The sequence below is a fragment of the Brevibacterium gallinarum genome (genome assembly GCF_014836885.1).
Classification (GTDB): Bacteria; Actinomycetota; Actinomycetes; order Actinomycetales; family Brevibacteriaceae; genus Brevibacterium; species Brevibacterium gallinarum.
The window spans coordinates 279,549-336,329 of sequence record NZ_JACSPY010000001.1; the positions used below are offsets into that span (position 1 = coordinate 279,549).

The following is a 56,781-nucleotide window of genomic DNA, read 5'->3' on the forward strand; positions in this document are numbered from 1 at the left end:
GTTCGGCGTCGGCGTGGCGATGCTGGCCCACCCCACCGGCGAACTGCTCGGCACCGGGCCGTGGCCGATCGTCATCGTCGCCGGTGCGCTTATGACGCTCTCGGCCTACATCGGCATCCGCGCCCTGGAGGTCGTCAGCTTCGTCTCCGTTCCCCTCATCGCGATCCTGGGCACCTGGTCGATGGTGAGCGCGGCCCGCGAGGGCGGCGGGCTGGAGACGATCTTCGGGCATTCGACCGGGATGCCGATCGTCGCAGCCGTCGGCATGGTCATCGGCTCGTTCATCTCCGGTGGCACGGCCACCCCGAACTTCACGCGGTTCTCCCGCTCGTCGACCGGTGCTGTCATCACGACGGTCATCGCATTCCTGCTCGGCAACACCCTGATGTTCAGCTTCGGTGCAGTCGGCGGGGCATTCACCGGTAAGGACGACATCTTCTACGTCATGATCGCCCAGGGCCTCATGATCCCGGCCATCATCGTGCTCGGCGCCAACATCTGGACGACGAACAACAACGCGCTGTACACCACCGGCCTGGGCTTTGCCAACATCACCCGGATTCGCAAAGGGCCGCTCGTCCTCGTCGCAGGCGCACTCGGCACGCTGACCGCGCTGTGGCTGTACGACAACTTCATCGGCTGGCTCAGCTTCCTCAACGCCACGCTGCCGCCGATCGGCGCGATCATCGTCGTCGACTACTTCTGGCGCTCGCGGCGACCCGACGTGCGCCGCCTGCCGCCGGTTCCGTTCGCATGGGGTGCGGTCATCGGCGTCATCGCCGGTGGACTGACCGGCTGGTTCCTGCCCTGGGGCATCAACTCCATCAACGCCATGATCGTCGGTGTCATCTGCTATCTCATCGGCGCCGCCCTCCAGAAGACCTCCGCTCGCTCAGACGGCCGATCTGGCCGAGGTGCTGATCCTGCTGAGTTCGATGGCCAGCGCTGAGCCGCGCGCACTGAAGAAGGAGACTGAATGACGCTCATCACCAACCTGCGCATCGAAAATGCCGATGAGACCAGCGATGTGCGCATCGCAGACGGGCTCTTCGCAGCAATCGACGAACACCTCGAACCTCAGCCCGGTGAGGAGGTCATCGACGCGGCCGGCCGCCTCGGGCTCCCGCCGTTCATCGAATCGCATGTGCACCTCGACTCTGCTCTCACCTCAGGCCAGCCGCGCTGGAACGCCTCGGGAACTCTGTTCGAAGGCATCGAAGTGTGGAGCGAGCGCAAGCAGTCGCTGACCTCCGATGATGTGAAGAAGCGCGTCAACGCCGCTGTGCGACAGCAAGCGGGATTCGGCATCCAGTACGTGCGCACGCACGTCGACGTAACCGACCCCGACCTCACCGCCCTGCACGCACTGCTGGAGCTGCGCGAAGAACTCAAGGGCAGCGTCACACTGCAGATCGTGGCGTTCCCGCAGGAGGGCATCCAGTCTTTCCCCGACGGCGAGGGCCTCATGCGCAGGGCAGCCGAACTCGGAGTCGACGCGATCGGGGCGATCCCGCACTTCGAGTTCACTCGGGAGTACTCCGTCGAGTCGCTCAACTTCGCCTGCCGGCTGGCTGATGAGTTCGGGCTGCTCGTCGATGTGCACTGCGACGAGATCGACGATGAGGCATCCCGCGGTCTCGAAACACTCGCGACACGAGCTCTGGAGATGGGCCTCAAGGACAGAGTCACCGCAAGCCACACGACAGCGATGCACTCGTACAACAACGCCTACTTCGTCCGGCTGCTGCGCCTGCTGAAGAATAGCGGCATCAACTTTGTCTCCAATCCGCTCGTCAACACCCATCTGCAGGCCCGCACCGATACCTATCCCAAACGGCGCGGCGTCACCCGGGTCAAAGAGCTCACCGAGGCTGGCATCAACGTCAGCTTCGGGCAAGATGACATCGTCGACCCGTGGAACCCTCTCGGAACAGGCAACCTTCGCGACGTCGTCTTCAACGGTCTCCACGTCACCCAGATGATGGGCAAGCAGCAGATCGATGACAGTTACCGCTTCATCACCCACAATGCGGCTCGCACCCTGCACCTGTCCGAGGATGAGTACGGATTCGCTGTCGGGCGGCCAGCGAACTTCATCATTCTCGACGCCGCCAACTGGTATGAGGCGCTGAGCTTCGCTGCACCCGTCCTCGCGTCATTCCGCGCCGGACGACAGATCGTCGCACGGGAGCCTGCGCGTACCGAGATCCTGTTCTGAGCCGCCGGTAGCGTTCAGAGAAGCCTCAGACCGGCGGCGTACACTGGCGGCAACCTCGCCCGCCTGCTCACCGGAGGAGTGCAGATGGCCACGATCTCGTGGAAGTCCCTGTGGGAGCGCAGCTGTGCCGGCACGCTGCCGACCTACCGGATCCTCGTACCCGATTCCGTCTCCGAGAACGTCCGCAATGTCTGGCGCGCACGCAGCTATCGCGTCGACGCCACCGAGCCGGGCACCCAGCTCGTCACCGCCGGGATGTCACGCAACCTCATCCGCTCGCGGGTGAAGTTCGCAGCCGCCACCACCGCTGGCGCGATCGCGACGGGAATCGCGGCTCTGCCGACCGTGCTCATCAGCGTCTTCGACTCCGTGCCTGAAGGCGGCGTCATCACCACCGGCATCATCGGAACGATCTCCGCTGCCGGGGCAGGCTACACCGGCTGGAAGTACCGCAAGGACCCGCGCCGGCTCGACCGCAAGGCCAAGGAATCCGCCAGTGCCGCTGAGTGGATCACGCCCGAGCGCCTCGGCTGGGTACCGGGACTGACGAAGGGCCAGGACACCGATGAGCAGCGGCTGTTCCACCTGACTGTCGTGACCGCGCAGAAGATCGCCCGGACGCGTGCATGGACGCATCCGATCATGCAGGACCACGTCTCCCGCGTCGATCTCGATCATGCGGTCGCCTCGATCGGACGACGCCTCGTCGAACTCGTCGAGATCCGCGCTGAGCTTGAACAGATGCGCCAGACCAACATCAACGCAGGCGGCGGCACGCCTGCCGACCCGTCGACCGACAAGCAGATCGTCGCCTACCTGCGACAGCTCACGCGCGCGTTCTCGTCCATGGTCGACCGGGTGCTGGCACTCAACGCCTACTATGAGCGGCTGCGCAAGCTCGATCAGCAGCTGCTCATGCTCGACCAGACCGAACGCTCACGCGAGATCGGTTCGCGCGTGCTCGACGTCATCTCCCGTACCGCCGATGACGAGAATGCCGACTGGCGTCTGCAGGAGCTCAACATCGAGGCCGAGGCACACGCCGAGTCGATCAACGAGCTGCTGCGCGAACTCACCGTCACCGCTGAGGGCTTCGACGATCTCGACGAACTGGACTCGAAGATCGCCCGCGCGCAGAAGCAGGTCGACGAACAGCTCGGCCTGAACCGGGCAGGGGAGCAGCTCGGTCAGAACCGCGAGCAGCGCCACCTGTCCTGACCGGCGACTGAGCAGTTCGTGTTGACTCGACGAGCGTCGATTCTGCACGAAATGCACACATTCCGGCCTGACAACGTGCTTCTCGTGAGGAATCGAGATGTCTCGATTCGACACGAAACGCACATCGGGCCAGCGCGGGTCAGCATCCGCGGTTCAGCTCAGTGCCCGAACGGATCCTCGTCGGTGCCCGGCAGCCAGGACAGACCCGGTTCGTTGTAGCCGAACTCGCGCTGGGCTCGCTTCCACTTCTTCGACCACTTCTTATCGAGCCGGTCGACGTACAGGGTGCCCTGCAGGTGGTCGTACTCGTGCTGCATGATCCGGGCGAACCAGCCCTCGACCGTCAGCGACACCGGCTCACCGGTGCCGTCGACCCCGTTGATCGTGACCTTGTGGGCACGCTTGAGCGGGAAGTCCAGCGCAGGCACCGACAGGCAGCCTTCTGATTCGTCCTCGATGCTCGGCCGGCCGTCGGGGATCTTCGAGGCGACGAGGATCGGGTTGACGAACACGCCGCGGCGGCGCACGCCGGCGACTTCATCATCGGCGTCGTAGACGAAGATCTGCTTGCCCACCCCGATCTGCGGGGCGGCCAGGCCGACCCCGTTCGAGGCGGCCAGGGTCTCGAACATGTCATCGATGAGCTCGGCGAGCTCAGCATCGAAGGACTCGATCTTCTCGGCTTTGCGGTGCAGCACCGGCTCACCGTAGACGACGATGGGATGAATGGTCATGACACCTGAGTCTAGCGCCCGGTCTGAACCGGATCCCGCCCGCACAGACGTGATCTGCGTCCGCGCCCCGGACAGGATTACCGGTTGTTCACCTGGCGGAATAAGCTGATGGCAGATGTGGTTGAGCGCAGTAGTACTGCCTCCCGCAGTCAATCAGCAGCTGAAGCCATTGGCTGGTGTGTGAGCGAAGAGCTCAGCGCTTGCAGCTGTCCTGCTCTTCGCTGTCGACGTAATCCTCTCTGCTGAGTCGAGCCGCGGCTCAGCCCAGACGTGCGAATCGAAAGGACACGCCCGTGAACATCTATTCCAATATTTCTGAGCTGGTCGGACGGACCCCGCTTGTACGACTCAATCAGGCCAGCGAGCGCAGCGGCGCGGAAATCGTTGGAAAGCTCGAGTTCTACAACCCGGCGAACTCGGTCAAGGACCGCATCGGCGTCGCGATGATCGACGCGGCTGAGAAGTCCGGCGAGCTGCGCCCCGGTGGCACGATCGTCGAAGGCACCAGCGGCAACACCGGAATCGCACTGGCCATGGTCGGCGCGGCCCGCGGATACAAGGTCATCCTCACGATGCCCGAATCGATGTCGAAGGAACGCCGCGCGCTGCTGCGCGCCTTCGGTGCCGAACTCGTCCTCACCCCGAAGGAAGAGGGCATGAAGGGCGCAGTCGCCAAGGCCGAGGAGCTCGGCAAGCAGGACAACACCGTGCTCGCCCGCCAGTTCGACAACCCGGCCAACCCGCAGATCCACCGCGAGACCACCGCCGAGGAGATCCTCGCCGACACCGACGGCCAGGTCGATGCCTTCATCGCCGGCATCGGCACCGGCGGCACCATCACCGGCGTGGGCGAGGTGCTGCGCAAGCACAACCCGGATGTCACGATCGCCGCCGTCGAACCGGCCGCCTCGCCGCTGCTGAGCGAGGGCACCGCCGGTCCGCACAAGATCCAGGGCATCGGCGCGAACTTCGTGCCCACCGTGCTCGACACCGAGATCTACGACGAGGTCTTCGCCATCGACGATGACGAGGCGATGGAGAAGGCCCGCCAGGTCGCCCGCGAAGAGGGCATCCTCGTCGGCATCTCCTCCGGTGCCGCCGTCGCGGCCGCCGAGAAGCTCGGCTCGCGTCCGGAGTTCGCTGGCAAGCGCATCGTCGTCATCATCCCCAGCTTCGGTGAGCGCTACCTGTCGACCCCGCTCTACGCGGACTACATGGACTGATCGGCACATGTCAGCACTGCGACGACTCGCTCTCGGTGCGGCGGCCGCCTCGGCCGCCGCGCTCGGAGCCGCCTATGCCAGCAATCCTGCATTCCGCCAGACCCTGCGCGAGGATCTCGACACCGCCAAGCGCCGTGACCCGGCTGCCCGCAACGACCTCGTCACGCTCATCAGCTACCCGGGCCTGCACGCCATCTGGGCCCACCGCGGCATCCACAAGCTGTGGCAGCACGAAGCCGGCAAAGTCCCGGCTCGCCTGCTGTCGCAGGCCGTCCGCACGCTCACCGGTGTGGAGATCCACCCCGGGGCGACGATCGGGCGGCGCTTCTTCATCGACCACGCCAACGGCGTCGTCATCGGCGAGACCGCCGAGATCGGCGACGACGTCATGCTCTATCACCAGGTCACCCTCGGCGGGGCGACGATGGAGCAGGTCAAGCGCCACCCGACGATCGGCGACAACGTCATGATCGGTGCCGGCGCGAAGATCATCGGCCCGGTCACCGTCGGTGCCGGCTCCTCGGTCGGGGCCAACGCCGTCGTCGTCAAGGACGTTCCTGCCGACTCGACGGCCGTCGGCATCCCCGCCAAGGTCCGCCAGCCCGGCAGCGGCCGGCAGGCCAACGAGTGGAAGCTCGAAGACCCCGCCCTGTGGATCTGACCGGCGGCCCTGACCAGCACCGTCCCCTCTGATCGCACGTCACCTGTGGGCCGGCTCACGCCCGGTGGCCTGAGCCGGCTCACAGGAACGGCGGACTACACTCGCGACCATGAGCGCACATGACCGGGTGACACCTGCCCATTCCGTGGTGATCGCACTCGCCGTCCTGTGCGCTCTGGCGTATTCGACCTGGGTGATCCTGCCGCAGATCGACCCGGAGCTCAGCATCGTCAGAGCCTTCGTCTCCGAGTACGCCGCCGACGGCCGGCCCGGTGCCGGCCTCATGCGCACCGGCGATGCGATCGCCGGGGCCTTCATGGTCGCCATCGCAGTCCTCGTCGCGGTACCGGGCCCGAGGTGGGTGCGGCTGATGCTGCCCGGTGGCCTCATGCTCGCCGGAGCCTCGACGATCGGCGATGCGATGCTGCCGATGGAATGCACCCCCAGCCTCGACGCCGCCTGCCTGGCCGCCGAGAAGAACAACACCGTCGGGCTGGCCCACCAGCTGCACTCGGTGACCAGCAGCCTCGTCGGCATCGGCATCGGGGCAGCCGTCATCGCCTCGATCATCATCTGGCGCCGGCGCGCCATCGCCGTGACCCTGGCCGCCGGCGTGCTGCTGAGCCTGGCGCTCAGCGCCTTCAACGGTGTCGCCGGCGAGCCGCTGGCCCTGGGCATCGTGCAGCGGATCTCACTGGCGATGGTGAGCCTGTGGCTCATCGTCTTCACCATCACCCCGCACCCCGGGCTGCACCGCCTCCGCACCCAGCGCTCGCCGCAGGCAGCCACCTCATGACCTGGCGCCAGCACGTCGACCGGGTGCCGATCCTAAAGCGGCCCACCCGCATCCTCGACATCGGCACCGGACCGCTCGTCATCTGCGTCTCCGGAGTCGCCTCGACCCTGACCGACTGGCTACTGCTGGCCACCGAACTCTCCAGCGATCACCGGGTCATCGTCTACGACCGGCCCGGCTACGCACCCGACGACCGGATCCGCGCCCGGCCGATCCACCTGAGAGATGAAGCCGCCCGGGTGCATGCGATCATCGACTGGGCGCGCTCGACTCAGCCGCCCGGCGCCTCCACCGACGTCACCCTCGTTGGCCATTCGATGGGCGCCTATGTGTGCGAGGCCGCCGCCCGCCTCGCTCCCGGCCGCATCGACGCCGTCGTCGCCTTAGACGGCTCGACCCTGTCCGAGGCCGGTGATGACGAGCGGCTCAGTCACGACCGCCGTTCCAGCCTGCTCGCCCCGGTCATCCGCTCGAAACCGGTCATCGCCGCCTGGCACATCCTCGGCTCCTTCGCCATGTGGGTCGGGGTGCGCGGACGGGCTGAGATCTGGCGCCGGTTTCCCGGCACGGCAGCCGAGTTCCGCGCCCACTCCGTGCTGACCGCCACCGTACGCGAGCTCCTCGACTTCGACCGGCTCGCCGATGAACTCGCCACTCTGCGTGCCAGCCACCGCCACGCCCCCGGCCTGCGCGCCGGGGTCTACCCGGCAGCCTCGTCCTGGCCGAGCCAGGACCCCGGCCTGGCCGAACGGCTGCGCACCTGGCGGCTGGGGCTGTGGGATGAGCAGGCCTGGATCGACGCCGTGCTCACCGAAGCCCGCACCACCTCAGAGGAGATCGACATCGACTTCTCCGTCATCAGCCCCTCCGGCCACTTCGTCATGATCGACCAGCCGGCAGCCGTTGCCCACCGGGTGCGGCAGATCACCGGAACCTGACCCGGCTACGGGAATAACCGCCTCGGGCACGGTGTTAGACTTCATGTGATTGAAACATCAACTACCTTGCGTGTGAGGAGCAGCAGTGGAAATCGGCATCTTCTCGATCGGTGACGTCACCCCGGACCCGCACACCGGCCAGGCGCCGAGCGAGCACCAGCGGATCATGAACATCATCGAGCTCGCCACCACCGCCGAACAGGCCGGCCTCGACACCTTCGCCATCGGCGAGCACCACAACCCGCCCTTCGTCGCACCCGGCACCCCGCCGGTGCTGCTGGCCAACCTCGCCGCCCGCACCCAGACGCTGCGGCTGTCGACGGCGACCTCGCTCATCACCACCAACGACCCGGTCCACATGGCCGAGGACTACGCGATGGCCCAGCACCTGTCGAACGGCCGGCTGAGCCTCATGATGGGCCGCGGCAACACCGGGCCGGTCTATCCGTGGTTCGGCAAGGACATCCGGCAGGGCATCCCGCTGGCCATCGAGAACTACCACCTGCTCCACCGCCTGTGGCGGGAGAAGAACATCTCCTGGCAGGGGAAGTTCCGCACCCCGCTGGAGGGCTACACCGTCACCCCGTTCCCGCTCAACGACGTGCCGCCGTTCGTGTGGCACGGCTCGATCCGCTCCCCGGAGATCGCCGAGCAGGCCGCCTACTACGGCGACGGGTTCTTCCACAACAACATCTTCTGGAATGCCGAGCACACCGCCCGGATGATCGCCCTGTACCGGCAGCGCTACGCCCACTACGGCCACGGGACCGCCGAGCAGGCCTTCGTCGGCCTCGGCGGGCAGGTGTTCATGGACCACAATTCCCAGGACGCCGTGAAGTTCTTCCGCCCGTACTTCGACAACGCCCCGGTCTACGGCCACGGCCCGTCCCTGGAGGATTTCACCGCCCAGACTCCGCTGACCGTCGGCTCCCCGCAGCAGGTCATCGAACGTTATCTCGGCATGCGCGAATGGGCAGGGGACTTCCAGCGGCTGCTCTTCCTCGTCGACCACGCCGGCCTGCCCCATGATGTCGTGCTGCGCCAGGTCGAGATCCTCGGCACCGAGGTCGCCCCGGTCATCCGCCGCGAGATGGACGCCGCCCGGCCTGCCGACGTGCCCGACTCTCCGACGCATGAGTGGCTCGTCGAACGCCGCAAGGCCGGCCAGGATCCCGTGCCCGGAGGAGTGAAGGAGGATGCTGATGCCTGAGATCGTCACTGTCGCCACCGGCCTGAGTGAGGATTCGGCGACTCTGCGTCTGGCCCGCCGGCTCGCTTCGGCCACCGCCGAGGCGGTCGAGACCGGATCTGCCGGGCCCGAGGTTGTGGTCACCGAGATCAACCTGCGCACCCTGGCCCGCGAACTGGCCGGCATGGCCGTCTCCGGGCTGGCCGCACCAGCCTTGGAGGAGGCGTTCGCCGCCGTCCAGCGGGCCGAAGCGCTCATCACCGTCGCCCCGGTCTACAACGGCCAGCCGATCGGGCTGCACACGCTGTTCTTCCAGCTCATCGACGATGCCGCACTCGCAGGCACCCCGGTGCTCATCGGCACCACCGGTGGCACCGCCCGCCACTCCCTTGCAGCTGAGACGAGCCTGCGGCCGCTGCTGTCCTACCTCAAGGGGATCCTCGTGCCCACGAGCGTCTTCGCCGCCACCGACGATTGGGGTGCCGACACCTCGGGCATGGGCACCGGCAGTCCACTGGCCGCGCGGATCACCGCCGCTGGAGCCGAGCTCGCAGCGTTCATGGGGACGCGCCTGGCAGCACGAACAGGGGAGCAGTCGCCAGGGGAGCAGCTGGCGGCTGAGCAGCAGGCAGGGCAGACGATCCCGGCACCGAACCGGGCCGTCGATGAGCTCGACCCGGAGGCCATCACCCCGTTCGCGCAGCTGCTTCACAGCTGAACCGGCAGACACCCTGCTGCGGGAAACACCCTGCCGCGGCGGTGGGGCAGATGACACAATGGGCGTATGAGCACGCAAGACGCCATGAGCGCCCAGAGCATCCGCACGATCGCCTTTCCCGACTCCGACCTGCGCAACCGGGTCATCGCCCGGATCCCCGCTCATCAGCGGGCCAATGTCGACCTCGTCGTGTACTCGGCGGAGGAGAAGTCCGACAAGACCAGCCCCGATGATGTCGACGTCCTCATCCTGCCCTACACCGACGCCGAGCCGACGATCGAGATGATCCCGCAGCTGGAGAACCTCAAGACCGTGCTGCTGCAGACCACCGGCTACGACCCGGTCGCCCACCTGACCGGCGACTACACCATCGCCACCGCCTCGGGCGTGCACACTGGAGGCACCGCCGAACTCGCAGTCGCCCTGGTGCTCGCCAAGCTGCGCGGCATCGACGCGGCCGCCCGGGACATGGTCTCCCGCACCTGGAACCACCGGCGCCGCCGCTCCCTGCAGGACCGCCGGGTGCTCGTTCTCGGCGTCGGGGAGATCGGCGATGCGATCGCCGCCCGGCTGGAGCCCTTCGACGTCGAGCTCACCCGTGTCGCCTCCCGTGCCCGCGAAGACGACCGCGGCACCGTCCACGGGCCGGAGGATCTGCCGAAGCTGCTGCCGCACGCCGAGGTCGTCATCCTCATCACCCCGCTGACCGATGCGACCCACCACCTGGTCGACAAGGAGTTCCTCGCCCAGCTGCCGGACAACGCACTCGTCGTCAACGTCGCCCGCGGCCCGGTCGTCGACACCGATGCGCTCGTCGAGGAGCTGCGCTCCGGGCGCCTGCAGGCCGCCCTCGACGTCGTCGACCCGGAGCCGCTGCCGGAGAACCACCCGCTGTGGGGCACCCCGAACACGCTGCTGACCCCGCACATCGGCGGAGACACGACCGCCTTCGAACCGCGCATCGTGCAGATGCTCACCGAGCAGGTCCGCCGCATCAACGACGGGCAGAAACCGCTCAACATCGTGAGCTGACCTGCGCGTCTGCCCACCACACGCTCCGTGCCCGAGGCGAGTCCCGCCTCGGGCACGGATGTGTCCTGAGCAAATGGGCACGGAAGTCTTGCCCAAAGCCTGAGGCGACCGGCGCCTCGAGCCCGGATCCCGCAGGATTCCAGGCGGTGTGTCCGTCATGTGGGGCGCCCGGTGGCGGAATCGAGGCGGCGACCTACACTGCCCTCATGAGCACAGTGAACGAGGAATCAGCAGTGGAGAACACCCAGCCCGGCAGCGTCGCCGACGGTGTCGACATCAAGCCCCGCTCCCGCGACGTCACCGACGGCCTCGAGCGCGCCGCCGCCCGTGGCATGCTGCGCGCGGTCGGCATGGGCGATGACGACTGGGCCAAGCCGCAGATCGGCGTGGCCTCGTCATGGAACGAGATCACCCCGTGCAACCTGACCCTGGAAAAGCTCGCCGGCTTCGCCAAGGAAGGCGTGCACAATGCAGGCGGCTACCCGCTGGAGTTCGGCACCATCTCCGTCTCCGACGGCATCTCGATGGGCCATGAGGGCATGCACTACTCGCTCGTCTCCCGCGAGGTCATCACCGACTCGGTCGAGACCGTCATGTCCGCCGAGCGCCTCGACGGCTCGGTGCTGCTGGCCGGCTGCGACAAGTCGATCCCCGGCATGCTCATGGGTGCCGCCCGCCTCGGCCTCTCGAGCGTGTTCCTCTACAACGGCTCGATCATGCCCGGCACCGCGAAGCTCTCCGACGGCACCGAACGCGAAGTCACCCTCATCGACGCCTTCGAAGCCGTCGGCGCCTGCCGCGCCGGCAAGATGACCGAAGCCGATGTCGACGCCATCGAACGCGCCGTCTGCCCCGGTGAGGGCGCCTGCGGCGGCATGTATACCGCCAACACGATGGCCTCAGCCGCCGAGGCGATGGGCATGTCCCTGCCCGGTTCGGCCGCCCCGCCGGCCATCCACCGCAACCGCACCCTCTTCGCCCGCGAATCCGGCACCGCCGTGGTCAACCTGCTGCGGCAGGGCATCACCACCCGCGACATCATCACCCGCGAATCGCTGCTCAACGCGATCGCTGTCACGATGGCCTTCGGCGGCTCGACCAACGCCGTGCTGCACCTTATGGCCATCGCCCACGAGGCGAAGGTCGACCTGAGCCTCGATGACTTCAACCGCATCGGCGACAAGGTCCCGCACCTGGGCAACGTCAAGCCCTTCGGCGAATACGTCATGAACGACGTGTTCAAGATCGGCGGCGTGCCGGTGATCATGAAGGCCCTGCTCGACGCCGGACTGCTCTACGGCGACTGCATGACAGTCACCGGCAAGACGGTCGCTGAGAACCTCGCCAAGATCAACCCGCCGGACCCCGACGGCAAGATCCTGCGCGCGCTGAACAACCCGATCCACGCCACCGGCGGGCTGACCGTGCTCAAGGGATCGCTGGCCCCGGAGCGCGCGGTCGTGAAGTCCGCCGGCTTCGACGCCGACGTCTTCGAAGGCACCGCCCGCGTCTTCGACCGCGAACAGCCGGCCATGGACGCTGTCCTGAACGGTGAGCTGAAGAAGGGTGACGTCGTCATCATCCGCTACGAAGGCCCCAAGGGCGGGCCGGGCATGCGCGAGATGCTCGCCATCACCGGCGCGATCAAGGGTGCTGGCATCGGCAAGGACGTCCTGCTCATCACCGACGGCCGGTTCTCCGGCGGCTCGACCGGCCTGTGCATCGGCCACGTCGCGCCCGAGGCTGTCGACGGCGGGCCGATCGCCTTCGTCGAAGACGGCGACAAGATCACCGTCGACATCGCCGCCCGCAGCATCGACCTCCACGTCGACGAGGAGGAGATGGCGCGCCGCCGCGAGAACTGGCAGATGCCCGAGAACCCGCGCCTGCACGGCGTGCTCGGCAAGTACGCCAAGCTCGTGCAGTCGGCCTCGGTCGGCGCCGTGACCACCTGATCTGGCCCTCCTGATCGACTGCGACACCCGCACCGGTGCCGCACACCCGCTCCCGAGGCGGTGGCTGAGACCCAGCCACCGCCTCGGGAGCGGTCGTTGAGCTGGCTGTCATCGACATACTCGACATGGGGAGACGAAAGTCGTAGAAGCTCTACGAAAGGCCAATGGTGGACCTGGTTGGGACGTGCCAATGTTGAAGGCAGGGCGTAGTTGCACACGGCCCGAACCACAATTATGAAAAATCGAAGAGGAAATGTTATGAAGGCACAGGCAAGGTCGGTCGTATCGTTAATGCTCGCGGTGACGTTTCTAGCCGGTGGCTCCAGCATTGCTGAAGCAGCGCCAAGCGCAAAATCTCTTGAGGAGGAAGCGTCGACGTCCCGTCTTCAAAGCCAATATACGGATGAAGAGATTTTGCAGTTGCTCTTCGATGGCACGGGCCGCGTGGCGGAGGAGAATCCAGATCTGCTCGAACGATTGAACTTCTCGGAAGAGCGACCGGAGACGAACAAGGAGCTTCTCGACGAGGTCATCGGAAAGTACCTTGACTACCATAAAGATTTCAAGTCAGAGGTTCTCGATCCGCTGACCTCGGGTGATCCACTGAAGGTTGAAGAGGCCTTAGTGACTCTCACTGATACGTATTTTGAAATGCTTGAGGCTGAGTACGGTGTGACTGCTCTGTCGGCTGAAGCTCAGGACGGATGTGGGGCAGGTGCAAAGGTCTGTGTAATCGCCTATGGTGCGGCCTTCGTGAATGTAGCCGTGTATGCAAATGCTGCTGTTGCAACTATGGCAGTCGTCGCACTCGCTGTGGTTCCGTCTGCCGTGTCTTACCTGATGGCTCCGGATGCGGCGGATGGCGAACTTGTGAAAACTGAGCTGATCGCGAATTTGACGCGTGCTTTGGCTGCATGAGGCGAAGCTTCGAATTATGTACGGAAGAGCGATCGTAGGTATGGGAGTATTGATGGTGGGAACACTAGTGTTCCTGGCGTCAATCTTTTACTCACTGCCGAGCAATGTTGTTTCTGACCGTGGTAAAGTAAATCCGCTCCGCGCCCTAAGTGTTGATCTCGCTCCGCAGGGTTGGGCGTTCTTTACCAAACCGCCTTCCGAGCCAGATCTATTCTTCTACGATTCGACAAGTCTAGAATCGCTTATGATTACTCCTCAAGGGCGTAGCGACAATCTTTTTGGGCTCAGTCGTACGCAGAGGGCCCAGGGTCCTGAAGGGGCAAATATGCTCCTGCGCCTTACGGATGAAGATTGGCATCAATGCGAGACCGGTGACAAGCTCGAAACATGTATTAAAACAATGGAGTCAATTAAGAAGAAGGTGCACAAGGTAGATAATCGGGCACCAATAAAGACTCTATGTGGTGAGGTGATAGTGGTCCAGGCGGCACCAACGGCTTGGTCCTACCGGGATCTTACACCTGAAACTCATACACCGCTGCACGTTGTGAAGCTGAGCGTGAAGTGTTGAATAGTATTACGTCAGTACTTTCTTATACAGACAGGGCGATATCTGCGACTCCTGCCGGCTCTCGAAAGATCGCGCTAGCCCGAACACTGATCGCTTCCGGGCAGTTGTCTGTCCTATTATTCACAGACTGGCACGCGCTCTTTGTGCCGACGGGCGGCGGGTCCTTTGGTCCATCTTGTAATGGAGTGGGCAGAGTAGGCGCCTATTGCATGATGTACGATTCAGTGGGCCTAGTTTTTCCCTCTGTGGTGATGATAGTAGGCTTGGTTATCGTATTGAGTGGATTCTTTCCGAGGTATACGGGAATTCTCCATGCATGGGTAACGCTATCGATCTCTCCTGCAACTAGTTTGCCTGACGGTGGCGAGGCAGTGTCTCAGATTGTTGTTGTCATCCTTGCCGTAGTCCTGTTGTCTGATGGTCGTTTGAATCATTGGCATGCCACAACTTCCAGTGGGTCTCCGTTGCTTCCGGTGACATGGGCTGCGAGTCACCTGCTGCGCTTTCAGCTAATCTGGGTGTATTTGAATGCTGCTATATCGAAGACGTCGGTGCCCGAGTGGAAGGATGGGACTGCAGTATATTTCATCACGTTGGATCCCATGTTTGGTACATCGGGGCCGTTCGGTCCAATCTTTGATTGGCTAGTAAATATTCCTGTGTTTTCTCTTTTGATGACGTGGGGGGCTATAGTTATCGAGGTTGCGATAGCGTTGCTCTTGCTCGGCTCCGCCCGGTGGCGGCCGGCGGCGTTCTGGTTGGCTGTCCTTCTCCATGGAATGTTTATCGCCATGATTGGGTTGTGGTCGTTTGCTTTTGTAATGATCGGCGCTGTGCTCGCGGCAACAGGACCTACATTGAAGCTCTACGATATCGCCTTTTGGAATTGGTTTGATGAGCGAGGCTCCAACTCGCTGTCTAATATGGAAGCGGTGCGAGGGTGAATCGAATACGTGTGTATGTGAAGACGCACTGGATGAATGGGTGGTTCATCCGAATGTTTGCCTCCCCGGTAGTGTGTGTGAATGACAGGCAGCTTCCGGCAAGTTTCAGCGAACCGACTGTAGTTTCTGTTGAAGACCATGCCCTGAGAATTGGTGCAGGTATCCGCTACTTCTCTCGCGGTCCGGTATTGGGGTGTGAGCCTGAGCTCTTTCGTGTGGATGAGTCGTTGAATGAGGTCAACGTGGTACTCAAGAACGGCTTCTGGAACCATTCCCCATTCAGAATCGTTTCTGCCGGGTGATTCGCGGCTACGTTTCGCTGCGGATGCGCCGGACGATCGTGTTGGTGAAACCCCGCCCCTGTACGACTCACGGTCGTACCGCGCCCGGTTTTACGTGACAGGACTCCTGGTCATCAACTGGATGCTGCCGGTGACTATGAGCTGACCGGCAGCCTCGCCGCCGACCTGACTCGCGCGCTTGCTCGGCCAACTCTGATGCCGCATCGGGCCGGTTGTCGCGGCGTCGATCCAGAGAGCCCCTCCCAGCGCGTAGGCGAAGAGGCATGCTCACCTGTCAGGACGTCCTTGATCTCAGGAGGCATGCTCACCTGTCAGGACGTCCTTGATCTCAGGGGTTCGGAAGCAACGATGGCATCCGCGCCGGCCACCCCCTCGAATGAGGTTGCACCCCACGATGGTCCTGGCGGTTACAGTGGGCACATGGACACTCGCATCGCCGTCATCACCGGCGCCGGGAGCGGCATCGGCCGCGCGGTCGCCCGTACGCTCATCGCCCGCGGCTGGCACGTTGCCGCCCTCGGCCGCCGTCGCGACCGGCTGGAGGAGACCCTCAACGGTGCCCCCGGCTGCCTGGCCATCGAAGCCGATATCGCCGCTCCCGAGGCGGTGCGCGCGGCCTTCGCGCAGGTTGCCGAGACCTATGGCCGCCTCAATGTGCTCTTCAACAACGCCGGCATGTTCGGCCCGGCTGATGATGTCGGCGCTGCCGACTGGGATGAGGTCGCTCAGACGATCGACGTCAACGCAACCGGAGCGTTCTACTGCGCCAGTGCTGCCTTCGACCTCATGCGCGAACACGGCGGGCGGATCATCAACAACGGCTCGATCTCAGCGCAGGTGCCGCGCCCGCACTCGGCGGCCTATGCGATGAGCAAGCATGCGGTGGCCGGGCTGACGAAGGCGATCATCATCGACGGCCGGCCGCACCGGATCACCGCCACCCAGATCGACATCGGCAACGCCGCCACCGAGATCCTCACCGCCATCGGCACCGGTGGGGGGAGCCCTCCAGCCCGATGGATCGAGGCGTGCTGAACCGAGCTTCGATCCAGAGATCGCCGGGAAGATGATCGCCGATATCGCCGAGCTGCCGCTGGAAGCGACGGTCGATCAGCTGACGCTGACCGCCTCGGGCATGCCGTTCCCCGGCCGCGGCTGAGCATTCCGCCGCGCCGCAGTCACCGTCACCGCAGCAGCCCACAGCCCACCTGTGGGCAGGGCGATCACAGCGCAGGTCAGCAAGATGGTCGCTGCCGTCATCGGCCAGGTCGGGCCGGGGCCGTCGAGGGTGGAGACCGGCAGGCCGAGCATCGAGCCGAAGACGAACAGATAGGCCATGAGCGCTGCGAAAAGCGCGAGCGCGAGCCCGCCGAGAGCAAGCGGAGCGAAGGTCATGAGTGTGCGTCTGCGGGTCATGGTCATGGCAGCTCCTTGGGATGGCACCGGGGATTCAGCTGAGTCCGGTGCCGAGCCTACCGGCCCAGGCTGGGAATGCGATCCGATGAGACGGTCGCTCACAGCCGTGGGTCGATGGGCGCGGATTCGAGAGCGAGCACACCGAACACCGGGGCATGCACACGGTGCAGCGGCTCACCTGCTGTGAACCGCTCGAGGGCTTCCAGACCGAGGGCGTACTCGCGCAGCGCCAGCAGCTGCTTGTGCTTGAGGCTGCGCGAGCGCAGCTTCTCCAGCCGCTCCTCAGAGCAGTAGTCCGGGCCGTAAATCATCCGCAGGTACTCGCGGCCGCGGATCTTGAGGCCTGGCTGCAGGCCCCCGTCACGCCGGCCGCCACCGGCTGCCGCATTGGCAAGCGGCTTGACGACGATGCCCTCACCGCCTGCCTCCGTCAGCTCCTCCCACCATGTCGTCGCCTCGGCGACAGCCTGTGCATCAGCCGGGTCGAGGATCCTGCGGGCAGTCGGTGAGAACACGGTGTCATCAGCAGCGACAAGAGCGTCGGCCATCCTCAGATGCCAGTCATGCGGCCGGTGGTGATGTGTCTGCCCGGCCGTCGCGAGGACCTGGAAGGCCGCGAAGCGCACCTGCCCGGCATCGCCGATATAGCGCTCGAAAGCCTGCTGGAACAGCGTGATCTCCGCCTGCTGACGGGCAGGCACATGCGCTGCCGGGACGTCGATGCCGCGGGCTGCCGCCGCCTGCAGCGCAGCATCCGTCAGCGCAGTGGCCTGCAGGCCGGCAGCCGCCGTGGGAGCGTAGATGCTGTCGATGAGCTCAGCGGCCTTGACGTTCCACGGCAGCATCTCACCGTCAAGCAGCACCCAGTCGGATTCGAGCTCGGCGAACAGCCCAGCCGTCTCGGCTGCCGCGGCCATCCGGGCCAGCAGCCGGCCGCCATCGTCGGCGGGGAAGAACGCACGCCCGGTGCGGGTATAGGCATACGAGCCCACCGCCTCGGGCCCGGTGCCGGAGCCCTCCCGGCTGCCAGGCCGGCGCAGCATGACGACGGCCCGCGAACCCATGTGCTTCTCCTCGCAGATGACCGCCTCGGTGCGCCCTGCGTAGTAGTCGAAAGCGGTGCCGGGGTGCTCCAGATACCCCGGCTCGCGGCTCGTGGGCGCCGGCGCCATCGTCGGCGGCAGATACGGCAGCAGCTGCGGGGCCAGGGCGAAGCGGCTCAACGTCTCCAATGCCGCTGCGGCGCGCTCCTCGGGGACCGCCACCCGTCCCATCCGCGCGGTCTCGACCCCGCCGATGCCCAGCACATCGGTGATCCGCAGCTCGTCATGTTCCCTGTCTGACGCCTCGGGCGCGGTCAACGGGCGGGCCGGTTCGCACCACTGGCGTTCGGCCGGCACCTGCACGGTCTCCAGCTCCGGGTAGCGCAGCGCTGAGAGCGCCCCGCCGAACACACAGCCGGTGTCGAGACACAGCGTGTTGTTCACCCACGTCAGGCGCGCAGTCGGGACGTGACCGTAGACCACCCGGGCGGCGCCGCGATACTCGGCAGCCCAGTCGAGGCGCACCGGCAGGCCGTGCTCGTCGACCTCGCCGGTGGTGTCGCCGTAGAGCGCGAACTGCCGCACCCGGCCTGAGGCACGGTTGTGGTACTCCTCCTTCAGCCCGGCATGGGCGACGACGAGCCTGCCGTCATCGAGGACGAGATGGGCGACGAGCCCATCGGCGAAGTCACGGACCGCGGCACGGAACTCGGCCGGCTCGGCTTCAAGCTGGTCCATCGTCTCGGCCAGCCCGTGGCTGCGGGTGACGTTGCGGCCGTCGAGGGCGCGCACGAGCTTGGCCTCGTGGTTGCCCGGCACGCACAGCGCATGACCGGCCGCGACCATGCCTATGACCAGACGCAGCATTCCGGCGCTGTCGGGCCCGCGGTCGACGAGGTCGCCGACGAACACCGCAGTGCGTCCCTCCGGGTGGACGGCATCCGTGCCTGAGGTAGAGAGCTGGTAGCCGAGTTCGCGCAGCAGGGTGCGCAGCTCGCTGATACAGCCGTGGACATCGCCGATGATGTCGAAGGGGCCGTGCAGGTGCCGCTGGTCCGAGCGCAGCGGCCGGCGCTCGATGCGCGCTGCGGCGATCTCCTCCGGTGAGGAGAGCACCGTGACCCCGCGGAACTTCTCGCGGCCGATCCGCTTGAGCCCGGAGCGCAGGCTGCGATGCTGACGCTCGATCACTTCGGGGCCGAATGGCCGGTCGGTGCGCGCTGCGTGCCGCTCCTGGGCCACCGGCAGCGGCACATCGAGCACGATCGCCGTGGGGAGTGTGTCGTTGTCGCGGGCGAGCTGCACGAGCGCTGCCCGGTCGCGCGGGTGCAGGGAGGTGGCGTCGACGACGGTGAGCAGGCCTGCTTCCAGGCGGCGGGTGACGATGTCGGTCAGCAGGTCGAACGCTGCGGCGGTGGCCGACTGGTCGTTCGGGTCGTTGGACACGATGCCGCGGCAGGTGTCGGAGGAGACGACCTCATAGGGCCCGAAATGGGTCGCGGCGAACGTCGACTTGCCGGATCCGGAGATGCCGACGAGGACGACGAGGCTGGGGTCGGGGATCGAGATCGTCGTCATGCGGCCGGCTCCATGGCGGTGACGGGCTCCTCGGCAGTGAAGGTGCGGGAGAACACCGCGATCTGCGTCGGCTGGCCGTGCACGGGATCAGCATCGCCGATCCCGTCGATGTCGACGACGTAGCCGTAGCGTGAGCAGACGGCTGCCGCCCACGAGGCGAACTCGGTGCGGGAGAACTCGAACCGGTGATCAGGGTGGCGGAACTGCCCGCCGGCCAGCCCCGGATAGCAGGCGTTGTACTCGCGGTTGGGAGTGGTGACGATGGCGTGGGAGGGTGCGGCGTGGCCGAACAGGCTCGCCTCAACTGCCGGCAGCCGGCTCGGGTCGATGTGCTCGATGACCTCCATGAGCACGGCGACGTCGGCCTCGGCGATGCGCTCGTCGATGTAGGTGATCGAGGACTGGATGAGCTCCAGCCGTGCGGCCTGCCGTTCGGGCATCCGGTCGATGTTGAGCGCCCGCTCGGCGCGGCTGAGCTCACCTGCGGAGACATCGGTGCCGATGACGGAGGCGATCCGCGGATTGCCCAGCAGCGGTGCCAGCAGCGCACCGGCCCCGCAGCCGATGTCGACGACGCTGCGTGGGCGCAGCGCGGTGATCTCCGCCAAGACACGCTCACGGCGCAGCTCGCGCAGCGCCTGCCGGGACGCGCCGCCCGCCTCGGCGCCGGGATCGGACGCAGCAGCCGCCTCGGCGCCGGGATCGGCCGGCACACTGTCCAGCCGCTGCTCGGCGGCACGGACATAGCGGCGCTGCTGGGCGAGGTAGCGGTGCAAGATCGTCTCGCGCTGCGGGTGGGCGGCCAGCCATGTGCCGGCCCGGTCGAGCAGCTTGTCGATCTCGGACTCATCGACCCAGTAGTGCTTGCCGCCGTCGAGAACGGGGATGAGGACGTAGAGCTCATTCAGCAGCGCCTGCACGGTGGCCCGCCCGTGCAGGTGCAGATTGGGTGCCAGGCCCTCCGGTCCCGAGGCGGTGGTGACCTCCCAGCCGAGCGGCGCGAACACCTCGGTGGCGGCCTGCGGGGTCGTCTGCACGGCAGCGACCTGGGCTTCGAGACGGAACTCGGTGGCAGCGAGGTCGGGGCGGCTGGCGAGGGTACCGGCCATGGCGGTGGAGAAGACGCTGCGCAGGGCGACGGCGAGCAGGGAGGACGCCGCCCAGGGGCGGTCATTGATGTAGCCGGAGAGGTGGAAGGAATCGCGCCGGAACTGCCCGAGCTTCGCCAGCTTGCCGGTGTCGACGTCGACCCACAGTGCGGCCTGGCAGACGTCGTCGTCGGCGCGGGGGTAGAAGACCTGTGCGGTGCCGAAGCTCAGCTGTGCGGTGTGTACGCGATCAGGGTGCTTGTGCAGGATGAAACCGAGGTCGCGGGCGGGGATCCCGGGTTCGCCGTGCAGCGTGAGCGAGAGGAACATGGGCCGATTGTACTGGTCAGTACTGTGCCCGGCTCCACGAGGCGGAACCGGGCACAGTGTGGGGATCGGGGGACGGCGTAGAGATCGGGGGCGTGAGGGTCAGTCTTCGTCGGGAGCTTCGGCCTCGCGGCGGCGAGCACGACCGGCCACGAGCTTGGCGACGATGGCCACGGCAGCCAAACCTGCGAGACCGCCGACGACGGCTCCGGCGAGGGTGCCGCTGGGGTCATCCGTGCCGAGCATCGGAGAGACGGAGACCAGCGGCGAACCGGTCAGCATATGGAAGGCGAGAACACCGATCCAGGCCGCGGTGATGAGGGCAGCGATGGTCCAGTAGGTCCAGCGGCGGCCACGGTTGGCGCGGTCGAACAGCTCCCAGTAGCTCACGCCGTGCTTGCTGCAGTACCACGAGATGGTCTGTCCGCCGGCGGCAGCGGCGAAGATCGGCAGGGCGGAGAAGAACCCGCGCCACCGGCGGCCAGGAGCAGAGCTGCGGCGAAGCAGGCGTAGGTGGCGACCTGCATGCCGACGACGCTGCCGCGGAGCATGATCATCGCTTCGCGCTCGTCGCCGAAGGACGGGTCGTTGAAGCCGGCGATGGCGTCGGCGCGCGGGGTGGGAGAGGTCTGGTGGGTTTGCATGGCGATTCCTTTCAGCGGGTCTGTCGGGGTATGGGGGTGGGCGCTCAGCCGGCAGTGGCCGGGGCATCGTCGAGCGAGAAGAGCGCTTCGACGGTGGTGTCCAGTGCACGGGCTGCTCTGAGGGCGAGATAGACGCTGGGGGAGTAGTCGCCACGCTCGATCGCGATGATCGTCTGCCGCGAGACTCCCACCTCGGCGGCCAGCTGCGCCTGCGGTCCCGAGGCGGTTCCTGGCACCGCCTTCAGGCAGGCTCCGATACGCTGAGGCGAACCTGTTGCACGACCCCGAAAGCTCCCTGATGATCACAGCCCTCCTTTTCACCGGCGCGCTCATCGCCATCTGGGCGCTGTTCGCCCGTGCCCTCGGGCGCTGGAGGCTCATGGGCCCTCTTGCCATGGCGATCGGTGGAGCAGTAGCCGGCGTCGTCATCGGCGATCGCGTCGGATTCGCGCTCTTCCTCAACTCCAATGCGGCTGAGCGGATCGCCGAACTCGTCCTCGCACTGCTGCTCTTCGTTGATGCCACCGAGGTGCGGATCGGAGCGATGAAAGCCGTGCGCGGCCCGGTGCTGCGACTGCTCTTCATTGCGCTGCCGGTCAGCCTGTTCCTCGCCTGGATGTTCGCCTCGGTGCTGCTGCCTGAACTCAGCCTGGCGGTGACCTTGGCGCTTGCCTGCGTCATCGTCCCCGTCGACTTCTCACCGGTGACCTCGATCGTCAAGGACACCGCCATCCCGCAGCGGTTGCGCCACATCCTCAACCTCGAAAGCGGTTACAACGACGGCATCATCACCCCGCTGTTCCTCTTCGCGCTCGCCTTGGCCGGGGATGCGAAGCACGGTGGCCCGGACGCTGCTCTCGGGCAGGCGATCCCCGCCTTCCTCATCGCAGTCGCCACCGGGCTGGCCGTCGGGTTCACCTACGGCATGCTGAGCAATCTGGCTGACCGCCGGTCGTGCTTCAGTGCCCAGTCGATGCGCATCGGACTTGTCGCAGTCCCGCTGCTGACGTACGCGCTGGCGGTGAGTGTGCACGGCAACGGCTTCGTCGCCGCGTTCGTCGCAGGCACCGTCTTCCGGATGGTGCGTCGCACCCGAGAGCTGCACGAGGAGCTCTCTCTTGCCGAGGACATCAGCATCATCAACAACATGGTGCTGTGGTTCGTCCTCGGTGCCAGCGTCATCTTCATCGGCCAGGTGCTCGGCAATGTCTGGCCGGTGCTGCTCCTTGTGATCTTGGCGCTGACGGTCATCCGCATCGTGCCGGTGCTGGCGGGTCTGCTCGGCTCCCAGCTCGCTGGCCGGGAACGGCTTCTCATCGCCCTGCTCGGTCCGCGCGGCACCGCCTCTGTGGTCTTCGGTCTGCTGGCGTTCAACGCGATCCCCGACCCCGACAGTGCAGCGATCGTCATCGCTGTCACCGTCTTCCTCCTCGGCGGCAGCGTGCTGCTCCACGGCATCGGCACACAGCCGGTGGTCACCCGCCTGACAGCGGGGATGCGGCGGTGAGCCTCTGCGACGCGGTGGGTGTCCTCTCTCGGAAGCATGATGAAACGGATCCCGCTTCTCGTCGCCGTCGCGACCCCGTTGCTTGCTGCGCGGCTCATGAGCGCAGCCGTGGTCCCAGCCATGACCGCTCCCCACGCTGACGCACCGGTGTCCAACGCAACCGCCGCAGGAAAATGCGAGACAGGCGACTTCTGTGTCGATACGAGCACGAACGACAAAGGAGATTGGTTCGGAACGGAATGGCCTGGCCTGACTTGAGCTGCTGGTTCGTCTCGGTTCAGTGCTCGACTTATCGAAAAGTGCACGGCAAAGACCGTTCCTGGCGTAACCGGTGCGGTAAGCACGAGAAGAAGGGCAGCTCGTAAAGAACCCCATGGGCGAGAATACATGCCGAAGTGCCTCTCAGATGTGGTGTTGGCGGTGGGAACCCTATTCACCGCCAGCGGTAGCGGCACTGCTGCTGACAGGGATGCCGGTTCACGCTCGTGGTGCCCGATGAGCTCGTACCGGCCGGGATCGTCCCGGGCGGGGTTGTGGGAGCGGCGGCGAACGTCCATCGCCTCAGAACGCTGGTGCAGAACGCTGAGCGCCGACCTCTGCCGGGTGTCCGTTCCCGAGGCCGGGGTCGCCTTCATGCTCGGTTCTGGCCTTGGCGTGGGGCTGGCTGCTGCAGCAGCATTTCCCCAGGTGAGAGTGCGATGTCAGTGCCTCAGCGTAGCGTATGGGGTATGAAGAGGACACGTCGTGGAGAACCGCTCGATGCCATGGACATCGAGGGGCTCATCGTGGCGTTTTCCCAAGCTCCGACGCTCGTTGACGATGCCGAGGCCTTCGAGCGGATGAACCAGGCCGAGCGACTCAAGGCCGCGATCACCGCCTATCAGGTGCGGGAGACCGATGCTGCGATCGACCGCCGTTTCGTCACCGAGAAGGCCGCCGGCGTTCCTGCCCATCGCCGCTGTCGTGGGTTCGGAGCCGAGATCGCCCTCGCCCGGCAGGAATCTCCCTCCCGGGGAAGCCGGTTCGCGAAATTCGCCCAGGTGCTCATGCGCGAAATGCCGTGCACGTTCCGCGCGCTGGAAGCAGGAGAGATCTCCGAGGAGAAGGCGCGAGCTGTCTTCCGGGAGATTGCGTGGCTGCCCTCGCATCTGCGCCACTCGATCGATGCTCAGCTCCAGGAGCTCTTCACCGGCACCGGCCTCAAACGCCTGGCTGGCGAAGCCCGCCGCCTGGCACAGCACGCGGATCCCGCAGCCACCGTCGAACATATGGAATACGAGGAGAAGCAGCGGCACATCTCCGTCCGCCCGGCACCAGGGAACATGGCGTACCTGACCGCCTTCGTTCCGATGCCGCAAGCTGTGGCAGCGTATGCGGCCCTTCAGAAGGCTGCCTCGGTGATGGTCGGCACGGGCGAATCAGGTGAGCGCACTGGAGCGCAGATGGCCGCCGACCTCTTCATCACCCGCCTGACCGGTCAGGAAGCCGCGACCGACATCTCCGTCGAGATCCAGCTCATCATGACCGACGAGGCTCTCATCAGCGACGGCACGATTCCCGCCTGGCTGCCCGGCCATGGCCCCCTCCCTGCAGCCTTCACGCGCCGGCTGCTGCAGAACAGTTCGGGAGCGGTCTACCTGCGCCGTCTCTTCACCCAGCCGGAAACCGGTCAGCTGGTGGCGATGGACTCCAAGCGCCGGACTTTCAACGACGGGCTGCGGCGGATGGTCATCTGCCGCGACGATGTCTGCCGGTCGCCGTGGTGTGATGCACCGATCCGCCATATCGACCATGCGATGCCGCATGCCGCCGGTGGCGCGACGAGCTGGGCGAACGCTTCAGGACTGTGCGCAGCCTGCAATTACGCCAAGGAGAACCCCGGCTGGCGGCATACAGCCACCCCAGATGCGCTGACGGTGCGCACCCCGTCGGGCCAGGAGTACACGAGTCGGACCATCCCGATCACGTCGCCTGCGAAATCTCCGGTGGCCAAGGACCCGGAGACCACCGCATCACAGGCCAGGGGAGAGAAGCGCGGCCGCGATGGCCGTCATCGCGACGGGCCGCGCACCAAGGTCCCGGCCGGCGACGACGCCAGCACCGACGCCAGCACCGACGCCAGTACCGGTGTCGGTGGGGGAGAGGGAGAGACGATCGCCGAGCTGAGCATCATCGAGTCCTCCATGCTCAACCTCATCATCGACCTGCCGGCAGCCTGACAGGCCGGCGCGGAACCACAAACGCCAGCCGGCAGTTCCCGCGACGAGCAGCTGCGGCTCACGCCAAGCTGTCCTGCCAGGCTGAGTACATGCGCCCGAATCGGCTGTTTCCGTGGATGAGCTCTGCTGGCGTGCCGTCTTCAACAACGCGGCCTGCGTCCATGACGAGCACCCGGTCGGCGATCTCAACCGTGGACAGACGGTGGGCGATGATGATCGCGGTGCGGCCTTCGAGCACGCGTGCCAGTGCCTGCTGGATCAGGCGTTCGGAGGGGATGTCGAGGTGCGCAGTCGCCTCATCGAGGACGATGACATCGGGATCGGCGAGGAACACACGGGCAAAGGACACCAGTTGCCGCTGCCCCGAGCTCAACCGGCCGCCGCGCTTCTTCACGTCCGTGTCGTAGCCCTCCGGCAGGCTGCGCACATACGGATCCAGGCCCACTGCCTCGGCGGCGGCGAGGACCTGGGCGTCTGTGGCATCGGGGTTGCCGATGCGGATGTTGTCGGCGATCGTGCCGGAGAACAGATACGACTCCTGCGTCACCATCACCAGCGACTCGCGCAGCCGGGCATCAGCGAGCTTGCGCACGTCAACCCCGTCGAGACGCACCGCCCCGGTCGACGGGTCGTACATGCGGGTCAGCAGCTTCACCAGAGTCGACTTGCCGGCACCGGTCGCGCCGACGACAGCGACGATCTGACCGGCGGGGATCTCCAGGTCGAAGGTCGGCAGCACCTCGGGACCTTCGGAATCGTAGGCGAAGCTGACATCCTCGAAGGAGATCGACCGGCCGGTGCCGGTGCGCTGCTCAGGCAGCGGCTGCGGATCTGCCGGCGCATCGACATCAGGCTCGGCGTCGAGGACCGCCGTGATCTTCTCCAGGGCAGCTGAGGCTGACTGGTAGAGGCTGAAGGACTGCACGAGCTCATCGAGCGGGCCGTAGAACCGGCGCAGGTACAGCAGGAATGCGGCCAGCACACCGAGCTGGGTGTAGCCGTTGATGACGAGCCAGCCTCCGAGCAGGATGATCCCGGTCTGCGACAGGTTGCCGATGAGCCGGGTGCCGCCGGCGAACGTCGCCACCCCGTGCAGGGCATCGGTGTTGGCCTGCGCATAGACGGCGTCCTCGCCGGTCAGCCGCTCAAGGCCTGGGCGCTGCCGCCGGAAGGACTGGACGGCGCGGATCCCACCCATCGTCTCAACGAACTGGACGATGACCCGGGCGATCGAGGTGCGGGTGCGCCGGTACGCTGAGCGCTGCTGCCGGTGGGCGTAGACGGTGAGGAAGACCAGCGGGATGAACCCGGCGAACGCCACGAGCGCCAGCGGCACGTTCATGACCACGAGCGTCACCGCGATCGCCGACATCGTCAGCAGCGAGAGCACCATGCCGTTGAGCGCCTGTGAGACGAACTGCTGGACGGACTCCATGTCCGAGGTCTGACGGGAGACGAGCCGGCCGGAGGTCGAGCGTTCGTGATAGCGCAGGTCGAGACGCTGCACATGGGTGAACAGCCGGCCGCGCAGATCGAAGAGGATCTTCTGGCTCAGCCTGCCGTTGAGCCGGATGCTCAGCCAGGTCGCCGCAGCATCGGCTACGCCGGTGAGCGCGACCGCGGCGATCGCGACGACCAGCGGGCCGGTGTCGCCGCCCACCGCAGCCGGCAGCCCATCGTCGATCGCGCGGGCGACGAAGAACGGACCGGCAACGCTCATGATCCCTCCGACGGTGATCGAGACGATGAGGACGACCGCCAGCGCCAAGTGCGGGCGGATGAGCGAGGCGAGCAGTCTGCGTGCCCGCCGGGAGATGTCCGGCGGCAGCTCCTCGATCTCCGGGTCGTCGGCCCGGTCAGGCTGTGCGGGACTCATCGGCGCACCTCCTCAGTCTCGGCAGCAGCATGTGAGCTGGCACCCATGAGGTCGCGGTAGTGGCGGTTGCGGGCCAGCAGCTCGTCGTGGGTGCCGGTGTCGGTGATCCGTCCGCCCTCGAGCACCGCCACCCGGTCGGCCAGGGCAGCGGTGGAGGGCCGGTGGGCGATGACGAGTGTCGTCGAATCGCCGAGCACTCGCCGCAGTGCCGTCTGTACGCGGTCCTCGGTGTCGACGTCGACGGCGGAGAGGGGGTCGTCGAGGACGAGCACCCGGGGCTTGCCGATGACGGCGCGCGCCAGTGCCAGCCGCTGGCGCTGACCGCCCGACAGCGACAGGCCCTGCTCGCCGACTTCGGTGTTGAGACCGTCGGGCAGCCGGCGCACGAAATCGGCTGCCGCTGCGATCTCAAGCGCCTCCCACACCTCGGCGTCGGGGCCATGCGCGTCGCCCAAGCCAGAGGTGCTGGTCGCCGGTCCCGAGGTGCCGCTTTCCGGTCCCGAGGTGGCGGTTTCCGTTCCCGAGGCGCCGGCTGCCCTGCCCGAGGTGCCGGTTTCCGCAGCCGGGAGGGCACGGACATCGGCGTGCTTGAGGCCCATGGCGACGTTCTCGCGCACGGTCGTGGAGAACAGCACCGGGTCTTCGAAGGCGACGGAGACGATGCGACGCAGCTCGTTGATCCGGAAGTCGCGCAGATCGGCGCCGTCGAGGGTGATGGAGCCAGCTGTGACATCCTGCAGACGCGGCAGCAGTGCGGCCAGTGCTGTCTTGCCGGTGCCGGTCGCACCGACGAGCGCGAGCGTCTCACCTGGTGCGATGTCGAGGTCGATGTGTGCGAGGATCGGCTCCTCGGCATCGGCGAAGCGGTACTCGACAGCGTCGAAGCGGATGTGCCCGGCGTAGCTGTGCGGCTGCGGATCCTCGCTGATCTCGCCGTCGGGGTCGGTGATGTCGAGGGGCAGGTCCATGACCTCCCAATACCGATTGGCGGCGGTGACCGACATGAGGAAGTCGGCGAGCAGGAAGCCGACCATCTCGATGGGCATGCGCAGGAACATCGTCACCGTCAGCGCGGCGATGACCTGCCCGACGGTCATCCACCCGCCGATCACACCCCAGGTGCCCACCGCCAGGATCGCCGTGAGCGCAAGCACCGGGATCATGATCGCAGCGTCGAACATCCACGAATCGACATAGGCCTTCGTCAGCTCGAAGCCGCGCAGCCGCTCGGACAGGGCGCGGAACCGCTGCGCCGCCCAGGGAGAGCGGCCGAACGCCTTGAGGATGCGAATGCCCTGAACGGCTTCTTCGACATCGGTGGCGATCTCGCCCATGGTGTCCTGGGCGCTGCGGGAGGCCAGCCGGTAGCGGCGCTCGAGCACCGCAATGGCGGTCACGGTCGGGACGGCTGCGGCGATGGCGATGATGCCGAAGTACGGGTGCAGGGACGCGAGGATGATGCCGCCGCCGAGCACGATGAGCGGGCTGGCGATGAGGAACTGCAGGCCGAAGGCGAAGAACCGCCGCAGCTGGGAGAGGTCGTTGACGGCGCGGGAGAGCAGCTGGCCGGCCGGCCATGCGTCGTGCACGCCGACGGCGACGTACTGCAGCCGGTCGTAGAGACGCTCGCGCCACAGCACTTCCCAACGGGAGGTGATCGGCGCGATGAGCCGGCGGCGCAGCCACACAGCGGCCGCCTCGGCGATGCCGATGAGCAGGATGAGGGCCAGGGGCGCGAGCATGCCGGCGAAGTCACCGCGGGCGATCGGCCCGTCGACGATCCAGCCGGTGATCATCGGCACGAGCAGGGCGATGCCCATCGATCCGAGGGTGAGGACGAAGATGAAGAGGTAGACGCCCAGCCGCGCTCGCACGTCAGGCCAGAATCTCCACAGTGAGCGCATGATTCATCAGCCTAGTGCAGTTTCGGGCACCTGCATGGATGCGCATCGGACTTCTTCACCCGCTCCGTCTGCTGGTGGCAGAATCGAGCCGCGGCGCTGCACCCTGACCGCTCAGACGCGCACGCGCAGACGGCGGCGTCGGATACGCTGGCCGGCATGAGCTCCGAGACCGCGGACACGGTGCGCCTGCACGTGCAGCCGTGCACGCAGATCATCCCGTTCTGGCACATCGACACCCCGCCGGGCATCACTGCCGAGATCCGGGTGCGCGCCGCCGCCGAGGTGACCGGCGCGTTCTCCGATTGGGTGACCGTGGCCTCCTGGTCGAGTCAGGGGACCGGGGAGTCGACGACGCTGACCGCCCAGCAGGTCCACGGTCTGCGCACCGACGCCGACACCGTCATCGTCGACACCGCCGCACTCGGCGGCCCGGCCCGGGTCGTCGATCTGGCAGTCCGGGCAGTGCCTGCCGCGAGGGCACCTGCGGCACCTGTGACTGTGCACTGGATCGATGCCCTCACCCGCACGCCAGCCCGGCCGCGTGCGGAGATCACTGCTTCGGCTCCGCGCGGCATCGACATCGAGCACCGGCTGCCGCAGATCAGCCAGCACGCCTGCGGTGTGCTCGACGGCTTCGCGCAGGCCGACAGCTGGTGCTCACCGACGTCGCTGACGATGGTGATGGAATGGCTGTCCGCAGGCGGCGCACACGCCGGGCTGGACGACCCCGCAATGTCGCGTCCCGCCGGTGAGGACGCCGCAGACCGCGTCCCCCCGACGATCCGCGGAGTGTGGGATCGCACGTACGGCGGTGCCGGGAACTGGGCATTCAACGTCGCCTGGGCCAACGGGCAGGGCTTCGACGCACGGCTCGACGCGCTGGCCAGCATGCGGGAGGCCGAGGAGCTGCTGGCGGCAGGGGAGGTGCTCATCGCCTCCGTGTCCTTCACCTCCGAACAGCTGCCCCAGGCCGGCTACCCGACGGCCGGTCATCTGCTCATCATCACCGGCGTCACCGCCGCAGGCGATGTCCGCGTCCACGATCCCGGCCGGGCGATCGCCGACGGTGTGCGCGCAGTTTATCCGCGGGAGGCCTTCGAACGAGCGTGGCTGTCAGCCGAGGGCTCCGGTGGCCTCGTCTATCGGCTTGCCCGCCGCTGAGCACCGGAAGCGGCACGGCGCGTCGGGTAAGTGACTAGGCTGCTTCCGCCGTGCGCCGCAGCTGCACCACCACCTCGGCATGGGCGGTGTGAGGGAACATATCGAGCATCCGGGCTGCCGTCACCTGATAGCTGGGCATGTGCTTGAGGTCCCAGGCGAGTGAGCGGGGATTGCAGCTGGAGTAGATGACATCGGCAATCCCGGAGTCCTCCAGCCAGCCGGCCAGTGCCCCGATCCCGCGCCGCGGTGGATTCACCACGACGACATCGGGCAGTACGTCCTGCTCACCGGCCCAGTCGGCGGCATCGGCGACGATGAAATCGGCGGCGAGTCCCGCCTCGGCGGCGGCTGCCTCCGCTGAGGCGATCGCCTCAGCGGAGACCTCGACCCCGGTGACTGCGCGCCCCGGCGCGGCCAGGTGCAGCGCGAACCCGCCGACGCCGCAGTACAGGTCCCAGATTCGAAGGTCGCCGGCGTCAGGACCGGCGCCAGTGCCGGCGTCAGCCGATCCGGGACCGCCGGTGCCCCCAGTGCCCGGGCGGCGCCGGGCCTCGATCTCATCAGCCCACGCCGCAACCTGCTCGTACAGCTGCCCGGCCACCGCCGTGTTCGTCTGCACGAAGGAGCGCGGCAGCACCTGCAGCGTCACCCGGCCCTGGCGCATCAGCAGGTGCCGGTCGCCGGCGATGTGGATCTCCTCAGCGCCTTCGAGCAGCGCGGTGTGCTGCGGGTGGATGTTCGCGCTCACCACCCGCACCCCGGGCACCGCTGCGGTGAGCACGCTCAGATGCTCGCGGATCCGCTCCACCGGCTTGGGCGTGCGCAGCACGAACCGCACCATGAGCTCGCCGGCGTCATTGACGGTGACGATGAGGTGTTTGAGCTCGCCGCGGCGGCGTGCGACGTCATAGGGCGGGATCTGCGCGCGCCGGATGAGTGCGGGCACCGCATCGAGCAGCCGGTGGATCGCCTGCGGATACAGCGGGCAGTCGCGCAGGTCGATGCCGGCACCGGCTTCGTCGAGGATCCCGAGCACGGGGGCGTCGACAGTGCCGGAGACGACCATCTTCGCCTTGTTCCGAAAGCCGGCATCCGGGCCGGTGGCAGGCGGCAGCCAGCGGATGCCGGTCGCCTCGCCCGAGGCGATGGTCGGCACCGTGCCCGAGGTGCTGGTCCGCAGCGTGCCCGAGGTGGTGGCCGGCACCGTGTCCGAGGCGGTGGTCGCCTGCGCCAGCAGGCGCGCGATCTCATCCTGCGAACGCTGCACCCGGACTAGGGAGGGCAGCGGCAGGAGGGTGCAGGACCGGCATCGACCGGCGTCGTAATGAGTGCATTCCATCACCGCAATCATAGTCGTCCCACGATGCGGACGATAGCGGCCGGCATTTGACATGCCTATCGCCGGCGGGAAAGATGAAGGCCATGAACAACCTTCTCGTCGTCCTCATTATGCAGCGCGCGGTTCACCCGTAAGCTGTCGCTTGACGACGATCCGCGCGCCCCATACCGAACCGGTACGGGGCGTTTTTCATGATCAGACCGAAGGAGTCCCCGTGGGATCCCACGCCCCGGCACCGCAACCGGCCCGACAGGCCGTTCCGCAGCCGCCGACGCCGAGCCCGGCGCACGCCGCCCCGGCCAGGCGCAGCGACTATCACGAACCGGAGATGCTCACCGGCGCACAGGCAGTCGTGCGCACCCTAGAGCGCCTCGGCGTCGACACGGTCTTCGGGCTTCCCGGCGGCACCATCCTGCCGACCTACGACCCACTGCTCGACTCTGAGAAGATCAACCACGTGCTCGTCCGCCACGAACAGGGCGCAGGCCACGCCGCCGAAGGCTACGCCGCCGCCACCGGGAAGGTCGGCGTGTGCATGGCGACGTCTGGACCCGGGGCGACGAACCTCGTGACCGCGATCGCCGATGCGCACATGGACTCCGTGCCGATCATGGCGATCACCGGCCAGCAGGCCTCGAACATGCTCGGCACCGACGCCTTCCAGGAGGCCGACATCGTCGGGATGACGATGCCGGTGACCAAACACAGCTTCCTCGTCACCCGCGCCGAGGACATCCCGCAGGCGATCGTCTCCGCCTACCTCATCGCCTCCACCGGACGCCCAGGGCCGGTCCTTGTCGACATCACCAAGGACGCCCAGGCCAGCACAGCACCCTATGTCTGGCCGGAAGAGCCGCAGCTGCCGGGCTACCGCCCGGTGCTCAAGCCGCACGCCAAGCAGATCCGCGAGGCAGGCCGGCTCATCGCAGGCGCCCGCAGGCCGGTGTTCTACATCGGCGGCGGCGTCATCCGCTCCGGAGCCGAAGAGGAGCTGCTCGCCCTGGCCGAGGCGACGAAGATCCCGGTCGTCACCACCCTCATGGCGCGCGGGGCCTTCCCCGACACCCATGAGCAGCACCTCGGGATGCCGGGTATGCACGGCACCGTCGCAGCCGTCGCGTCCTTCCAGAAGGCCGACCTGCTCATCGCCGTGGGCACCCGGTTCGACGACCGCGTCACCGGCGACCTGGGCTCCTTCGCCCCGCGGGCGAAGATCATCCACGCTGATATCGACCCAGCCGAGATCGGCAAGAACCGGGTGGCCGATGTGCCGATCGTCGGCGACGCCGCCGAGGTGCTGCGCCAGCTGCACGGCGAGCTGCGCGAACAGCAGCCCGAGGTGCTCGAAACCGGTTACGAGGCCTGGTGGCGGGTGCTCAACTCGTGGAAGAACACCTACCCGCTCGGCTACGAGCACAACAGCGAAGACCTGTGCGACCCCGAGTACGTCATCGAGCGGATCTCAGCACTGACCGGACCCGAAGGCGTCTACGTCGCCGGTGTGGGCCAGCACCAGATGTGGGCCAGCCAGTTCGTCACCTACGACCGGCCCCGCTCCTGGCTCAACTCCGGCGGCCTGGGCACCATGGGCTACGCGGTGCCGGCGGCCATGGGTGCGAAGGTCGGCGAACCCGACCGGCAGGTGTGGGCGATCGACGGCGACGGCTGCTTCCAGATGACGAACCAGGAACTCGCTACCTGCGTCATCAACAACATCCCGATCAAGGTCGCCATCATCAACAACTCCTCACTCGGCATGGTCCGGCAGTGGCAGACGCTGTTCTACGACGGTCGCTACTCCCACTCCGACCTCAACACCGGCCACAACACCGTGCGCGTGCCCGACTTCGTCAAGCTCGCCGAAGCCTACGGCGCCCTCGGCCTGCGGGTCGAACGCAACGACGACGTCGACGCCGCCATCGAGCAGGCCCTTGAGGTCAACGACAAACCGGTCGTCATCGACTTCACCGTCCCACCCGATGCGATGGTGTGGCCGATGGTCGCTGCCGGTGTCAGCAACGACGAGATCCAGTACGCCCGCGATCTGCGCCCGGACTTCGGGGCAGAGGAAGAGGAGGAAGGTCAGGCATGAGCCGTCACACCCTCTCCGTGCTCGTTGAGAACAAGCCGGGCGTCCTCACCCGGTTCACCGGCCTCATCGCCCGGCGCGGCTTCAACATCCACTCCCTGGCCGTCGGCACCACCGAACGCGAGGAGCTCTCGCGCATCACCGTCGTCGTCGACGTCGGCAACGTCGCCCTCGAACAGGTGACGAAGCAGCTGAACAAGCTCGTCAACGTCATCAAGATCGTCGAGCTCGAACCCGAGGCCTCGGTCCGGCGCGCGCACATGATCTTCAAGGTCCGGGCCGACGCTGCCGCCCGGCCCCAGATCGCCAGTGCCGTCGAGATGTTCCGCGGGCACATCGTCGACGTCGGCCCGAACACCATCTGTGTGGAGGCAACCGGAGAGCGCAGCAAGCTCGATGCGCTGCGCCAGGTGCTCGAACCCTTCGGCATCAAGGAGATCGTGCAATCGGGCACGGTCGCCATCGGCCGGGGATCGAAGTCGATGACCGACCGGGCCCCGCGCGTGTGAGACCAGACGCCCACCGCCTCGGGCACGGGACGACCGCCCAGGGCACGGAAGCACCACGAGACCACCTGACAGAATCCGGACACCCAGGCATCCGTCTCAGGTTCCGGCACTACGATTGAGACAAGACCCGGCGGCGGGCGATCCCGCCGCTGATCAGCACTACCAGACCCCAACACAAGGAGAATCCCATGGCAGAGCGCTTCTACGACGACGATGCTGAGCTGTCCGTCATCCAGGGCAAGAAGGTCGCCGTCATCGGCTTCGGTTCGCAGGGCCACGCCCACGCACTGAGCCTGCGCGACTCCGGCGTCGACGTGCGCATCGGCCTGTCCGAAGGCTCGAAGAGCCGCGACAAGGCCAGCGCGCAGGGACTCGAAGTCGGCACCCCGGCCGAGGTTGCGAAGTGGGCTGACGTCGTCGTCATCCTCACCCCCGACCAGGTGCAGGCCGACATCTACAACAGCGAGATCAAGGACCAGCTGAGCCCCGGCGACACGCTCGTCTTCGCCCACGGATTCAACATCCGCTTCGACTACATCACCCCGCCCGAGGGTGTCGACGTCATCATGGTCGCCCCGAAGGGCCCCGGCCACGTCGTGCGCCGCGAGTTCGTCGACGGCCGCGGTGTGCCCGTGCTCGTCGCCGTGGAGAAGGACGAATCCGGCAAGGCCTGGGACACCGTGCTCTCCTACGCCAAGGGCCTCGGCGGCCTGCGCGCCGGTGCGATCAAGACGACGTTCACCGAGGAGACCGAAACCGACCTGTTCGGTGAGCAGACCGTGCTCTGCGGCGGTGTCTCCCACCTCGTGCAGTACGGCTTCGAGACCCTCACCGAGGCCGGCTACCAGCCGGAGATCGCCTACTTCGAGGTGCTGCACGAGCTCAAGCTCATCGTCGACCTCATGGTCGAAGGCGGCATCGCCAAGCAGCGCTGGTCCTGCTCCGACACCGCCGAGTACGGCGACTACGTCTCCGGCCCTCGGGTCATCACCCCGGAGGTCAAGGAGAACATGAAGGCCGTCCTCGACGACATCCAGTCCGGTGCCTTCGCCCAGCGCTTCATGGACGACCAGAAGAACGGCGCCAAGGAGTTCAACGAGCTGCGCGCCAAGGAGGAGAAGCACCCGATCGAGTCGACCGGCCGGGAGCTGCGCAAGATGTTCGCCTGGCTCAAGGACACCGACGACGACTACACCGAAGGCACCGCCGCCCGCTGATCCAACGGTGCTGCGTGAGCGGCTGAGGCTGGTGAAAGCCTCTGCCGGATGCTGACAGTCGACAGCTGTGGCTCGGTTCGCATGGACCGGGCCACAGCTGTCTCGCCGCTGCCGAGGCCGTGGCCGGCCCCGAGGTGGGGGACCGGTCCCGATGCGGAGGCCGTGCCCGAGGCGGGGGCCGTGCCCGAAGCGGTGGCCGGTTTTCGGATGCAGGGGCGCCAGGTTCGGCTAGTGTTGTGTCGTGACTAACTACCGTTTCGAAACCTTCGAGCCCGTCGTCGACGACAAGGGTGTGCCGGACGAGCAGACCGCGGCCTACCTGCAGATCGTCACCGCCGGGTTCCATGACCGCAAGCTCACTGACGAGGCGCTGGTCAAGAAGGCCCGCCGCACGATCGCCGACAAGCGGGTGCTCACGGCCGTCTACGCCGACCAGAACCTGCCGTATGCCTATGAGCCGCTCACCCCGGTGGCGACGTTTGCGCACTTCGAGAAGAAGATGAACGTCGGCGGCGGCCGCCTCATCCCCACCCACCTCATCACCTGGGTGACGGTGCGCCCGACCCATCGGCGGCGCGGGCTGCTGCGCTCGCTCATGACCGCCAACCTCACCGAGGCGAAGGCAGCCGGATACCCGCTGGCAGCGCTGACCGTGACCGAGGGCGGCATCTACACCCGGTTCGGGTTCGGCACCTCGACATGGATGTCGACTGTCGAGATCGACACCTCCCCGGGCTTCAAGCTCGCCTGCGAACCCGATCGCCGCGTCGAGATGTGCCCGGCCTCGGTGCTGACCGAGCTCGCCCCGCAGGTCTACGAGCGCTTCATGCGGCGCTCACCCGGTGCCATCGAGCGCCAGCAGGCCTATGTCGACATGGCCTCGGGCACCGTCAACCCCGAGACCGGTGAAGAGGACCGCGATGTGCGTGCGGCCCTGCACTATGACGAGGACGGCAACCCTGACGGCTACGTCAGCTACAAGTTCAAGGGCTGGAAGACCGACCCGCCGACCGTCGAGGTCATCGACCTGATCGCGGTCTCGGATGCCGCCTACTCCTCGCTGTGGGCCTTCGTCGCGGCCATCGACCTCGTCGACCGCGTCGTCTACGATGAGGCCGCCCAGACGTCGCCGCTGCCGTGGCTGGTCGACAATCCGCGCCGGGTCAAGATCAAGGACCAGCACGACGCCGTATGGCTGCGCGTCCTCGACGTCGAGAAGGCCCTCGAAGCCCGCCCGTGGCCGGTCGCCGGGCAGCTGACGATCCGGGTGCGCGATGACATGAACCTCGCCGACGGCACGTTCTCCATCACCGCCTCCGGTGGATCGGCCACCGTCGAGGCGGTCTCGGCCTCGCACGCTGTCGACCTGGAGCTCGGCGTCGCCGAACTCGGCTCGATCTATTTAGGCGGTGCCGACCCGGTCATCCTCGCCCGCGCCGGCCGGATCACCGAGCACACCGAGGACGCCGCCGTGCGCGCCCGGGAGCTCTTCGCCCTCGAGCGCGCCCCGTACGGACCCAACGGATTCTGAGCCGCCCGGCAGACAGGTGGCCGCCACTTTGCCCGAGGCGTCCACCGCCTCGGCAACGGTGAGACCAGCCTCGGTCCAGGTGAGCACCGCCTCGGCGCCGGTGAGCCGTTCTTATCATGTGACCCCTTGCTAACGCCCGCGCACGGGGTCACTACGATAGGAAGCGCATGCCGTCGGCCCTGCACGCACGCGGGCGCGGCAGCCTGACTCATCTGGAACATCGCGACGCTTACGAGCCGGCGCCGCTGCAAGGAGGAAATGTGACCAAGCCTGTGGTGCTCATCGCCGAGAATCTGTCGCCTGCCACCATCGACGCCCTGGGACCCGATTTCGAAACGCGCCACTGCAACGGAGCCGACCGCGCCGAGCTGCTCGCCGCGATCGCCGACGTCGACGCGATCCTCATCCGCTCGGCCACCCAGCTCGACGAAGAGGCCATCAGCGCCGCACCCAACCTCAAGATCATCGCCCGCGCCGGCGTCGGCCTCGACAACGTCGACGTGCCTGCCGCCACCCGCGCCGGCGTTATGGTTGTCAACGCGCCGACCTCGAACATCACCTCCGCCGCCGAGCTCACGATGGCCCACATCCTCGCCTCGGCCCGCAACCTCGGCGCCGGGAACTCCTCGCTCAAGGCAGGGGAGTGGAAGCGCTCGAAGCTCACCGGCGTCGAACTGTACGAGAAGACGCTCGGGATCATCGGCCTCGGCCGGATCGGCGGGCTGGTGGCCGAGCGCGCCCGCGCCTTCGGCATGAAGCTCGTCGGCTACGACCCCTACATCACGCAGGCCCGCGCCGCGCAGATGGGCGTGACCGTCATGGAGCTCGACGAGCTGTTCGCCTGCTCCGACTTCATCACCGTGCACATGCCCAAGACCCCGGAGACCATCGGCATGATCGGAGCTGAGGCGTTCGAGAAGACGAAGCCGGGGGTGCGCATCGTCAACGTCGCCCGCGGCGGCATCGTCGACGAAGAGGCACTCGCCGTGGCCGTCGCCGACGGCCGGGTCGCCGGTGCCGGCATCGACGTGTGGGCGACGGAGCCGCCGGAGCACTCCGCACTCATGGAGCAGGACTGCGTCAACGTCACCCCGCACCTGGGCGCCTCGACTGTCGAGGCGCAGGAGAAGGCCGGTGTGGCCGTGGCCAAGTCGGTGCGCCTGGCGCTCTCCGGTGAGCTCGTGCCCGATGCGGTCAACGTCGCTGGCGGGGCCATCGATCCCGACGTGCGCCCGGGCATCCCGCTCGTCGAACGCCTCGGCCGCGTCACCTCCGCACTGGCCGACTCCTCAGTGACCCACCTGACCGTCAGCGTGCAGGGAGAGATCTCCTCCAAGGACGTCTCCGCCCTCAAGCTCGCAGCCCTCAAGGGCCTGTTCCGCGACGTCGTGTCCGTACCCGTCTCCTACGTCAACGCACCGATGCTTGCCGAGGAGCGCGGCGTGGGTGTTGAGCTGCGCACCAGCGAGGTCGTCGAGGGCTTCCGCAACGTCATCACGCTCACCGCCGCGACCTCGGCCGGCTCCAGCGTCTCGGTCTCCGGCACCCTCACCGGGCCCAAGCAGGTGCAGAAGCTCACCGGCATCAACGGGTTCGAGATGGAGATGCCGCTGGCTGACCACATGCTCATCTTCCAGTACGAGGACCGCCCGGGCATCATCGGCATGTTCGGCCAGGCCCTCGGCCGCAACGAGGTCAACATCGCCGGCATGCAGGTCTCGCCGAGCTCCACCGGTGACGAGGCGCTGGCCGTCATGTCCGTCGACCGCGCGATCCCGACCGAGACCGTCAACGCGCTTGCCGGCGCCGTCGACGCCTCCCAGTTCACCGCCGTCTGCCTCGAAGAGGACTGACACCCGACCGGCCGGTCACCGGCCGCCGGGCACCTGCGGCAGGACGCCTCGGGAACGGATCTCCACCGTGCCCGAGGCGTCCTGCCGTTGTGTGGGGACGGCACCGGGGTGCCGGGGAGCGGGAGTGAGGAGTCTTGGGCCGGAGCCAGTCGCCGGTTGAGGCGCGGTCGAGCGGCCGGTCGGGCTGTCGGCTGAGCCGGCGGCGCAGCTGTCAGCTCAGCTGTCGAACAGCGACTGGCCGATATAGCCGCCCTCCGCGGTGCCGGGCGGGATCGCGAAGATCGCCGAGCCGGTGTGCTTGAGGTACTCCGAGAGGGCGTCCTCGCGGGCGAGCCGGTTCTGGATCGGGATGAAGCCGGTGCGCGGATCGGAGACGAAGGCGATGAAGAACAGGCCGGCGTCGATATTGCCCTGCGCATCGGTGCCATCAGCGTAGTTGTAGCCGCGGCGCAGCATCGCCGCCCCGCCGTTCTGGGACGGGTGGGCGAGGCGGACGTGGGCATCGGTCGCGATCACCGGCTGGTTGTTCGACCCGGGCATGTCGAAGTCCGGGGCATCGAACTCGCCTCCGCCGGACAGCGGAGCGCCGTCGCGCTTGGTGCGCCCGAAGATCGCCTCCTGGCCGCCGAGCGGTTCCCGGTCCCAGGTCTCTAAGATCATCCGGATGCGGCGGGCGCACAGATACGAACCGCCGTCCATCCAGGAGCCGTCGCGCACCCACACGTGCTCATCGAGGCGGTCGGTCTCCTCAGCCATGATGTTGGCGGTGCCGTCCTTGAAGCCGAAGAGGTTGCGCGGGGTCTCCTGCGCCTGCGAGGTCGAGGAGGTGCGGCCGAAGCCCAACTGCATCCACTTCGTCGACACCGTTCCGAAGCCCAGCCGAATGAGATTGCGCACCGCATGCACGGCGACCTGCGGGTCATCAGCGCAGGCCTGAATGCACAGATCGCCGTTGCAGCGCTGCTCATCGAGCACATCGGCCGGGAAGTGCGGCATCTCAACGAGCGCCTCGGGCAGCTTGTCCTTGAGCCCGAACCGGTCCTTGCCCTCGGCGTCGACGAACAGCGAGCGGCCGAAGCCGATCGTGATCGTCAGATGCCCCGGTGTTAAGCCGAAGGCCTCGCCGGTGTCTTCGGGCGGGGCGTGGTAGCTGCCGCCGTCGAACCCGCCCTCGGTGGTCTCCTGCCCGCGGGTCATCCGGGCCGCTGCTGCCGTCCAGTCCTTGAGGAGGAGTCTGAGCTCATCGACGCTGTCGGTGGTGACGTTGAGCCCGGCGAAGCACATCCGGTCCTGGGCCGGGGTGGTGATGCCGGCCTGATGCTCGCCGTAGAACTCGACGATCTGGTCCTCCGGGCGCGGGCCAGAGCGGGCCTCGGCAGCGCCGCGGCCGAACCAGCCCAGTGCCCCGGCGCCGGCTGCCGTGGCGGCAGTCGCGGCGCCGAAGCCGAGCGCGGCCCGCCGCGAGATCCCGCGGCGCGGCTGGGAGGTGCCGACCGCCTCGGGGCCGGTGCCCGAGGCGTGGCCGGCACCCGAGGTGGGACCCGCACCTGAGGTGGGGGAGGAGCGGGTGGGCGGGGTCATTCGATGACCTTCTCCGTCACCTGGCTCAGCGGCTCGGACAGGGCGTTGACGGCGTCGGAGAGCTCCTTGACCTCGTCCTTGCTCAGCTCGGTGTAGAGCTTGAAGCCCTCGCCCTTCTTGTGCTGGTCGAGCAGCGTCTGCAGCTTGTCGAAGCGCACCGTGAGCTTCTCCGAGAGGTCCTGATCGCGCTTGTCGAGCAGCGGCTTGAGGTTCTCATACGCGATGCGGGCGCCGTCGACGTTGGCTTGGAAGTCCCACAGGTCGGTGTGCGACCAGAACTCCTCCTCGCCGGTGACCTTGCCGGTGGCGACCTCGTCGAGGAGCTCCTTGGCGCCGTTGGAGAGCTGGTCGGCAGTGAAGTCCATGTTCCGGGTGCGGTCGTAGAGGGTCTTAGTGTCGGCGACGAGCTTGTCGGCGATCTGTGTGCGCTCCTCATCGCTCATCGGCTGGTACTCACCGGAGTCCGAACCGCCGGCGGTATCAGCGCCGGTGCCTTCGGCACCCTTCTGCGGCGGCCACAGGTCCTTTTCGATGCGGTGCCAGCCGGTCCACTCCTGGCCCTCTTCGAGGTCAGCCTCGCGGGCGTCGAGCTGTGGGTCGAGATCGCCGAACGATTCGGCGACCGGTTCGATGCGCTCCCAGTGCATGCGCACTGCGGCGTAGAGCTTGCGGGCGGCATCGTCGTCACCGGCCTTGTACTTCTTCGCGAAGTCCTCGGTGCCGGTCATGAGCTGCTCGGTCTGGTCCTTGACGTAGGCGGAGTACTGCGCGGTGGCCTCATCCTTGAGCTTCTGGTCATCAGCCGAGACTTCGGCTCCGCCGCCTTCGGCCTTGGTGACGGTGAAATCGCCGCGGATGCCGTCGCCGACCATGCCGGGCTTGCAGGCGGTGAAGTACTTGCCCTCCGGGGCGGTGACGGTCAGGTCGCGGCTCAGGCCCGGGCCGATGTTCTCGACCTCGCCGATGATGCGCAGACCGTCCTCGCCGAGCAGGTAGAACTCCGTGACCTGGGAGCCGGTGTTCTCGACCGTGAACCGGATGGTGCCTGCTGGTGCCTCGGTGGCGGCGACCTGGCATTCCTTCTCGCTGGAGGTGACGGCGATCCGGTCGGAGCCGCTGGCATCTGAGGGGTTGTTGGGTTCGCAGCCGGTGAGCAGCAGCGCGCCGAGGCCGGCGGCAGCGGCGGGCAGGAGGATGTGACGACGGTTCATGGTGTCCTTCAGGCAGAATGCGGGCAGGTCGGAGTGAGGCTGTGGTGGGCCGCCGGTCAGGCGGTCGCGGGCACGGCGGCAGGTGCCGGGGTGCGGGGTCTGTGGCGGACCCGGGCGATGAAGATCGGCATGACGATGCCGACGTAGGTCCACCAGGCGATGAGCTCCAGCCATGTGGTGGCCGGGGAGAAGTTGAAGACGCCCTTGAGCAGGGTGCCGTACCAGCTGGTCGGCGGGATGGCATGTGAGACGTCGAAGGCCAGAGCGTGCAGGCCGGGCAGGATACCGGCCTCCTGCAGGTCGTGGATGCCGTAGGCGAGCACGCCGGCGGCGATGATGATGAGGAACCCACCGGTGATGGTGAAGAACTTCCCGAGGTTGATGCGGATGAGCCCCCGGGTGATGAGCCAGGCGAGCACAACGGCAACCGCGATGCCGACAAGTGCCGCACCGACGGCAGACCAGGCGGCAGCCACGCCGCTGGTGGCCGAGCGGGTGGCCGCCCACAGGAACAGGGTGGTCTCCAGGCCCTCGCGGCCGACGGACAGCGCACCGACGAGGATCAGTCCCCAGGCGGACCCTTCGAGGGCGCGCTCGAGATCGGATTCGAGACTGCCTTTGAGGTTGCGGGCGGTGGCGGCCATCCAGAACACCATCCAGGTGACGAAGCCGACGGCGATGATCGACAGCGAACCGCCGAGCGCCTCCTGTGCCTCAAAGGTCAGGGTTGAGGGGCCGAAGGTGAGGATCGCGCCGAAGACAACGGAGACGGTGATCGCGATGCCGATGCCGATCCACATGAGCCCGATCGCGCGGGTGTGCCCGATCCGGCGGAGGTAGCCGATGAGGATCCCGACGATGAGCGCGGCCTCCAGGCCCTCGCGCAGGCCGATGAGGAAGTTCTGCAGCATGGCGGTGCTTCTTTCTCCTGACACCCGGCCGGCGCACAGACTGCAGAAGATGTGCCGGAAAGGGCCGGCGCATGATCGACAGCGACTCGGCGGCATCGGTCAGACTTAACTAATGAGGTAAGGCTAAGCTCATGTTCATTCAATTGTCCAGCTGAATGAGGTGTGACGCCGCTCACGCATGCGAAAGGCCGGCCGCAGAAGCTGCGACCGGCCTTTCGGCAGTGGCGATCAGGCGTTCCAGAGGCCGTAGGAATCGGCCAGCTGGGCGATCTTCTTCGCGCGTGCCAGGCGGGGCAGGTAGGAGCCGTCGACGATGTCGTCGGTGCTCTCGGCCTCGGCGAGCATATTGCGCGCCCATGCGCGGTCGTCCTCGCTCGGCGCCAAGGCCGTGTTGAGCGTCTGGATCTGGTCGGTGTCGATGACGAGCTTGCCGGTCATGCCCATCTTCATCGTCCACGAGCAGTCCTCGGTCACCTGGTCGGTGTCGGCGCCGACCGGGCTCGGCCCGTCGATCGCGCCGGGCAGCCCGCCCACGCGGGTGGCGATCACGAGGCGGGAGCGGGCATAGGCCAAGGCGATCGGGTCATCGGCGACACCGGTGTCCTTGCGGAAGTCATTGGTGCCCAGTGCCAGCCGGAAAGTGCCCGGCGCCTCGGCGATGCGGGTGGCGTTCTCGATCCCGCGGGCGGTCTCGATGAGCGCGAGCACCGGCACGCCGGCTCCGGCGCGCATGGCGGTGTAGGTGACCTGTTCAGGGCGTTCGGTGTTGGGCAGTATGACGCCGCGCAGGCCCGGGGTGCCGTTGAGGGCGGCGAGGTCGTCCTCCCACTCCTGGGTGCCCATCGAGTTGACACGCACCCAGCCGCCCATGCCGTTGTCCAGCGCGGCGACGACGTTGTCGCGGGCCAGGCCCTTCTTGTCGGCAGGGACGGCGGCTTCCATGTCGTAGATGAGTGAATCGGCTTCCGAGGTCTGCGCGGCCTCGAAGGTCTCCTTCTTGGCGGCATTGATGAGCAGCCAGGAGCGGCTGAGCTTTGCTGGAAGGGACGCGGCGCGCGTGTTGCGCAGAGAGTGAGCCATGCAGGTGAGTCTACGAAGCAAATGCGCGTCGGTCACTTCCCCAGCGCACCGTGTTCAGGATGCAAGACGGCAAGTCGTCATATGAGACGCGTTCATAGGGTGGCAGTGAGCTACGCGAGGAAGGATCCCCATGACGACGCACAAGATCGCAGTGATGCCCGGCGACGGAATCGGCACCGAAGTCGTGCCCGAGGGCCTCAAAGTCCTCAACCGGGCGATCGAGGCCGCCGGCGAGCCCGTCACCCTCGACACCACCACCTTCGAGGCATCGGCCCGCCGCTGGCACGAGACCGGTGAGACCCTCACCGATGACGAACTCTCCCAGCTGCGCGACTACGACGCGATCTACTTCGGCGCCTGCGGCGACCCATCGGTGCCCTCCGGTGTGCTCGAACGCGGCATCATCCTCAAGATGCGCTTCGGCCTCGAACACGCTGTCAACCTGCGGCCCTCGAAGTTCTACGCAGGAGCCCGCTCGCCGCTGGCTGAGCCCGGCGACATCGACTTCCTCGTCGTGCGCGAAGGCACCGAGGGCTCCTACACCGGCCAGGGCGGCAACCTGCGCCAGGACACCGTCCACGAAGTCGCCACCGAAGTCTCGGTCAACACCTGGTACGGCGTCGAGCGCACCGTGCGCTTCGCCTTCGCCAAGGCCCGGGCCAGGAATAAGAAGCTCACCTACGTGCACAAGCACAACGTCATGGTCCACGCCGGGCATCTGTGGCGCCGAGTCGTCGAACACGTCGCCGCCGACTACCCCGAGGTGACCGTCAACTACGAGCACACCGACGCGTGCACCATCTACATGGTCACCGACCCGGGCCGCTACGACGTCATCGTCACCGACAACCTCTTCGGCGACATCCTCACCGACCTCGCCGCAGCCGTCACCGGCGGCATCGGCCTGGCCGCCTCCGGCAACCTCAACGTCGAAGGCACCGCCCCGAGCCTGTTCGAGCCGATCCACGGCTCGGCCCCGGACATCGCCGGGCAGGGCATCGCCGACCCGACCGCCGCGATCCTCTCGGCAGCCCTCATGGCCGAGACCCTCGGCATGGAGGTCGTGGCGAAGTCCATCCAGACCGCCGTCGAAGCCGACCTCGCCGAACGCGGCGAGGCCAAGCGCACCACAGCAGAGGTCGGCGACGCGATCGCCGCCCGGATCGGCGGCTGAGGCCCAGCCACCGCCTCGGGAGCGGGCCGATGCCATAACCTAGGAGACGAGGCGCTACAGTGTGCCTCATCCCACATGACGTTGAGCACCAGACGAATCGGAAAGCGACGATGACTGAATTTCAGATTCTGAAGAACATGCAGCCGGCTCCGGAGCTGGTGCGAGAGGCGATCAAGGAGAAGCCTGGCTTCGGCGAGCACTTCACCGACCACCTGTCGCACATCCGCTTCACGCGCGACCAGGGCTGGCACGCCCACACCGTCAAGCCCTACGGTCCGATCATCCTCGACCCGGCCGCTGCGGTCTTCCACTATGCGCAGGAGATCTTCGAGGGTCTCAAGGCCTACCGGCACGCCGACGGTTCGATTTGGACGTTCCGCCCGCAGCTCAACGCCGCCCGGCTCGCTCGCTCCGCCGAGCGGATCGCCCTGCCGCAGCTGAGCGAGGAGGACTTCCTCGCCTCGCTGTCCGAGCTCGTCACAGTGGATGCCGCCTGGGTGTCGGCGCCGAAGAACGATCTCGATGAGGTGTCGCTGTACCTGCGGCCGTTCATGATCGCCTCCGAGCGGTTCCTCGGGGTGCGCTCCAGCCACGAGGTCGACTACTACGTCATCGCCTCGCCGGCCGGCCCGTACTTCTCCGGCGGCATCAAGCCGGTGTCGATCTGGCTGTCGCGCACCCTCAAGCGCGCCAGCGCCGGCGGGACCGGATTCGCCAAGTGCGGCGGCAACTATGCCGCCTCGTTGGCCGCCGGTGACGAGGCTGCGGCCAATGGCTGCCAGCAGGTGCTGTTCACCGACGCGGCCGAGGGCAAGTACCTCGAAGAGCTCGGCGGCATGAACCTCATGCTCGTCACCAGCGACAACACCCTCATCACCCCGGAGCTCGGCGACTCGATCCTCGACGGCGTCACCCGCCGGTCGGTGCTCGAACTCGCCCCGCAGCTGGGGCTCCGTGTCGAAGAGCGCAAGATCGAACTGGCCGAGTGGCGCGAGCGCCACGCCGCCGGTGAGATCGTCGAGGCGTTCGCCTGCGGCACCGCTGCCGTCGTCACCCCGATCGGCAAGCTCGTCTCCGATGACTTCACCATCGACCACGGCGAGGAGCCCGGCGAGATCACGATGTCGCTGCGCAAGACGCTGCTCGACATCCAGTACGGCCGCGCCGAGGACACCTACGGCTGGCTGTACAAGCTCGCCGACGGCTGAGCCGGGGTTTCCCTGGTCAGGGCTGCGGAGTCGAGGCTGGTGTCTGGGTCTTAAGGGTCGTCCTTGGTCATGGTGAGTCGTCCCGGGTGAGGGCGAGGGATCTCTGCTGATGGCGTGCGGCCCTTGGTGACAACAGGCCGTCCCAGGTGATGGCGAGCGGTCCCTGGCGACCGCAAGCCGCCCCTGGTGAAAGTTAGTAAAGCTGTTCATGGTTTCGAGGCCCTAAACCATGAACAGCTTTACTAACTTTTCAGTCCAGCCCGCCGCAGCCGGCCGCGGCCGGCCCCGCGCGTCGCTCCGGCCCCCGGCCTCACTCCGGCCCCGCGCCCCACTCCACCCGCCACACCTCAGCCCCTGCACCTCGCCCACCACCCCTTTTGCTCAGACCTGTGCAAAAGAGTACGATTCGCCTCATGCCGATCACCCATGACCGCGCCACCGCCCCGGAGGCGCCGACAGCAGACGAAGTCCTCGCCACCCTGCCGTGGAAGTGGCACACGCAGGGCGCCATCTTCCTCATCGGCGGCCTGGGCTTCATGTTCGACGCCTGGGACGTCGCCCTCAACGGCTTCCTCATCCCACTGCTGTCCGACCACTGGAACCTCAGCATCGGCCAGGCCGCCTGGATCGCCACCGCCAACCTCATCGGCATGGCGCTCGGCGCAGTCGTGTGGGGTGGCATCGCCGACCGCATCGGCCGCAAACGCGCCTTCACACTGACCCTGCTGTTCTTCTCCCTGTTCACCATCGCCGGCGCCTTCGCCCCGAACATCGGCCTGTTCCTCGTCTTCCGCTTCCTCGCAGGCTTCGGCCTGGGCGGGGCGATCCCGGTCGACTATGCGCTCGTCGGCGAGTTCACCCCGCGCAAGCACCGCGGCCGCGTGCTCACTGCCATGGACGGCTGGTGGCCGGTCGGCGTGACCCTGTGCGCCTTCGTCTCCGCCTGGATCCTCGGCTTCGGCGACTGGCGGCACATCATGCTCGTCATGGTGCTGCCGGCCCTGCTCATCGTCTTCGTGCGCCTCTTCATCCCCGAATCGCCCAAGTACCTCATGGCCGCCGGCCGCCGCGACGAAGCCGACGCCGTGCTCGCCCGCCTCGTCGAGCGCACCGGCAGCCCGGTCACCGAATGGCGCCACGACGCCATCGAACCGCTGCCCCCGCGCAAGGGCCTGGCCGAATCGCTCTCGGCGGCCTCCGGGCAGATCGCCGAACTGTGGCGCTACTCCAGCCGCATCACCATCACCGCCTGGCTGCTGTTCGTCTCCGTGCTGCTGCTGTACTACGCGGCCCTGACCTGGCTGCCGAAGATCCTGCGCGAACAGGGCCTCGGCGACCAGGCCGCCTTCCTCGTCACCGGCCAGATGACCGCGATCGGCATCCTCGGCGTCATCGTCTCCGTCGTCCTCATCGAAACCACCGGCCGCAAGTGGATGCTCGGCACCACCTCGCTGGTGGCCGCCGCGGCCCTCGTCGTCTTCGCCATCGCGCTGGGCCAGTCCGGCACCGAGCTCAACCTGCTCGCCAAGGTCAGCATCCTCGCCTTCGGCTTCTTCATCCAGATGGCCGTCCCGGCGCTGTACACCTACGTCTCCGAGCTCTACCCCACCCGCCTGCGCGGCTCCGGCTTCGGCTGGGCGTCCTCGGCCTCCCGGGTGGCCACCGGCATCGCGCCGATGATCTTCGGCTCCATCATGTGGCCGCTGCTCGGCCTGACCTGGACGTTCGTCCTCACCGGCGCGCTCGCCGTCATCGCCGTGACGGTGATGGCCCTCTTCGCCCATGAGACCACCGGCCGGGAAGTCGGCTGACCGCGCCCGAGGTGTGGGTGCTGTGCCCGAGGTGTGGGCCCCGTGTCCGAGGTGCGGGCTGCGTGTCCGAGGCGTGGGTTCCGCTCCCGAGGTGCGTTCCGCCTCGGCTGTGGCCGGCACCACAGCAGGATGGGGCCGATGCGCGATAGCGTGGGAACATGAGCAGCTTCCACGCAGAGCACAAGGTCATCGGCGGCAAACTCGTCGTCGCCGACATCGACACCGACGGTCAGGCGATCACCGCCGCGAAGATCTCCGGGGACTTCTTCCTCGAACCCGAAGACGCCTACTTCTCCATCGGCCCGGCCCTGACCGGCGCACCGGTCTCCGCGACCCGCGACGAACTCATCGCCCGCCTCGACGCCGCGCTTGCCGAATTCGGCGAGTCGCTGCAGCTGCACGGCTTCTCCACCGGCGACATCGCCACCGTCGTCCGCCGGGCCCTGACCCAGGCGGCGAACTTCACCGACTTCAACTGGAAGGTCATCCACGGCCCCGTCCTGCCCAGCCGCGTCAACGTCGCCCTCGACGAAGTGCTGCTCACCGAGGTCGACGCCGGCAACCGACAGCCGACCCTGCGGTTCTGGGAATGGGAGGACAAAGCCACCGTCATCGGCTCCTTCCAGTCCTACGTCAACGAGCTGCGCCCTGAGGGCGTCGAGCGCCACGGCATCGACGTGGTGCGCCGCATCTCCGGCGGCGGAGCGATGTTCATGGAAGGCGGCAACTGCGTGACGTACTCGATGTACGTCCCCGACACCCTCATCGCCGGACTCGACTACGCCGAGTCCTACGCGTTCCTCGACCGCTGGGTCATCGCCGCGCTCGCCAACGAGGGCGTCGACGCCTGGTACCAGCCGATCAACGACATCACCTCCACCGGCGGCAAGATCGGCGGGGCCGCCCAGCGGCGCCTCACCTCGGGAACGGTGCTGCACCACGCAACGATGAGCTACGACATCGATGCCGACAAGATGGTCGAAGTGCTGCGCATCGGCGAGGCGAAGATGTCGGACAAGGGCGTGCGCAGCGCCAAGAAGCGCGTCGACCCGCTCAGGCGTCAGACCGGGTCGAGCCGCGAGCACATCATCGAGACCATGATCGAGACGTTCACCAGCATGTACGGTGCCGAACGCGACACCATCACCGAGGCCGAACTCGCCCGCGCAGAAGAGCTTGTCGAGACGAAGTTCGGCACCGAGAAGTGGACGCATCGGGTGCCGTAGACTGACCCCAAGCCCGCCACGTCACCGAAGGAGCACCGTGCGCCACGTCGAACCCTCCGTTGAGCTCATCGCCCGCCCCCAGATCGACTGGGAGGCCATCAACATCTACCTCGCCGACGTCGGCGGCAGCTCCTGGTCCGAGCGCGTCGCAGACGCCGACAGCCCTGATGGCGAGGACCTCGTCGAGTTCTCCGGACGCATGTGCTACCGCTCCTGGGAGCCGGGACTCAACCCCAATGTCGGGCGGGTGCGCACGGATTCGGCCCAGTACCTCGGCAACGTCATCTCCTCCCAGCACGGGTCGGTGCTCGAACACGCCAACTACACCTTCGTGCTGCACAACGTCTCCCGCGTCCTCACCCACGAGCTCATCCGGCACCGCGCCGGCTGCGCGTATTCGCAGGAGTCGCTGCGCTATGTGCGCTTGGAGGAGATCCCGTTCTGGTTCCCTGATTGGGCGCGCGAGGACGAGGAACTGATGGAACGCTGCCTTGCCGTCCTCGACACGCTCGAAGAGCATCAGAAGTGGATGAGCGAGCACTTCAAGCTCGATGAGGAGGGCACGAAGTTCGCGCACAAGAAGCACATGACCTCCTTCATGCGCCGCTTCGCCCCCGAGGGCCTGGGCACCGGCATCGTCTACACGGCGAACCTGCGCTCCCTGCGCCACGTCGTCGAGATGCGCACCGCCCCTGGCGCCGAGGAGGAGATCCGGCTGGTGTTCGGCAAGATCGCTGAGATCATGCAGGCCGAGGCACCGGCGATCTTCGCCGACTATTCGATCGAAGACGGTGCCTGGCTGCCCGGCACCCGCAAGGCCTGACCGATTCCGATGCGGTGATCACCCGCTGACCAGAGATATGGAGCCGCCATGGCACAGCTGTACGATGCAGAACTCTCACCCGGCAAGCTCGAACTCGTCCAGACCTGGCTGCCGAGCCAGGAGTGGTCCGGCCTCGACGCCGAGGTGCCGCTGGAGGTCGTGACGAGCTACCGGTTCGACGATCCGGCCGGCGAGGTCGGCATCGAGATGCACCTCGTGCGCTCCGCCGACAATGCCGACGGGCCGATCTACCAGGTGCCTGTCACCTACCGGGGTGCCCCGCTGGAGGGGGCCGAGGATGCGCTCATCACAACGATGGAGCATTCGGTGCTCGGCAAGCGCTGGGTCTACGACGCCGTGGCCGACCCGGTGTTCGTCGAGCAGGCCCGCCGCACCATCGCCGAGGCGGACACCTCGGCTGAGGAGATCATCGTCGACGGCGACAACCCCGGTCCGCGCACTGACATCGCCGACGCCCGCGGCACCGGCTGGGATGCCGCAATCAAGGCCGTCGAGGAAGCCGACCTCAACGTCACCCGTCTCCTGGAAGCCGACCAGCTTTCCGGTGCCGAGACCGGACCCGGCATGCTGATGGCGACGTGGGACGGGCAGTCCGAGCCGGTCGAGCTCATGCGTCTGGTCTGAGAGCAGCCGCGTGAACTGAGTTTCCGCACAACAGACAGCGGGCGCGTGAGATCGTCTCTCACGCGCCCGCTGTCTGCTGTCAGTCAGGCCTGCTGCGCCTCAGTGACGCGGCGGGATCTCGTTGCCGTTCTCGTCGAAGCGCGGCTCCTGGACATCCCGGCCGTGCGGGTCGAGTCCCTGGCCGTGATCATGACCCTGCCCGCGCGGATCGAACTCCTGTCCCTGTGCGCGAGCGTCGTGCTCGTGCGCACCCGGTGCGGCGTGACCATCGTGCTGACGGTGGCCATCACGGCCCAGCTCGTCACGGCCGAGACCATCATGGTGGCGGTCGTCGCGGCCGAGCCCGTCGTGGTGGCGGTCGTCGCGGCCATGACCGTGGTCGTCACGGTGGGCAGCGCCAGTGGCACCGGCAGCACCGGCGCCTGCGGCACCAGCCGCACCGGCGGTTGAGCGCTTTCCGGACTTCTCATCGAAATCGGGATCGAGCTCATTGGCCTTGGCCTCGCGGCGCTTGAGCTCCTCGCGCTCGGCGGCGAGCTGCTCCTCTTCGCGGTTGATGGTGCTTTCCTTGCGGTCGGCCTCCAGGCGGGCCTTCTCAGCTTCAAGTCGACGATTCTCAACATCGAGCTCACGCTGACGGACGTCGATGTCGTAATGCTTGTTCTCCTCGCGGAGCTGCTCGGCCTCACGACGCTGCTGTTCGCGGCGGCGCTCCTCCTCGATCCGCTTCTGTTCTTCCTTCTTCTTCGACGCCTTCATCAGCGCGGCGACGATCGCAATGATGATGATGACGCCGATGACTGCGGCGATGATGAGGAGCAAGGTCTGATTGTCCATGAGATGTCCCTCCGTCAAGGAGACTTGGTGCCTCCACTGCCACCAGCATAGTCGTCTGACCAGGAGATGTAACGGGTTTCACTGCACCGGGTGCAGGCATTCGACCAGATGCCGAGCCTGGGCGCAGATGAGGGACGAAGGTGGCTGCTCACGCGAATCCCGGGAACCAGCGCGTGTCCGCAGGCGGTCGATTCCCAGCGTGTCCGCAGCCGGTCGATCCTCAGCCGCGGGCCCAGCGCGCGGCAATACCGCGTCAGCTGCGCGGTTCGATGCCGGCGGCGGCCAGCGCCTCGAGCAGCTCACGGCGCAGCCGCTGGGCGCGCTGGCTGAACGCCTGCTGCCGGCGCATGTACTCAGCCTTGCCCGCGGCCGTGTCGATCGCCACGACCCCATAGCCCCAGGCCCGCACGTCATACGGGCTGGCCTCCATATCGAGTGTCCGGATATCGCGGGCAAGATCGAACGCCGTGACGATCACCTGCGAGGGCACGATCGGCCCGAGCTTCATCGCCCACTTGTACAGATCCATCCCGGCGTGCAGGCAGCCCGGCTGCTCCATCGACACCATCGTCTTCCGTTCCGGCGTGAGCGTGTTCAGCGGCCGGGCGGCCGGGGTGAAGAACCGGAACGCATCGAAATGCGAACACTGGATGCGATGGGATTCGACGACCCTGTCGGTCTCGGCCTGGCTCAGCCGCAGCGGCACCTGCCTATGCCGGTGCTCATCAGCTGACTGCCGGTAGACCATCGCCCATTCGTGCAGCCCGAAGCAGCCCAGCTGCGCCTCCCGTTCCAGGGTCGCCGCCAGCAGGTTCGCGATGAACTGCGCGCCCTCACCTCGGTCGGCCTTCCAGGCCGGGACGTCGACGAAAGCAACATTGCCTGCGACCGTCCACCAGCGGCGGGTGAACTGCTCACGATCTGCTGCCTCGGGGGCGGCGAGCCCGATCCCGACGCCGGGCTGGTAGCGGGCCACCTGCGCAGGCGTGAAAGGATAGTAAGTGAAGAGGAAGTCCTCGACCGGGTGCTTCTCGCCGCGGGCCCGGCGCGCCAGATGGGCGCCCATCCGCTCCTCGACGGCGGCGGCGAGCTCGGCGGCGGCAGCCTTCCAGGTGGCAGCGTCGATGACCGTCTCGGGTGCGCCAGTCGCAGCCGAGCCGGAGGTGGAGGCAGGGGTGGTGTCGGTGTGCATCGCCTGCCCATTGTCGCAGACGCTCAGCGGCCTGAGCGCTTGGTGCCGCGGGCAGGTGGGGCGGTGAGCGGATCCTCTGGCCATGGATGCTTGATGTAGCGGCCGCGGTTCTCTGCCCGCACGCCCGGGTAGCCCTGCTGCCAGAAAGAGGCGAGGTCGGCGGTGACGGCCATCGGCCGGCCGGCAGGGGAGAGCAGGTGCATGAGCACCGGCACCCGTCCATCGCAGATGACCGGACTCGCCTGCCAGCCGAAGCACTCCTGCAGCTTGACCGCCAGCACCGGGGCGGCGATCTCGGCACCGGCAGTGTCCGCGTCGCGGTCACCGTGGTCCTCCGGGGCCGGATAGCGCAGCCGCACCGTGGAGCCGCTGGGCACCTCAATGCGCTCCGGGGCGAGCTCATCGAACCGGCCGGCTTCTGGCCACGGCAACAGATTGCGCAGGGCAGACGTCCAGTCGATTCCCGCCGCCGAGGCACCGGCCGCCATCCGGGTCAGCTCACCATGGCACCATTCCGCGAGCCCGGATTCGAGCGCGGTGAACCGGACATCGGGCCAGGGCGCGCCGAGTACGGCATGCAGCAGCCCGAGCCGGCCCCGCAGCTGCGCAAACCCGGCGAGCCGCTGCACGTGCAGAAATGCAGCGTGGCTGGACAAGGGCAGTTCGCTTCAGGTCTGGCGCCTGCGCCCGAGACGTGTCGTGATCCTGTTTGAGCTAGAGTGCTGTCTGCTTGAACTCATCAGTGTCGATCTCTGGCATGACTTCAACATTTTCTGGAGTTGATCCAGTCATGAAGTCATCCGAACCTTCAGCGGACCCTTGAAGAGTCGAGACCCGGGCACGACGAGATCTGGTCTATAGTCTTCACGTCAGCGGCTACGATGGTGAACGGCACATCCCAATGCGAATCGAGCATCCAGGATCGTTCATCTGCCCACATCAAGTTCGGCCATTCGATCCAACCATGAGTTGTACGCAACGACTCCATCAGCTCAAGACCCGTACCAGTGAACTGGCGCATGAGGAACCGTTCACCACCGGCAACCACGAGCTGTCGATCAGATGCGACGATCTGGCCTTCCGTGTTGCGCTGCATGCCGGTATGTGGTGAGGACGGAGTAACAAGGATATCCGTGCCGAAGCCAAGATGCACAGAAGCCCGAGAGGGGCACAGAATCTGTAGGAGGATCGTCGCTTGAGTCTGATCCAGTTCTCCAGTAGTAGGTGAGAATCGATCCCGTCCCGCTGAAAGTTCGATTGCGTCCGCACCTCGAGACTTGTCAACCTCCTGCCATTCGAGCGGTTGGCCGTTCTCGTCCTCAAACGGATGGAGAATCGCCGCAACTGACCAGCTGTCGAAATCTGGTATTCGTGTGGTCAACGTTAGGCCGAGCACGTCGACTTGCAAAGGCTCTCGGCTCGTCAGCCATTCCGTATCATCACAGGTCATCTGAAGATCTCCGAAAGGCATAGCTGATAGACACGGGCTGAACATCGTCCGAGAAAGCATCCTTTCGTGCGAACCACTCGAACTGAACTATCACAAAAGTATCAGAGGGGCCGTGAAGGTGAAGGCCCAGCCCAACGCCGTCCTTCTCATTCGATACCGTACACTGAGCGTTCGAATGCGGGTCTGGATCTGTTGCGTCGATAAAGGTGCATGAGTATATCTGCTGCTCCTGTTCTGACGGTAGACCGTTCGGTCCAACTTCGTCCGAGACGAGCGCGGTCGCTTCTGCTGCTGGGTAACCTGATTCCAGGCGAAGGTCATCCTGGGTCAGTAAGATGGGCCAGAACTCCCGCGCCTGCGGCGGTTCCGGAGTCGGGCTCATCCCGGGCCAGCTTGCGTGTACTGGAAGTGCGCTCACTCCTCGGGCATCCACTAGGGAAGGAAGGGTACGCGAGTCGCTCAAAAGAGGGAGGTCATGCTCCGCGATGAAGTGGGCAGTCTCCTCTGGGGCGGCTGCTTCTGGAGCCGGTGCTTTATCGATGTTGCTATCCTGTTGCTCGGTGCAGGCGGCAAGGGTGAGGACTGTGAGACATAAAGCTATTGCAGTAGGGGCCCGTTTCGACGTCGCGCCAGCGGTGAAGCGAATCAACGGTAGGTGCACTTCAGCTTTGACTTGGACGTCGTGCGGTAGGTTAGGCCCCTATAACCATTTGAGAAAGTGCTGTAATATCGACCTTGGGTTCGATAGTTGTAGGTTTTATTTTTGTGGCACCGGAAGGCGAGGTTGAGCTTTTTATGCATTCTACTCCCGCTTCCCGTGCCAGACTTCTGGTGAACCCACCCGAACCAAGCTGACCGATATGTGGAGCCTGTGACCGTATTGGTTACAACGCTTGACGGGCATTTTCCGCGCAGGTGAGTATTCACGGTGTAACCGTTCTTCGCAGTCTGTGAGATGTGAGGGCTATCCTGACCGATCTTGCAATCTATGCGGGTGGGGCGCCGCGCGGCTTCTCCGACACCTGGTGCTTCCCCGGTATAGACCCCTGCGTCAGAGTGAGTCTCTGAGGCGTCGACAGCGACTAATGGCTCGTCGGTGAGCGTGCCCTCCCGATCCTCTAGCTTGCCGTCCGCTGCTGCTCCTTTTGCCGCTGCGTGAGCATTAGTCGTCGAATCGACAGTCAGTGACCGCGCTGCGCCGGCAGGCGCTAGAGCTATGACCCCAGCCAGCAAAATTGCAGAAGCTCGAGTGATTCTCCGATTCATAGCGTTCACATCCTGATCTCTGGGTGCAGCTTAACCCTTTGATGAATACTATGTGAATGCACATGCTGTCAAGGCGGAGAGTTGGCTATTCTAAGATTTCCGGACGTGTCTCGCGCTTCCTTCTCCACCCCTGCTCTGACCGTGTTCTGCTGTCTTGATGAGCTACGGTCTCGTAGCTGTCGGGCAGCGTCTTGACCGTGAGAGTGCCGTGCACGAGTGTCGCAGGACAGAGCCCGACGCGTCGTGTCGGGGTTGCGGCACGGAAGCGACCTCATGCGCGTTGATCGCGCGGCGGTTGGCGCATGAGCCCTTCGGGCATCGGCCGACGACTCTGTTAGTCCGCGTGCGACGCTATCGCTGTTCACACTGCAGTGGTGCCTGGCGCGAGGACCTCACCGCTGCAGCAGATATGCCAGCAAAGCGCTCGCGTCGCGGCATCCGGTGGGCGCTGGAAGCGATCGTGATCGACCACCTCCGCGTGGCAAGGGCTGCGGCCGGTCTCGGAGTCTCCTGGCATACGGCCAGCAACGCGATCCTCGCTGAGGGACACCGGGTCCTGATCGATGATCCGGGCGGTGCGGTGGGGTCACTACGCTCGGTGTCGATGAACACGTCTGGCGACACACCCGGCACGGCGATAAGTACGTCACCGTCATCATTGACCTCACTCCGATCCGCACGAAGACGGGACCGGCCAGGCTGCTGGACATGATCGAAGGCCGATCGCAGCGGGTGTTCAAGACCTAGCTGGCCGAATGCTCCGCGAACTGATGGGATGGTCTCGAAGTGGTCGCGGTGGACGGATTCACCGGCTTCAAGACCGCCGCCGCAGAAGAGATCCCAACAGCGGTCGCGGTGATGCACCCATTCCATGTCGTCCAGCTCGCCGGCCACGCGCTCGACGACTGCCGACGCCGCGTCCATCGCGACACGTTCGGACGTCGAGGCCGTTCCAGTGACCGGCCCTACGGCGCCCGCCGCACCCTGCACACCGGCGAAGCACTCCTCGTCGACCGGCAACGCGAACACCTGCTGCGCCTGTTCACGAACGAACAGCACGTCGAGGTCGAAGCGACCTGGGGCATCTACCAGCGGATGATCATTGCCTACCGGCACCCCGACCGGGCGGCGGGAAAGACACTGATGCAGAAGCTGATCGACGACGTCACCACAGGTGTCCCCACCGCGCTGACAGAGATCCGCAAGCTCGGCGCACCCTGAAACGTCGCACCCCTGACGCGCTGGCCTACTTCGACCGTCCCGGCACATCCAACGGCCCCACCGAAGCAATCAACGGACGCCTCGTACACCTCCGCGGCTCAGCCCTCGGCCTCCGGAACCCGACCATCTACACAGCCAGATCACTGCTCGAAGCCGGTGGATTCAGACCCGCACTACACCCTCATTTGCGATAAGCCTGCTCAGCGGCCGCTGCGCTTGGTGCCGCGGGCAGGTGGGGCGGTCAGCGGATCTTCTGGCCATGGATGCTTGATGTAGCGGCCGCGGTTCTCTGCCCGCACGCCCGGGTAGCCCTGCTGCCAGAAAGAGTCGAGGTCGGCGGTGACGGCCAGCGGCCGGCCGGCAGGGGAGAGCAGGTGCATGAGCACCGGCACCCGTCCATCGCAGATGACCGGACTCGCCTGCCAGC

At 66.6% G+C, this 56,781-nt stretch carries 48 protein-coding genes and 1 pseudogene (1 of these 49 cut by a window edge); 30 read left to right on the forward strand and 19 right to left on the reverse strand.

Annotated features, from left to right (window positions below; genetic code table 11):
* From codB to H9634_RS01470, 3 genes are all read left to right on the forward strand, one after another.
* A protein-coding gene (gene codB, locus H9634_RS01460; RefSeq protein WP_191725045.1) for a cytosine permease crosses the window boundary here: on the forward strand, positions 1-949 show its 3' portion. Its footprint begins 347 nt before the window's first position; the window shows 949 of its 1,296 coding nt (coding positions 348-1,296); its start codon lies beyond the left edge, outside the window; its stop codon occupies positions 947-949.
* Positions 950-976: 27 nt separating this feature from the next.
* A complete protein-coding gene (gene codA, locus H9634_RS01465) occupies positions 977-2,218 on the forward strand; it encodes a cytosine deaminase (RefSeq protein ID WP_191725046.1) in 1,242 nt (413 codons plus the stop codon).
* 84 nt (positions 2,219-2,302) lie between these two features.
* Positions 2,303-3,436: a hypothetical protein gene (locus tag H9634_RS01470; RefSeq protein WP_191725047.1), complete on the forward strand. Its 1,134-nt coding sequence runs from the start codon at positions 2,303-2,305 to the stop codon at positions 3,434-3,436.
* Between the two features lie 158 nt (positions 3,437-3,594).
* On the opposite strand, the gene def is transcribed toward H9634_RS01470, so the two are convergent.
* Positions 3,595-4,170: a peptide deformylase gene (def, locus tag H9634_RS01475; RefSeq protein ID WP_191725048.1), complete on the reverse strand. Its 576-nt coding sequence runs from the start codon at positions 4,168-4,170 to the stop codon at positions 3,595-3,597.
* Between the two features lie 293 nt (positions 4,171-4,463).
* Here def and cysK point away from each other — a divergent pair, with 293 nt between their 5' ends.
* The 12 genes from cysK (at position 4,464) to H9634_RS01535 (ending at position 16,452) form a co-directional block, all read left to right on the forward strand.
* Complete coding sequence (gene cysK / locus H9634_RS01480) at positions 4,464-5,393, forward strand: cysteine synthase A (RefSeq protein ID WP_191725049.1); 930 nt, start codon at positions 4,464-4,466, stop codon at positions 5,391-5,393.
* Between the two features lie 7 nt (positions 5,394-5,400).
* Entirely contained in the window at positions 5,401-6,054 is a 654-nt protein-coding gene (gene epsC, locus H9634_RS01485; protein ID WP_191725050.1) for a serine O-acetyltransferase EpsC, read from the forward strand.
* A 109-nt stretch (positions 6,055-6,163) separates the two neighbouring features.
* Positions 6,164-6,850, forward strand: a complete 687-nt coding sequence (locus tag H9634_RS01490; RefSeq protein WP_191725051.1) for a DUF998 domain-containing protein — start codon at positions 6,164-6,166, stop codon at positions 6,848-6,850.
* Positions 6,847-7,788: an alpha/beta hydrolase gene (locus H9634_RS01495; protein WP_191725052.1), complete on the forward strand. Its 942-nt coding sequence runs from the start codon at positions 6,847-6,849 to the stop codon at positions 7,786-7,788. Before H9634_RS01490 ends, H9634_RS01495 begins: the two co-directional genes overlap by 4 nt.
* 85 nt (positions 7,789-7,873) lie before the next feature.
* Positions 7,874-8,998, forward strand: a complete 1,125-nt coding sequence (locus H9634_RS01500) for a CE1758 family FMN-dependent luciferase-like monooxygenase (RefSeq protein ID WP_191725053.1) — start codon at positions 7,874-7,876, stop codon at positions 8,996-8,998.
* The gene (locus H9634_RS01505; RefSeq protein ID WP_191725054.1) at positions 8,991-9,695 is read left to right on the forward strand and encodes a CE1759 family FMN reductase; all 705 of its coding nucleotides are present in this window, start codon (positions 8,991-8,993) and stop codon (positions 9,693-9,695) included. Before H9634_RS01500 ends, H9634_RS01505 begins: the two co-directional genes overlap by 8 nt.
* Before the next feature lie 66 nt (positions 9,696-9,761).
* Complete coding sequence (locus H9634_RS01510) at positions 9,762-10,727, forward strand: 2-hydroxyacid dehydrogenase (protein WP_225210451.1); 966 nt, start codon at positions 9,762-9,764, stop codon at positions 10,725-10,727.
* A gap of 206 nt (positions 10,728-10,933) precedes the next feature.
* Complete coding sequence (gene ilvD, locus H9634_RS01515) at positions 10,934-12,682, forward strand: dihydroxy-acid dehydratase (protein ID WP_225210452.1); 1,749 nt, start codon at positions 10,934-10,936, stop codon at positions 12,680-12,682.
* Between the two features lie 258 nt (positions 12,683-12,940).
* Positions 12,941-13,600 (forward strand): hypothetical protein, encoded by a 660-nt coding sequence (locus H9634_RS01520; protein WP_191725055.1) that lies wholly within the window; start codon positions 12,941-12,943, stop codon positions 13,598-13,600.
* 52 nt (positions 13,601-13,652) lie between these two features.
* Positions 13,653-14,171, forward strand: a complete 519-nt coding sequence (locus tag H9634_RS14965) for an SdpA family antimicrobial peptide system protein (protein WP_225210494.1) — start codon at positions 13,653-13,655, stop codon at positions 14,169-14,171.
* On the forward strand, positions 14,165-15,115 hold the full coding sequence (locus H9634_RS01530; RefSeq protein WP_191725057.1) for a sporulation-delaying protein SdpB family protein: 951 nt from the start codon (positions 14,165-14,167) through the stop codon (positions 15,113-15,115). Before H9634_RS14965 ends, H9634_RS01530 begins: the two co-directional genes overlap by 7 nt.
* 722 nt (positions 15,116-15,837) lie before the next feature.
* Positions 15,838-16,452, forward strand: a complete 615-nt coding sequence (locus H9634_RS01535; protein WP_318244964.1) for an SDR family oxidoreductase — start codon at positions 15,838-15,840, stop codon at positions 16,450-16,452.
* Positions 16,453-16,527: 75 nt separating this feature from the next.
* On the opposite strand, the gene H9634_RS01540 is transcribed toward H9634_RS01535, so the two are convergent.
* From H9634_RS01540 to H9634_RS01565, 6 genes are all read right to left on the reverse strand, one after another.
* Complete coding sequence (locus H9634_RS01540; protein ID WP_191725058.1) at positions 16,528-16,839, reverse strand: hypothetical protein; 312 nt, start codon at positions 16,837-16,839, stop codon at positions 16,528-16,530.
* Between the two features lie 92 nt (positions 16,840-16,931).
* Positions 16,932-19,454: a polynucleotide kinase-phosphatase gene (locus H9634_RS01545; protein ID WP_191725059.1), complete on the reverse strand. Its 2,523-nt coding sequence runs from the start codon at positions 19,452-19,454 to the stop codon at positions 16,932-16,934.
* Positions 19,451-20,872 carry a 3' terminal RNA ribose 2'-O-methyltransferase Hen1 gene (locus H9634_RS01550; RefSeq protein WP_191725060.1) on the reverse strand — a complete coding sequence of 474 codons (1,422 nt, stop codon included), beginning with the start codon at positions 20,870-20,872 and terminating at the stop codon, positions 19,451-19,453. The genes H9634_RS01545 and H9634_RS01550 overlap by 4 nt, the downstream gene beginning before the upstream one ends.
* Before the next feature lie 99 nt (positions 20,873-20,971).
* A complete protein-coding gene (locus H9634_RS01555) occupies positions 20,972-21,259 on the reverse strand; it encodes a hypothetical protein (RefSeq protein ID WP_191725061.1) in 288 nt (95 codons plus the stop codon).
* Positions 21,256-21,513, reverse strand: a complete 258-nt coding sequence (locus H9634_RS01560; protein ID WP_191725062.1) for a hypothetical protein — start codon at positions 21,511-21,513, stop codon at positions 21,256-21,258. The genes H9634_RS01555 and H9634_RS01560 overlap by 4 nt, the downstream gene beginning before the upstream one ends.
* Positions 21,514-21,557: 44 nt before the next feature.
* Positions 21,558-21,749 (reverse strand): helix-turn-helix transcriptional regulator, encoded by a 192-nt coding sequence (locus H9634_RS01565; RefSeq protein WP_318244965.1) that lies wholly within the window; start codon positions 21,747-21,749, stop codon positions 21,558-21,560.
* A 62-nt stretch (positions 21,750-21,811) separates the two neighbouring features.
* Here H9634_RS01565 and H9634_RS01570 point away from each other — a divergent pair, with 62 nt between their 5' ends.
* Positions 21,812-23,020 carry a cation:proton antiporter gene (locus H9634_RS01570; protein WP_191725063.1) on the forward strand — a complete coding sequence of 403 codons (1,209 nt, stop codon included), beginning with the start codon at positions 21,812-21,814 and terminating at the stop codon, positions 23,018-23,020.
* Between the two features lie 728 nt (positions 23,021-23,748).
* Positions 23,749-25,239 carry an HNH endonuclease gene (locus H9634_RS01575; protein ID WP_191725064.1) on the forward strand — a complete coding sequence of 497 codons (1,491 nt, stop codon included), beginning with the start codon at positions 23,749-23,751 and terminating at the stop codon, positions 25,237-25,239.
* Between the two features lie 58 nt (positions 25,240-25,297).
* Here H9634_RS01575 and H9634_RS01580 read toward each other — a convergent pair whose 3' ends face one another.
* Positions 25,298-27,115, reverse strand: a complete 1,818-nt coding sequence (locus H9634_RS01580; protein ID WP_191725065.1) for an ABC transporter ATP-binding protein — start codon at positions 27,113-27,115, stop codon at positions 25,298-25,300.
* Positions 27,112-29,019: an ABC transporter ATP-binding protein gene (locus H9634_RS01585; protein WP_191725066.1), complete on the reverse strand. Its 1,908-nt coding sequence runs from the start codon at positions 29,017-29,019 to the stop codon at positions 27,112-27,114. The genes H9634_RS01580 and H9634_RS01585 overlap by 4 nt, the downstream gene beginning before the upstream one ends.
* A 156-nt stretch (positions 29,020-29,175) precedes the next feature.
* On the opposite strand from H9634_RS01585, the gene H9634_RS01590 reads away from it, so the two are divergent.
* Positions 29,176-30,180 carry a C39 family peptidase gene (locus H9634_RS01590; RefSeq protein ID WP_191725067.1) on the forward strand — a complete coding sequence of 335 codons (1,005 nt, stop codon included), beginning with the start codon at positions 29,176-29,178 and terminating at the stop codon, positions 30,178-30,180.
* 34 nt (positions 30,181-30,214) lie between these two features.
* Here H9634_RS01590 and H9634_RS01595 read toward each other — a convergent pair whose 3' ends face one another.
* Complete coding sequence (locus H9634_RS01595; RefSeq protein ID WP_191725068.1) at positions 30,215-31,519, reverse strand: methyltransferase domain-containing protein; 1,305 nt, start codon at positions 31,517-31,519, stop codon at positions 30,215-30,217.
* 328 nt (positions 31,520-31,847) lie between these two features.
* On the opposite strand from H9634_RS01595, the gene H9634_RS01600 reads away from it, so the two are divergent.
* From H9634_RS01600 to serA, 5 genes are all read left to right on the forward strand, one after another.
* Entirely contained in the window at positions 31,848-33,611 is a 1,764-nt protein-coding gene (locus tag H9634_RS01600; RefSeq protein ID WP_225210497.1) for an acetolactate synthase large subunit, read from the forward strand.
* Entirely contained in the window at positions 33,608-34,117 is a 510-nt protein-coding gene (ilvN, locus tag H9634_RS01605; protein WP_191725070.1) for an acetolactate synthase small subunit, read from the forward strand. Before H9634_RS01600 ends, ilvN begins: the two co-directional genes overlap by 4 nt.
* A 188-nt stretch (positions 34,118-34,305) precedes the next feature.
* Positions 34,306-35,334 (forward strand): ketol-acid reductoisomerase, encoded by a 1,029-nt coding sequence (ilvC, locus tag H9634_RS01610; protein WP_191725071.1) that lies wholly within the window; start codon positions 34,306-34,308, stop codon positions 35,332-35,334.
* A gap of 241 nt (positions 35,335-35,575) precedes the next feature.
* On the forward strand, positions 35,576-36,865 hold the full coding sequence (locus tag H9634_RS01615) for a GNAT family N-acetyltransferase (protein ID WP_191725072.1): 1,290 nt from the start codon (positions 35,576-35,578) through the stop codon (positions 36,863-36,865).
* Positions 36,866-37,125: 260 nt separating this feature from the next.
* Positions 37,126-38,718: a phosphoglycerate dehydrogenase gene (gene serA / locus H9634_RS01620; RefSeq protein ID WP_191725073.1), complete on the forward strand. Its 1,593-nt coding sequence runs from the start codon at positions 37,126-37,128 to the stop codon at positions 38,716-38,718.
* A gap of 216 nt (positions 38,719-38,934) precedes the next feature.
* On the opposite strand, the gene efeB is transcribed toward serA, so the two are convergent.
* From efeB to H9634_RS01640, 4 genes are all read right to left on the reverse strand, one after another.
* A complete protein-coding gene (gene efeB, locus H9634_RS01625; RefSeq protein WP_191725074.1) occupies positions 38,935-40,299 on the reverse strand; it encodes an iron uptake transporter deferrochelatase/peroxidase subunit in 1,365 nt (454 codons plus the stop codon).
* On the reverse strand, positions 40,296-41,510 hold the full coding sequence (gene efeO, locus H9634_RS01630; protein ID WP_191725075.1) for an iron uptake system protein EfeO: 1,215 nt from the start codon (positions 41,508-41,510) through the stop codon (positions 40,296-40,298). The genes efeB and efeO overlap by 4 nt, the downstream gene beginning before the upstream one ends.
* A 56-nt stretch (positions 41,511-41,566) precedes the next feature.
* Complete coding sequence (gene efeU, locus H9634_RS01635) at positions 41,567-42,421, reverse strand: iron uptake transporter permease EfeU (RefSeq protein ID WP_191725076.1); 855 nt, start codon at positions 42,419-42,421, stop codon at positions 41,567-41,569.
* Between the two features lie 228 nt (positions 42,422-42,649).
* Positions 42,650-43,501 carry an HpcH/HpaI aldolase/citrate lyase family protein gene (locus tag H9634_RS01640; protein ID WP_191725077.1) on the reverse strand — a complete coding sequence of 284 codons (852 nt, stop codon included), beginning with the start codon at positions 43,499-43,501 and terminating at the stop codon, positions 42,650-42,652.
* A 130-nt stretch (positions 43,502-43,631) separates the two neighbouring features.
* Between H9634_RS01640 and H9634_RS01645 the strand changes: the two genes are divergently transcribed.
* From H9634_RS01645 to H9634_RS01670, 6 genes are all read left to right on the forward strand, one after another.
* On the forward strand, positions 43,632-44,675 hold the full coding sequence (locus tag H9634_RS01645) for a 3-isopropylmalate dehydrogenase (protein WP_191725078.1): 1,044 nt from the start codon (positions 43,632-43,634) through the stop codon (positions 44,673-44,675).
* Between the two features lie 110 nt (positions 44,676-44,785).
* The gene (locus H9634_RS01650; protein WP_191725079.1) at positions 44,786-45,883 is read left to right on the forward strand and encodes a branched-chain amino acid aminotransferase; all 1,098 of its coding nucleotides are present in this window, start codon (positions 44,786-44,788) and stop codon (positions 45,881-45,883) included.
* A gap of 413 nt (positions 45,884-46,296) precedes the next feature.
* Positions 46,297-47,694 carry an MFS transporter gene (locus H9634_RS01655; protein WP_191725080.1) on the forward strand — a complete coding sequence of 466 codons (1,398 nt, stop codon included), beginning with the start codon at positions 46,297-46,299 and terminating at the stop codon, positions 47,692-47,694.
* A 158-nt stretch (positions 47,695-47,852) separates the two neighbouring features.
* Positions 47,853-48,920, forward strand: a complete 1,068-nt coding sequence (locus H9634_RS01660; RefSeq protein WP_191725081.1) for a lipoate--protein ligase family protein — start codon at positions 47,853-47,855, stop codon at positions 48,918-48,920.
* Between the two features lie 37 nt (positions 48,921-48,957).
* A complete protein-coding gene (gene thyX / locus H9634_RS01665) occupies positions 48,958-49,743 on the forward strand; it encodes an FAD-dependent thymidylate synthase (protein WP_191725082.1) in 786 nt (261 codons plus the stop codon).
* 48 nt (positions 49,744-49,791) lie between these two features.
* Entirely contained in the window at positions 49,792-50,388 is a 597-nt protein-coding gene (locus H9634_RS01670; protein WP_191725083.1) for a CG0192-related protein, read from the forward strand.
* 99 nt (positions 50,389-50,487) lie between these two features.
* Here the strand turns inward: H9634_RS01670 and H9634_RS01675 are convergent, their stop codons facing one another.
* From H9634_RS01675 to H9634_RS01690, 4 genes are all read right to left on the reverse strand, one after another.
* On the reverse strand, positions 50,488-51,225 hold the full coding sequence (locus tag H9634_RS01675) for a hypothetical protein (RefSeq protein WP_191725084.1): 738 nt from the start codon (positions 51,223-51,225) through the stop codon (positions 50,488-50,490).
* Between the two features lie 253 nt (positions 51,226-51,478).
* Positions 51,479-52,417 carry a 3-methyladenine DNA glycosylase gene (locus H9634_RS01680; RefSeq protein WP_225210453.1) on the reverse strand — a complete coding sequence of 313 codons (939 nt, stop codon included), beginning with the start codon at positions 52,415-52,417 and terminating at the stop codon, positions 51,479-51,481.
* A gap of 23 nt (positions 52,418-52,440) precedes the next feature.
* Positions 52,441-53,073: an ATP-dependent helicase C-terminal domain-containing protein gene (locus H9634_RS01685; protein ID WP_318244966.1), complete on the reverse strand. Its 633-nt coding sequence runs from the start codon at positions 53,071-53,073 to the stop codon at positions 52,441-52,443.
* Between the two features lie 152 nt (positions 53,074-53,225).
* Positions 53,226-53,867: a hypothetical protein gene (locus tag H9634_RS01690; protein WP_191725085.1), complete on the reverse strand. Its 642-nt coding sequence runs from the start codon at positions 53,865-53,867 to the stop codon at positions 53,226-53,228.
* A 1,371-nt stretch (positions 53,868-55,238) separates the two neighbouring features.
* On the opposite strand from H9634_RS01690, the pseudogene H9634_RS01695 reads away from it, so the two are divergent.
* A pseudogene (locus H9634_RS01695) lies at positions 55,239-56,548 on the forward strand (ISL3 family transposase).
* Positions 56,549-56,554: 6 nt separating this feature from the next.
* On the opposite strand, the gene H9634_RS01700 reads toward H9634_RS01695, so the two are convergent.
* A partial coding sequence (locus tag H9634_RS01700) for an ATP-dependent helicase C-terminal domain-containing protein (RefSeq protein WP_191725086.1) occupies positions 56,555-56,781 on the reverse strand: 227 nt, incomplete at its 5' end.

Bases quoted from the DNA above. Each gene is read 5' to 3' on its own strand.
- codA (WP_191725046.1), top strand. From the start codon at position 977: ATGACGCTCATCACCAACCTGCGCATCGAAAATGCCGATGAGACCAGC.
- H9634_RS01470 (WP_191725047.1), top strand. From the start codon at position 2,303: ATGGCCACGATCTCGTGGAAGTCCCTGTGGGAGCGCAGCTGTGCCGGC.
- def (WP_191725048.1), bottom strand. From the start codon at position 4,170: ATGACCATTCATCCCATCGTCGTCTACGGTGAGCCGGTGCTGCACCGC.
- epsC (WP_191725050.1), top strand. From the start codon at position 5,401: ATGTCAGCACTGCGACGACTCGCTCTCGGTGCGGCGGCCGCCTCGGCC.
- H9634_RS01490 (WP_191725051.1), top strand. From the start codon at position 6,164: ATGAGCGCACATGACCGGGTGACACCTGCCCATTCCGTGGTGATCGCA.
- H9634_RS01495 (WP_191725052.1), top strand. From the start codon at position 6,847: ATGACCTGGCGCCAGCACGTCGACCGGGTGCCGATCCTAAAGCGGCCC.
- H9634_RS01505 (WP_191725054.1), top strand. From the start codon at position 8,991: ATGCCTGAGATCGTCACTGTCGCCACCGGCCTGAGTGAGGATTCGGCG.
- H9634_RS01510 (WP_225210451.1), top strand. From the start codon at position 9,762: ATGAGCACGCAAGACGCCATGAGCGCCCAGAGCATCCGCACGATCGCC.
- ilvD (WP_225210452.1), top strand. From the start codon at position 10,934: ATGAGCACAGTGAACGAGGAATCAGCAGTGGAGAACACCCAGCCCGGC.
- H9634_RS01520 (WP_191725055.1), top strand. From the start codon at position 12,941: ATGAAGGCACAGGCAAGGTCGGTCGTATCGTTAATGCTCGCGGTGACG.
- H9634_RS14965 (WP_225210494.1), top strand. From the start codon at position 13,653: ATGGTGGGAACACTAGTGTTCCTGGCGTCAATCTTTTACTCACTGCCG.
- H9634_RS01535 (WP_318244964.1), top strand. From the start codon at position 15,838: ATGGACACTCGCATCGCCGTCATCACCGGCGCCGGGAGCGGCATCGGC.
- H9634_RS01540 (WP_191725058.1), bottom strand. From the start codon at position 16,839: ATGACCATGACCCGCAGACGCACACTCATGACCTTCGCTCCGCTTGCT.
- H9634_RS01545 (WP_191725059.1), bottom strand. From the start codon at position 19,454: ATGACGACGATCTCGATCCCCGACCCCAGCCTCGTCGTCCTCGTCGGC.
- H9634_RS01550 (WP_191725060.1), bottom strand. From the start codon at position 20,872: ATGTTCCTCTCGCTCACGCTGCACGGCGAACCCGGGATCCCCGCCCGC.
- H9634_RS01560 (WP_191725062.1), bottom strand. From the start codon at position 21,513: ATGCAAACCCACCAGACCTCTCCCACCCCGCGCGCCGACGCCATCGCC.
- H9634_RS01570 (WP_191725063.1), top strand. From the start codon at position 21,812: ATGATCACAGCCCTCCTTTTCACCGGCGCGCTCATCGCCATCTGGGCG.
- H9634_RS01575 (WP_191725064.1), top strand. From the start codon at position 23,749: ATGAAGAGGACACGTCGTGGAGAACCGCTCGATGCCATGGACATCGAG.
- H9634_RS01580 (WP_191725065.1), bottom strand. From the start codon at position 27,115: ATGAGTCCCGCACAGCCTGACCGGGCCGACGACCCGGAGATCGAGGAG.
- H9634_RS01585 (WP_191725066.1), bottom strand. From the start codon at position 29,019: ATGCGCTCACTGTGGAGATTCTGGCCTGACGTGCGAGCGCGGCTGGGC.
- H9634_RS01590 (WP_191725067.1), top strand. From the start codon at position 29,176: ATGAGCTCCGAGACCGCGGACACGGTGCGCCTGCACGTGCAGCCGTGC.
- H9634_RS01595 (WP_191725068.1), bottom strand. From the start codon at position 31,519: ATGGAATGCACTCATTACGACGCCGGTCGATGCCGGTCCTGCACCCTC.
- H9634_RS01600 (WP_225210497.1), top strand. From the start codon at position 31,848: ATGCTCACCGGCGCACAGGCAGTCGTGCGCACCCTAGAGCGCCTCGGC.
- ilvN (WP_191725070.1), top strand. From the start codon at position 33,608: ATGAGCCGTCACACCCTCTCCGTGCTCGTTGAGAACAAGCCGGGCGTC.
- ilvC (WP_191725071.1), top strand. From the start codon at position 34,306: ATGGCAGAGCGCTTCTACGACGACGATGCTGAGCTGTCCGTCATCCAG.
- efeB (WP_191725074.1), bottom strand. From the start codon at position 40,299: ATGACCCCGCCCACCCGCTCCTCCCCCACCTCAGGTGCGGGTCCCACC.
- efeO (WP_191725075.1), bottom strand. From the start codon at position 41,510: ATGAACCGTCGTCACATCCTCCTGCCCGCCGCTGCCGCCGGCCTCGGC.
- efeU (WP_191725076.1), bottom strand. From the start codon at position 42,421: ATGCTGCAGAACTTCCTCATCGGCCTGCGCGAGGGCCTGGAGGCCGCG.
- H9634_RS01640 (WP_191725077.1), bottom strand. From the start codon at position 43,501: ATGGCTCACTCTCTGCGCAACACGCGCGCCGCGTCCCTTCCAGCAAAG.
- H9634_RS01645 (WP_191725078.1), top strand. From the start codon at position 43,632: ATGACGACGCACAAGATCGCAGTGATGCCCGGCGACGGAATCGGCACC.
- H9634_RS01650 (WP_191725079.1), top strand. From the start codon at position 44,786: ATGACTGAATTTCAGATTCTGAAGAACATGCAGCCGGCTCCGGAGCTG.
- H9634_RS01655 (WP_191725080.1), top strand. From the start codon at position 46,297: ATGCCGATCACCCATGACCGCGCCACCGCCCCGGAGGCGCCGACAGCA.
- H9634_RS01660 (WP_191725081.1), top strand. From the start codon at position 47,853: ATGAGCAGCTTCCACGCAGAGCACAAGGTCATCGGCGGCAAACTCGTC.
- H9634_RS01670 (WP_191725083.1), top strand. From the start codon at position 49,792: ATGGCACAGCTGTACGATGCAGAACTCTCACCCGGCAAGCTCGAACTC.
- H9634_RS01675 (WP_191725084.1), bottom strand. From the start codon at position 51,225: ATGGACAATCAGACCTTGCTCCTCATCATCGCCGCAGTCATCGGCGTC.
- H9634_RS01680 (WP_225210453.1), bottom strand. From the start codon at position 52,417: ATGCACACCGACACCACCCCTGCCTCCACCTCCGGCTCGGCTGCGACT.
- H9634_RS01690 (WP_191725085.1), bottom strand. From the start codon at position 53,867: ATGACCTGTGATGATACGGAATGGCTGACGAGCCGAGAGCCTTTGCAA.